The following is a 44839-nucleotide window of genomic DNA, read 5'->3' as shown; positions in this document are numbered from 1 at the left end:
GGGAGAGCCGAATGAACACGACCCAGAACAACGCCGGCCTGACGGAGCGGAACGTTGATTGATTGACAAAAAATCCCACTTGTCCATATAAACACCGATTTCGCAATGGGGCTTGCCCGGGCGCTGGGCTTCGACCTGTGTCCGCGACTCGCTCATCTGCGCGACCGCCGTTTGCATGTGCCACGGCACCACGCCGTGCCGGCGGAGCTCGTGGCCGTGACCGACTGTGACGTGCGCCTGGACCTCATCGAAAGTATCTGGGACGAGTTCGTTCGGGTGGCAGCGTCGGTTCAAAGCGGTCGCTGCACGGCGGTCGAGGCGTTGACCCGGTTCGGCGCAGCGGCGCGTGGACAGTCCGTGTACGACGGTGGCGTTCATATAGGAAGGTTGTTCCGTACGGTTTTCCTCATCGACTATTTCACCAATCCGGTATTCCGAAGCGAGCTTCAGCATGTCCTCAATCGTGGTGAAGCCGTACACACCGTGCAGCGGGCGATACACATCGGCAAGATTCCGTCGGAACTAACGAAGTATCACGAATCACTCGCGGCCGTGTCGTCATCGCTGGCGTTGCTCACCAACGCCGTAATGGCTTGGAACACGATGCATATGCAACGTGCCGTTGGTCAGATCGAGGCGATGAGTGGGGACGTCCTTAGAGCTGTGGACCTGCGGCGAATCGCACCCACGTATCTGGAAGGCATTAACTTGCGTGGCACGTTCGATTTTCCGATCGCCCGCTATGCGGACCGTGTCCTGCCCAGCCTGGTGAATGGCCTGAGTGTAAATGAGCTTCGCTCTGCGTGACGCTGACCGTAGTCCGAATTAAAACTGTCACCGTTGCAAAAATAAAACCGTCAATCCGATGACTGACTGCGTCTAACCGGCGATGCGTGACAGCAGCAATTGCTTTAACTGTGGAAGACACACATTGTGCAACTCGTAGTCGTCAACGATACGCCGGCGAGCGCGATCCCTGATCGCTCTGAAACTCGAAGGGCTCTTGCATGCGGCGTCGATTTGATGCGCTAGATGTGCATGGTCGAAAAAGTCGACGAGCAAGCCGTTGTAGCCGTCTTCGATCACTTCCTCGATCGCTGGGGTTCTTGACGCGATGACCAAACAAGACGCCGCCAACGCTTCCATCAACGACCACGAAAGCACAAACGGGTAGGACAGATATACATGTACGGTCGATATCTGCAGGAGACTCAGGTAGCGCGCATACGGGATACGTCCGACAAAGTGGATGCGATCCCAATTCACGCGGCCATCGATCTCCTTGGAATAGTGTTGCCGGTAGGTGCCCTTCGATGAGGGTCGACTGTAGGAAGCGCCGTCGCCACCGACAATTACCACGTGAGCGTTCGGACGCAGGCGCTGTATCTCAGGAAGCGCTCGCATGAAGACGTGGAATCCGCGGTGGGGTTCCAGATTCCGATTGACGAATGTGATCACCTCGTCTTTTGCGTAGAGACTCGCACCCTCCGTCCCGAGGTCGAATGTTGCCCCTGGATTTGGTTTGACAATATCGCAATCGATCCCGTCAAACACGACCTCAATCTGACCACCTAGCGCGTTGGGATAGCGACTCTTCTGCCAATGCGTGGGACTTATCCCGACGTCACCGGCTAATAGACTCTGACTTTGCGTCATATTCTGCGCGCGGACGTCGTATCGGAGTGTTGCCTTTTCGGGAAACTCGGGATCGAAGCCCAGATCCTGCCCCTCCGTATTGAAGTAGAACTCGCAGTAGTTGACGATTCGGGCACGCGGAAACACATCCCTGACAAACAACATTTCGCCCCAACCCGGATGACCGAACACGACGTCGGGGTTCAGCCCTTTGGTTTTGAGAGTCTCAAGACTCGTCGCGACGGCCAATCCTCGCCGCAAATTGACGTCCGTCGTACGCAGATAGGCGTTAAGCGGCGTGACGGCCTTTTCTTGAAATACGTATCCGTAGAGGTTAAGGCCCGGTACCGCGCTGTTCCAGTTTGCCTTGACGCGGCTCGCCTCACCGAGCGCCCAAACCTGCGTGTCGCGCTGTGCAATTAGGTCCGCAATGAGATGCCGAAATTGACCCGGAATGTTTTGATGGATGAACAGTATCTGCATTGCGAATCAATTTTCCTTGCGGCATCTTCCGCATTTTTGTCAACGACAGGACGCTTCAGGAACACAGTGAAAATGTCGGTCTTGTATGCGCCACGCAACTGAACGGCCAATTGCACAGCTGTCTTTTCAGTCGGCCAACGACCCGAACTGTCGGCCGTGTGCATGCAATCTCACCGCATGCACATTCCGGCTTATATTCCGAGCCGCCCTCGCGTCACATCGCTTCGAGAATCGATGCAGAGTAGCGGCGATACAGCCACGCAGAACATGCCGCCGCCAACGAGAGCGCGAAGATCATCCACAGTGCCCAGCCAACCGACGACCAGTAAGCGAACCCATCCGTCGTCAAGTTTCCCATAACTGTCCGTTTGATCGCGACGAACACAATCACGATACCTATCAGCGGTAGTGAAGTCACAATATGAATCATCGTGATCGACCAGAAATGCCCTCGCGTATCGCGCCATGCGGCGCCCCACGAGGCCTGCGCTCCGATTGCCGCATGACAGAACAAAAGGCTCAGCCTTATGAAAATGAACACCGCCAAACCGACCGTGACCAGCGCGATCAGCAACGGCATGAGAAAAGCCGAACGACTGTGATGACCATGACCCAGCAACGTGAAAACGAAGACGACGGTACAGACCACTGCAAACACCGTGGCCAGTAGACCAAGCAGCACGCACAGGCCAAGGTATCGCCAGTACCCTTTGTCGAAAAAATCGAGCGAGCGAGCCTCCTCGGCGCCGAGAAGGGAATACCGCATGACCTGCACTGGTAAACCTGCGATCGCAAACATCTGCACGATTGAACAAATCGTTAAACCAAGCGAAACTCCCGCATGCCCAAAGCGCGGTCCACCTGCTGCCGCAGCCGCTGCGATCGCCAGTCGCAGCTCGATCTGCGCGTAGCTTGTGAGCAGCAGGAAAGCGAATATGATCAAAGCCATCAAAGGCCGGTTGAGAATGGCTAATCCCGCGTCTTTCCAAGCGCCCCTGAAGCATTGCCCCACAGTAACGGATTGCATATTGCCTCTGTTTTAGTTATGAAATTTTTTCCGGCCGCGTCAGTTACCGCCGCTGAAGCAGAGAAGCCGCGGTTCAGAACGCCCGACGCAGGTTCAATGCTCTCTAGGTAGCCGCACCCCATACCAAACCTTTGGTCACTACGTTGCTCGTCTTTATCCGATTCTTGCATTCGTCGAAATGCGTCGTACGTTCCGCCCACAGCAGGCACGCTGCTACGCTACTTGTACCCGTTGGCCGAAGCGCGAGTCCAACGACTCTGCCTCCGGCTCAAGCACTCTCGAAAGCAAGTACGTTCTTGCAAATACGACGTGCGATCAGGCTGTGCAATCTGTTGGTCCACTTCGGTTCCGGACCCATCGCGAGCTTATTCGCCGGTGATCCGGTCCATCCCCAATTTCCCCAACTTCCCGGCGAGTTGTAACCGCGCTGTCCGCCAATCGGTCAACGACTGGATACGCTGCTTCTTCGCCGTCGCCAGTGCGGACTGCGCGTTCAGGAGTTCAAGGATATTGCCGACCCCGACTACGTACCGGTGCTGCGCGGCATCTTCGGAGCGCTGAGCGATTTCGAGCAGGGTCATGCTGTTTCGGACATTTTCTGTCGCTGTCTTCAAAGCCTGATACGTCGTCCAAACATCCAGTCCCACCTGATTTCTCGTCTCGTCGAGGGTGTAGCGCTGTACTTCTGTTTGCGCCGCAGCCTGGCGGACTTGATAGTTGCGCACAAAACCTTCAAAAATCGGGATAGTCACCTGCACGCCAACATACCAATCCCGTCCCGTTGCCGGAAAGGTCGGTACGCCCAGCCCCAACGACGCAGGCTGGTTGTTAGTGCTGTATTTGCTGACAAGCGATATGCTCGGCAGACCTTGAGCCCGAACCTGTCGCGTTTTGGCCGCGGCCGCGTCAAGTTGCGCTTCAGCCGACACGACGCTCGGATGGGTGCGTTTGGCTTCGTCCATCAGATCGGCGATCGAGCGACCGAATTCCGCATCCGGGGTAACGCCGCCGGCAACCGGTGGAAGTGCAATCAATGTGTCCGGGCTCATTGCCATGTCGGCTGCAAGCGTGCCAAGCGCCGTTTGCAGATCCCCTTCAGCCTTCGCACGGCTGAATACTGCCTGGGCATAGGCGGTCTGCGCTTGCAATGCATCGGTGATGGGTGCGACACCATGGTTGACGCGCTCGGTTGCGGCCTTGAAGCTGTCGTTGGCATCGCTTTCTACTTCTTCGGCTGTTACTAGGGCGCCTTGCGCTGCTTCCGCCGCGTAATAGTCCTTGGCGGCCTGGGCAAATGCGGTTTGCAAGACCGCATCTTGATTCGCCCGCGCGGCGGCAAACAACTCCTTCGCGTTATCGAGTGCAGCACCGCGCGCCCCAAAGTCGTAGAGGACCCAATTCAGCGATGCGCTGTCACTGCGCACGAAGGCGCGACTGGCAGAACTGAGCTGCGGTTTGCCGGTGACATCGGTCGTCGAATCGTCTTTCACACCCTGCCAGGTGCCGGAAATCGTGGGTAAATAAGCCCCCTTGGTCACGCCGACGTTGGCGGCCTGCACCTTGACATTCGCCCACGCCTCGCGCGTTTTAGGGTTGTTACACAGCGTCCGCTCGATCGTCTCGCGCAAACTCAAGGGTTGTTCAATCGCGCCGAACTCGCAAACGCCGTTTTGCCCCAGCAAAGCGCCTGCGGCGACTGGCGCCACCGTGCGCTCGGTCCGGAACACGTCGAACTCAGTGGTGACGGCACTGACACTGCCGCTTAGCACGCTCAGGACCAGAATTGCGCCGATTCGAGCCCAGCCATCGCATCGACGGTAGCTGCCCACGACCGGTGCTATTGGCGGCGTCTTAGCGACCTGCGCGGCCAAAGCTTGGACGCGAATATCAACGCTCACGCATACTCTCTTGCGCGGTTTGCACGAGCGGATCGAGAAAGTAATGCGCGACGCTTTGCGTTCCCGTCTTGACCTCTGCGGTGACCTCCATGCCAGGCGTCAAGTCAACGAGCTTGTCGTTCACACGAAACTGGTTCGTCGGCAGTTTGACGTGGGCGATAAACGTCAGTCCCAGCTTCTTATCCTGAGTTGCGTCATTGGACACCGACGTCACTTTCCCTTTCAGGAAGCCGTAGCGGGTATAGGGAAACGCTTCTATTTTGACAATCGCATCCTGCCCCACCTTCACAAATCCAATATCCTTGTTTTCGATATTCGCTTCGACCTCGACCGAGTCGTCCGGGACGATTTCCATGACCGCTTGCGCCGTCGTCACCACCCCACCGAGCGTGTGGGCAGCGAGTTGCTGAACCGTGCCGGCGACGGGCGCCGAGAGCGTGAGCAGACCTTGACGGGTCTGCGCCTTGGTTTCGTCGTTTGTGCTCTGTGTCAGTTGCTGGCTCGCTTTGTCTAGCTCATCGAGCTGCGCGCGCCGGAACTGCGAGGTCGTCGAGGCGATTTCAGCATGTTGTTGAACGACAGCCGCAGCCAATTGCTGGCGGTGGCTGCGTTGGGCCTCCAGTTCGTGTTCTTGTTCGAGCGCCGTCTGCTCTTTCTGGAGATAGTCCGTATTGGCGACATATTTCCCTGCGGCGAGCCCTTTGTAGTCGTTCGCGGCCTGGCGCGTGAGTGGCGCCGTCGCCTCAAGTTTTTCGATTTCGTGAACAGTGCTGTCAAGCTCCCCCGTTCGCTTTCCGAGTTCAGCTTCGGCGCTGGCCAGCTTGTCTTGATACTCGCGGTACAGGCCATCGGCATAATGCTGTGCCTGCTGGTGGTCGTCGGCCGACGCCCCGTGGACCGCAGCCACGATCGGGGAATGCCCACGTTGCTGTGCACCCAGCAACGCCTGTGAACGCGCGATGGCCAAGGCGGCGTCGATCTTGGAGGCGCGGGCCTTGTCCGAATCGGCTGCGGCCTGCGTGGTGTCGAGCGTGAGTAGGGGATCGCCTTCCTTGACCCGTTGCCCGTCACGGACACTGATCTGCCGTACAACTCCCGTTATCGCCGGCTGAATAATTTTTACCCGTGCATTGGGGATCAATTTGCCTTTTGCCGTCGCAACGATATCGAGTTTTCCGAGCAGGCTAATCAACACAATGATCAGTGCCAGCGCGACGATGATGCGCATCGTCCAACGGGGCGCGGGATGAACCGGTGTATCGACGAGTTCAAGGTTCGCCGGCATAAACGCCAGTTCATGGCCCAGTCGCTGCGGCGCATCGAGCTGGTGGCGAATCTCGTAGGCCGCGCGAAAAATTGAACTGTAACGACGCCACAGATCAGCGATCGCCTGTAATCTGATCGAATTCATGGAAGTCCAGGTTCAGGTGTTTTGCAGTGAAATCAGGTGTGCGTAGTAGCCACCTTGTTCCATCAGATGATCGTGACCACCACGCTCGACGATTTGCCCCTTGTCCATCGCAAAGATGTGGTTGGCGTGTCGAACGGCGCTCAAGCGATGGGCGATGATGATCACCGTGCGTCCCTGGCACATGGAGCGCATATTGTTTTGAATGACCCGCTCGGTCTCAAAATCCAGGGCGCTGGTCGCTTCATCGAAAATCAGGATCCGAGGATTGGTGACCAAGGCCCGTGCGATCGCGAGACGTTGGCGTTGACCACCGGACAAGTTGGAACCATGCTCGCCGACGATGCTGTCGTACCCCTCCTGCATTTCCGAGATGAACTCGTGTGCGCCCGCGAGTTTTGCCGCGTGGATCACCGCTTCCAACGGTATGCCAGGATCGGTGACGGCGATGTTTTGTCGAATCGAACGGTTGAACAGCAAGTTCTCTTGCAGCACGACACCTATCTGACGACGCAGCCAGGCCGGATCTGCCAGTGCCAGGTCCATGCCATCGATACGCACCCGACCACCCTCGGGGACGTAAAGCCGCTGAAGCAGCTTGGTCAAGGTACTTTTGCCCGAGCCGGACCGACCGACAATGCCGATGACGTCACCCGCCTTGATGTCGAGTGAAACGTCGTTCAGGATCAACGGTCCGTCCACCCGATAGCGAAATTTCACGTTCTCGAAGCTGATATCGCCCCTCAAAGGCGGCATTGCTTGGCGACTCGGCGGCAGTTCGGTGCGCGAATTAAGAATGTCGCCCAGTCGGCTCATCGAAATGCCGATCTGCTGGAAGTCCTGCCACAACTGCGCGAGCCGCAACACCGGAGCCGCGACGCGTTGGGACATCATGTTGAAGGCAATCAACTGTCCGACTGAAAGCTTGCCGTCGATAACAAGCTTGGCGCCAAAGAACAGGCTTGTTAGCGTCACTAGCTTGCCGACGAGCTGAATGAGTTGCTGCCCGATATTGCCGATGTTACTCACGCGAAATCCCGCGAGCACGTACGCCGCCAATTGGTTGTCCCAGCGGCGCGTGAACTGTGGCTCGACCGCCATCGACTTCACTGTCTCAGCGCCGGATATGGTCTCGACAAGAAAAGACTGGTTGTCTGCACCGCGCGCGAATTTTTCGTTGAGCCGACTACGTAGCGCGGGGTTCAACGCTGCTGATATCCCTGCATAAACCGGCAACGAAATGACAACGATCATCGTCAGCCATACGCTGTAAATGCACATGACCCCAATGAAAATGAACGAGAAAAATAAGTCGATGACCGCGGTCAATGCCTGGCCCGTCAGGAAACTCCGGATGTTTTCAAGTTCTCGAACCCGGGCCACCGTGTCGCCGACCCGGCGAGCGCCAAAATAGGCCATCGGAAGCGTCAGCAAGTGCCGGAACAGCCTCGCACCAAGTTCGACGTCGATTCGATTGGTCGTGTGCGAGAACACGTAGTTGCGCAAGCCCGTGAGCAGCACCTCGAACACGGAACTCACTAGCAACGCGATGCAGACAACATTGAGGGTGTTGTACGCTCGGTTGACGAGGACCTTATCCATCACCACCTGGAACATCAGCGGCGAGATAAGTCCGAAGAGTTGCAACACGGCCGAGACCAGCAACACTTCGAGCAACAAGCGACGGTACTTGACCACTGCTGGAATGAACCACGAGAAGTCGAAGCGAGCGAGATCGCCCGCAAGCGACGCACGGGACGCAAACAACAGCATCCGCCCACCCGAGCGCTGAATCACATCATCGATTGTGCGCGTCACCGGAGCACTGGCTCCGAGTTCGAGCGTCAGCGCTTTCTGGCCATCACAATTGGCCAGAATAAAATGTTGTCCGTTATTTTCGAGAACGAGTGCAGGGCAAGGCGTTTTTGATAGTCGCTCGGACGTGGTCCGAACCTCACGTGCCTTGAGTCCGATAGAGCGGGCGGCCAGAACCAGGTCTTGCGTGCCAAATAAAGCGGATTTGATTGCTGCCGCGTGCCTAAGCTGTTCAACGTCGGCGGCAATCCCGTGAAAACGTGCGATCAAGACGAGCGCCATCAAACCGGGGTCTTGGATACTCCCTGACGCCGGCTCCTGCATTTGATCGGTCATCCTGAGTATTCGTATCGATACATTTTATGGACCTTGGTGATGCCGTTCAGTTTCAAATTCGGACGAAGGGGAATTTTCGCAATATCATTGGGGCACTATCCCGGAAACCGCACACGGCGACGTCCTGAAAATATGATCACTTGCGCAGGCGACTCTTCACTGTGAAATGCAACGCCGCCTGTTCAACTGACGCTCCTCTTGCAGGACCAACGTCGCTATTCCACCGCGACGTCGCTACTTACTGGATATCGGCAAATTTAAGCAAACGTTGAGGTTAACGGTTACCTTTGTTCGCGCTTTCAGCTGTATGCGTTCGTAAGTAGACGCGGATGTTTGGCCGTGTATCGTCATTCGGGCGAACAGCCGTACGCCGGCCCGAAGGGCTAGAGATTTTTGCGAAGGGTAGGCTCTTGCGATGAAGCCGCGTTGGCGTGAACGACTACGTCACGCCAACGCGGGGTTACCAGGACTTAATGGTGGTAGCTACTATTGGCGAGAGCCAGCAGCGTTGGGTCGGTAATGGAAGAATTGGTGGCCGAGGTTGGATCGAATCCAGGATTTTGAGCCGAATAGGTCGCCATTGCCTGGATCAGTTGACTGAGTTGCGCGTCCAGCACGGACTTCGTGCCAGACGTGTCTGTCGTGGTAATCGAATTCAACTGGCTATAGCCGTTCGAGAACCATCCCTGGATCGTTGCTTCGGTGCTGGTACCCATTACCTCCACCTGCAGGTCGTTACCAACCTGCTTGAGCCAGATGTCGTCGGGCGATTCGTTCAGAATCGACAGCGTGCCGTTCGCGACATTGCTCGACGCGACACCGTTTTCAATGGTCAAAGCACCATAGCTTGGCTGCAGCAAATACGTGTCGTTGCCACCGCCGCCGATCTCGGTGTCGGCCCCGCCTTTTCCATCAAAGACGTCTCCGAGAGCCGTGCCCGTCAGCGTGTCTGCACCTGTCGTGCCCGTTATCGGCGTTGCCATCGCCAGTAGTTGCTGTGCAGTGAGCGATGAGCCATCGACAAAGTCAACTGAGCTCACGCCCCACACAGATCCTTCGATCACATTGTCAATGGTGACCTGATCACCTGGAATTCCGTCGGTGAGCACCAGGCTATTGCCATCGGCGCTCTTTGCGACGGACAGCGACGCCGCAGTGATACCAGCACCTAGTTGTAGCACATTCGAGCTTCCCCCGAAGTCGAGTTCTTTGACGGCTAGCTGCCCGTAATCTTGGTTAAAGACGAATGTGTCGCCACCGCCATTGCCGGTCTCGACATCGTTGCCACCCTTGCCGTCGAACACGTTTGCACCAGGCGTTCCGACAAGCGCATCGTTGCCTGTCGTGCCAGTGATTTCCATCTGGATTAACTGGGCCGCCGATAAGGTCGTGCCATCGGCAAACTGCACCTGATCAACGCCGTAATAGGGGCCAGTCAACATATGGTCGACCGTGATCTGGTCACCCGACACGCCATCGGTCAACACCAGACTGCTGCCGTCCGCCGCAACCGTAACTTTCAACGTACCTGCGCTGATTCCCGCCCCCAGTTGCAACACGTTGTTGGGGCTCGCGTTGAAGTCTAGCTCGTTGATTTCCAACTGGCCGTAGCCTTGGTTGAAGATGAACGTATCGTTGCCACCGTTGCCAGTCTCAACGTCGTTGCCGCCCTTGCCGTCAAGGGTGTCCGCATTCGACGTACCTGTCAGCGTATCGTTTCCATTGGTACCCGTTATTTGATGCGCGAGAGTGACCAGTTGCTGCGCGCTCAGGGTCGTCCCGTCGGCAAATTGCACCTGCTGGATGCCTTGCGCCGAACCCGGTGCCCAGTACGGAGAACCCATGCCGTCCAACTGGACACTGTCACCAGTCACGCCGTCCGTCAGGATCAGGTTCGACCCGCTGAAGGTGACAGCAATCGCATTCAGGCTAATGCCCGCACCCAGCTTCAGTACATTGCTGTCGGAACTCACCGAGTAGTCGACCTCGTTGATTTCCAGTTGGCCGTAGCCATGATTGAAGACGAATGTGTCGTTGCCGCCGTGCCCGGTCTCGACGTCGTTGCCACCCTTGCCGTCGAACACGTTTGCACCCGGCGTTCCGACAAGCGTATCGTTGCCTGTCGTGCCAGTGATTTCCATCTGGATTAACTGGGCCGCCGATAAGGTCGTGCCATCGGCAAACTGCACCTGATCAACGCCGTAATAGGGACCAGTCAACATATGGTCGACCGTGATCTGGTCACCCGACACGCCATCGGTCAACACCAGACTGCTGCCGTCCGCCGCAACCGTAACTTTCAACGTACCTGCGCTGATTCCCGCCCCCAGTTGCAACACGTTGTTGGGGCTCGCGTTGAAGTCTAGCTCGTTGATTTCCAACTGGCCGTAGCCTTGGTTGAAGATGAACGTATCGTTGCCACCGTCGCCGATCTCCACGTCGTTGCCACCCTTGCCGTCGAAGACATCTGCACCCGATGTACCGTTGAGCGTCTCAGCGCCCGAAGTGCCGGTCAAAGTATTCGCGCCGCTCGTGCCACCGATCGTGTGTGCCATCTGCACCAGTTGATCACGCGACCACGTCGTGCCATCGGCAAACTGCACCTGTTGTACCCCGGTGTAGGATAGGGCCAACATCAGATCGAGCGTCACCTGGTCGCCCGACACACCATCCGTCAACACAATGTTATTGCCCGACGCCTTGACTGCCACCGACGCAGCGCTGATGCCAACTCCCAGTTGCAGCACGTTAGCCGGCGCGCTGCCACTATCAACCTCATTGATCTCCAGGCTGCCATAGCCCGCGTTGTAGATGAACGTGTCGTTGCCGCCGTTGCCCGTCTCGACATCAGTGCCGCCCTTGCCATCGAACAGGTCCGCGCCACTCGAGCCGTACAGCGTATCGTTTCCCGTGGTCCCGAACGTCGACATCTGGATCAGTTGCTGCCGCGACCATGTCGTGCCATCGGCAAACTGCACCTGCTGCACTCCATACATGTTGCTGCTCACCGTGCTGTCGATCGTCACCTGGTCGCCCGATATGCCGTCTGTCAATACGATACTTCCGTTTGACAGGCCCTTGACGGTCACCGATGCGGCACTGATGCCCGCTCCCAGTTGAAGCACGTTGGCCGGAGTACTTTGCCAGTCGTCTTCGTTGATCTCCAGGCTGCCGTAGCCAGCATTGAACACGAACGTATCGTTGCCGCCATCACCCGTCTCGACATCGTTGCCGCCCTTGCCATCGAAGAAGTCGGCGCCCGAGGTACCGGTCAAAGTATCGGCACCGCTCGTGCCGCTGATCGTGTGTGCCATCTGCATCAATTGCGCACGCGACCACGTCGTGCCATCGGCAAACTGCACCTGTTGTACCCCGGTGTAGGATAAGGCCAACATCAGGTCGAGCGTCACCTGGTCGCCCGACACACCATCCGTCAACACAATGTTATTGCCCGACGCCTTGACTGCCACCGACGCAGCGCTGATGCCAACTCCCAGTTGCAGCACGTTAGCCGGCGCGCTGCCACTATCAACCTCATTGATCTCCAGGCTGCCATAGCCCGCGTTGTAGATGAACGTGTCGTTGCCGCCGTTGCCCGTCTCGACATCAGTGCCGCCCTTGCCATCGAACAGGTCCGCGCCACTCGAGCCGTACAGCGTATCGTTTCCCGTAGTCCCCAACGTCGACATCTGGATCAGTTGTTGTCGCGACCATGTCGTGCCATCGGCAAATTGCACCTGCTGCACTCCATACATGTTGCTGAATACCGTACTGTCGATCGTCACCTGGTCGCCCGATATGCCGTCCGTCAATACGATATGTCCGTTCGACAGGCCCTTGACTGTGACCGATGCGGCACCGATGCCCGCTCCCAGTTGAAGCACATTGGCGGGCGCGCTGCCACTATCAACCTCGTTGATCTCCAGGCTGCCGTAGCCAGCGTTGAACACGAACGTGTCGTTGCCGCCGCGGCCGATCTCTACATCTCCGCCTCCTTTGCCGTCGTATACCTCTGCTTGAGAAGCACCGGCTAGGGTGTCTGCTCCAGTCGTTCCGCCCATTTCCATCGCTGTCAATTGTGCGGCTGTCAAAACCGAACCATCTGCGAACTCGACTTGTTGCAAACCGAACCAGCCGCCGACTAGCTCATTGTCAATCTGGACTCGATCCCCAGCAATGCCATCGGTGAGGACAAGGCCGCTACCGTTGGAACTAGCCTCAACCTTTAGGGAGGATTCACTAATCGAATAGCCCAGCAACAAAGTATCCAAAGGGGTGCCGCCCCAACGGTCAGTTTCCTCAATCTCTAGCTGCCCGTCGCCAGCTTTATAAATGAACGTGTCGCCGAATGTTCCCGGCGTTGCGAAATTCGCCCCGCCTCCGTCGCCATGCAACTCTGATATGCCCTGACCAGCGTATATTAGGTCGGACAGCGGTGTGCCCATTTCGATGAATGATCCGTTCGATCCGACGCTCACGTTCATCCCATACGCGACTGCGTTCGCGAGCGAGCCGACCTCATCCGTCGTCGCCGAAGACACAATTTCCTCATACAGAGCTTCTGATATTCCTTGGTCGAGCCTAGCGGCGTCGGCCGCACGTAGTTCAAGATCCCATTGCCCCCAATTGCCTGAATCCGGTGCGCCTAATCGCGCAAAGGCATTTGCCAACGCCACAGCAAGGGTGCCCGTGGGCGCGACAAGATCTGACGCGGCGTTATACGTGAATTCGGGTAGCACTATTTGCGCGACACTTGATTGAAGCACGAGGCGCGTCAGAGTCGCGTCGTAGATGCCAGTCCATGCCTGTGTTATGTCCGCACCCGCCTTCAGGCCCGGGTTGGAAGTGTTGTTCAACCACCCGTTATCGGCAGCAACGAATGATTGACCCAGGTACTTTTCAAGAAATTCCAGTTGTTGTGCGTTGACTTCCGGCCCGCGTGAGCCCGGATCCACGTTGGTCACGCCAGCCCACTGATACATGATCGAACGCACGGATGCCTCGATCATGCTAGCGTCGGTGCTCTGCGATGAGGCAAAACTCTGCACCAGTTGCTCAAGCGTGCTGTCGCCCATCATGCTAGAACGTAGATCATAGAGCGTCCCTGAACCTAGGACGTTCGGTAGCGCCGCCACGGTCCCAGATATCGTGACCGCAGAGTCCGGCGTCGTAACAAGATTGCTATAAGCAAGATCGACGGCGGCGATTTGATGCGTCACGCCATTCGCAAATGTAAACGAGCTTATTGCAGTGATCGTATTGCCCTGCAGCGCTTGATTTGCGACAGCGTAATCCAGATCGATCGAAATGATGCCAAGGGCAGCGAGACTAACGAGCACGCCGGTCCCCGAAGCAAGCCCTGATGTGCTGCTCCCGACCCAGACCATTAGAGTTGCGAAGGCGGGATCTGACTGGTCAATAACGCCGTCGTGATTTGCGTCCAGGCCCTCGAGTTCACTGAACGATGTGACTAACTGTCCTGCGTTTTGACCTTCCGAAAGAACTAGAAACCCTGTGCCAGCGCCTATCCACGCCGTCCGGTTTGCAAACCCGTCCCCGGCATAGTCGAAGAAAGTGGATGTAGGGGAAAGGGCTGTGAGATTGATCCCGGCGCCTGAGAGGTCTAGGACCAGCGGATCCTTTGCTCCGCCGCCGCTGTGCATGTCGCCGCTGCCTTGATTTCCGGCTCCACTTCCTCCGGCCGCGCCAGAGTCACCCGAGCCGCCCGAGCCACCCGAGCCACCCGAGCCACCCGAGCCACCCGAGCCACCGGCAGGATCAGTTGCGCCGGCCGTCTGATTATCTGGCATTGTTACTGACGGGCCGTTCCAGTCGCCAGTCGGATATCCTGTATCTACATCGTTGCTCGTTCCGTCAGAACCTGAAAAAGCATCGAGTGCCATATCCATAGTTCCTGCGTCGAGTATCGGCACAATCATATTGCCGTCCGAACTCGGATTTGTGTCGAAGGGTGATGACGGACGGTCAATACCGATTTGACTAAGAGCGTCCCACGTAAAGGTTACGCAATTATTTGTAAGTCCATTGTAGGAAGTAACGTCAAAACCGCCGGATTGGGGGTCGTCACCAAACGTCTGCAACTTGCTGTACTGCGCATCAGTAATGTCAACTTGTTTTGAGTACGAAATGCGCGAATACGTGTCGTTGTCGTTGAACGTTTCTTGGCCCTGGCCGAACGGACTTCCGGCGGCGGTGGCAGCCGGCGCGAACCCGTATTGGCTAGTGTTACCGTTGTCGTCGGTGATGGTGTACCACATGTGGCCAAGCGGCGATGGCGTCCCATTTGCATCGGTTTCAACGGTGCCCGGCGGCACGATATTTACAGTCAATTTGGGCATTTGTCGGTCTCAGTGTGCGTAGTGGGCGATTGCGAAAGCAAATTCAAAGTTTTGTAGTTCGCCAGGGATGTCTTTGACACATGCATTAACAGAAACATGTCCCGTACTTAACGGAACCCCTCCTAGAGTTAGAATCTGAAATCCATCTCCAGCTTTATGCCATACCGTGGCATCTACGCCATTAGTGACAGCGTTCGGTTCACTGCTCAGATGTATGCGATTACTCGTAACAGACCACGAGAAAGGAATACCAATGTTTCCGGGTGCTCTCCGGCCCGCGCTGCCCGGCACCCCAATTGATTTTTTAATTAATATTCGTTCAGAATTAGTTTTAAATCTGATTCGCCACTCGATTTCGTAGGTTTGAGCCTGTACGACGTTGATATGCATGGTCGCGCATCCTGTTCCGCCGTTAGCGAGAAAGTCCTGTTCGTAGGGAGGATCGGACCACGCGTCGGATGCAAAGGACCCATTCATGAACAGCACCAGCACGCACGCGCACACGCATTGCCAAGTCAGGTTAACGCGACATTTTCGACGTTTTATTTCGTCCGCCGGTAGAAAGATTGAGTGCATTTGTATTTTGTTTTTTGGCAACTCTCAGCCGTCTTGATGATCTTGCGACTCGCGAACACCGCATAGCGGTCGTGTCGATAGAACAGTAGGGCCAATTAAATTAAAAAAAGGGATTAAGCGAGGATGAGTCCCAGCTTTCCCCATAGTAACTAATATTAGTTTATAATAATTTTTATTTCGGCTTTACAACATGACGGTAGCTCGATGCACTCGGCGCTTGTTATCGCGCGTTTATCTCAACTTGAGAAACTCTACAAATGATCAGCTTTAGTCAGACTATCATTGGAACAATTTGTAACAACATTAATATGAACGAAAGGTGTTTATTTTCATTTATTGGTCCCCAATGAGATATTTTCGCGGGCTGCAGATATTTTTGAGTGTAAAGTACCTAGTATAATATTATTGTATGGTATATGTAGTATTTCAGACGTGGAATCCATTCAAACTCGTTTCGCGGGACTGCGACGCGTCTACGTGAGGCTACGCCCCTGTACGTCGTTGAACGCTAATGCGCGAGATGTCCGGAATCCAAGACCTGTAGATAGCGTCCTGGGTTTAGGGTATACGGCCAAATAAACAACGTTGGCCAAGCAAAGTACCCGCCGGCAGTTGACCAGCGAAGATGTCGTTAACATCAAGTCAAGTCTACACACGGCGTCATAGTCATCGCCGTCAGCGTGCTGTAGCCCGGCGCGGGAAGTACTGAAGATGCCCTCGTGCAACGGGCCAAGGGTCTTGCCTTTCGCCCCCTGGGCAACAAGACTTCATCTAAATCGGTGGCCGATAAGTAAATGAGCCACGCTCAGTGCCCTTAAGATAAGTTTTCTTATCTTAAGGGCCATGTTTTCTGGCTAAACTTGGCTTCATGAAAACGCGCCTCACATTCCCCTCCGATTCTGCCCCGACACCGGACGGCTTTCCCGATGCAGACTCACTGGCCGCGCTGCATGCCTGGTATGTGGGTCTGCCAGCGCGTGAAGCGATCAAGCGTTACTTGCCCGGGAGCGTGAGCGAGGGACAGTCTGCGCGTGGCATCCTGGGACGCATCCGTCGCCAACTGGTCGACGTGGCTCGCAGACTTCACCGCGAAGATCTCGCCATGCTGTTCAAGCATCCTGCAGCCGAACGTATCGAGCGGGCCAAAGCGGTGATGCGCGCGATCGGGGTGCTACGGTCGTTGCAGGCGCCGGCGCCGCAGGTCAGCGATGACATTGGCCAATGGTTCCCGGTACGGACCGTGAACGCACTGCGTGCACACGGTATCGATACCCTGGCCGATCTGACCGTGCGGATTCCCCGCCGGCGCCAGTGGTGGAAAACCGTGCCCGGGCTTGGCCCAGCTGCCGCGCGGCGGATTGAGGCGTTTTTCGCCGCGTATCCCGCGCTGACGGAGCGGGCGCGCGCCCTGATCGCAGCCTCCGGTCCTGGCGCAATCGTCCCGTGGGAGGCGCTCCGACTGCCGCACGAGGTCAATGGCTCGTCGGGCACCTTTCGCGCGCCGCGGCACACCTGCACGCTCGACGCCAACAACGATTACACAGCCGTGCAGGCATGGCTGTCGCTGCACGAATCCACCGCCACGCAGCGAGCCTACCGCAAGGAGGCCGAACGCCTGATCCTCTGGGCGATCGTCGAGCGTGACCGCGCCCTGTCGTCGCTAACGACGGAGGATGCGATCGCGTACAGAAGTTTCATGCGTCGGCCGACGCCGCGCGAGCGCTGGGTGGGTCCCGTGCGAGCCCGCAGCTCGCCAGAGTGGCGACCATTCTCCGGTGGGCTGTCGGCCCGCTCAACCTCCTATGCGCTGTCGGTGCTCGGCGCGATGTTCCGCTGGCTGATCGAGCAGCGCTATCTCCTGGCCAACCCGTTCGCTGGTGTCAAGGTGCGCGGCTCCAGTCGCTCAACCGTGCTCGACACCTCCCACGCCTTTACCGAGGGCGAGTGGATGCTCGTGCGTGCCATTGCCGACGGACTGGAGTGGTCGTATGGCTGGGAATCGCCAGCGGCGCAACGCCTGCGCTTCGTGCTGGACTTCGCGTATGCGACCGGCCTGCGTGCGAGTGAACTGGTCGGTGCCTGTCTCAGCAACATCGAAACCGACGCCCGCGGCGATCATTGGGTGAGCCTTATCGGGAAAGGCCGCAAGGCGGGTAAGGTTGCGCTGCCTCCACTGGCCCGTACTGCGCTGGACCGCTATCTGGTGGAGCGAAGGCTACCGGTCACGCCAACCCGCTGGCATCCCGACACCCCGCTCATCGGCAGCCTTGAGCAGGACAGTGCGGCAGGCATCAGCGGTGTACGGCTATGGGAGATCACACGGCGGTTTTTTTCGAAAGCGGCCGAGGTCATCGAAGCGGACAACCCGGTACTCGCGGAAAAGCTGCGTCGCGCGAGCCCGCACTGGACTCGACATACGCACGCGACTCACGCGCTCGCGCGCGGTGCCGATCTGACAACGGTACGCGACAATCTTCGTCACGCTTCGATCTCGACGACGTCGATCTACTTGCATAGCGACGAAGTGAAACGTGCCAAACAGATCCGCGAAGCGTTCGCTGCCAGGTGAGCTTTCCAGCAATTGAACTGCGCTGAAATGCTTAAACAGGTCTTGTGTTGCGTTACTCGCCATACCCCTAGCTTTTAGCGGTCGCCTAAAGGCGTTCCCGCAACGGGAAAGAGACCAGACAGGAAGTGCTTGATTTAATGAGATTTTTTAATAGGGCCGTTTCGCAAAGCCGCATGGCGCCTAGGCGCTGCTATCCCCGTAAAATGCAACGAAATCAAGGGGACCCCTAGGGCTACGCAATTGTGAGCCGCACCACAGGCTGGGATGGCTGTTCTCCCGCTCGGCGCGACCAGTGGGCATCGTAAACCCCTGTAAATATATACAGTCCATGCTCTACTTAGCGGACGGTGCCGGCTTGGCGTTGTCGTAGTACTACGAGCGGCTCACGCGCTTTCCCGGGGCAAGAGGCGCTCTGGAGCAGGGCGAAGTTGGCCTCAATAAAAAATCCATGAAATTACCCTAAATCGCCGCACGAAATGCCCGATAGGGTCTATCGGGCGAGTGGGGTGCGCGTCCTTTGATCGGATCTTAGGAGGAGGGGCGATGGTAGAAAGTCTTTCATTTTTCTCCCGGCTCATCCTTCGGCTTGAGGGGCGGCTTTGCGTCGGCAATCAAGCGCCGTAGCCATTCGATGCCGTACCGATCGACCTTCGCCCATAGGGCGTCCGTTAGCCTGATTGTCCGAACGCGCAGGCGGTCCTCGGGCGGAAGGGGCGGGCGTCCGCGTGGACGTTTCGAGTCATTTTCCATGGCTGCATTGTAATTCGTTTGCGTGGCACAACAAATCTCTCGAATCGTCTTTACTGTGACACAGTAAATACTTGCTAGTGCCTATTTATTGTGACACCATAAATCGAAATACATGAAGGAGTTAGCGGTGAGACCAACAGTACGCATCCTCGGGAAATTGGCTTTGATGTTGATAGCAACGTTGGCAGGTAGTGCAGCGCAGGCAAATGACGCCATTACGGCGGTCAACAATGAGATTGGTCTGTCCATCGGCAGTCAGAATATTGCCTACCACGAATCCAATGGCGCGCCCTCATGGTTGCCGACAGGCCCTGACGGATATATGGACAGCGAAATCGGCAGCATGCCCTCCTACGCACTGACGTACAGTCGCCAAGGTTCTCTTTTCGGGCTATCGAACGTTTACACGCAGTTGAATGCGACTGTCACTGCTGGTCAAATCGAATATACGAGTGGGTCGATCGTCACAATGACAATGAAGTGTTCTGGCCTTCCTGGAACGAGCTCGACCTCGTATTGCAGCGAGGAGCCAGTCCAGTCGTCCTTTGCACAAAATCATTCGAGCTATGAGATCGACCTTAGCGGGCGCTTGGGTCGAGCTTTCGAGGTTAGTAAAAAGGCACAAGTTACGCCTTACGTCTCCCTTGGAGGTCACTATTGGCTCCGCCACGCACCTGGCGCCGGGGAAGACACTTACACGAACGGATATGCCGGCATTGGGGCGCTCACTCAATACGCCCTCACTCCGCGCCTAGTAGTCGGTCTCGACGCGGGGGTTGCCGAGACCTTTGGTGCCGCGTCATTCGAGAGTAACGTGCGTTACCCGTTGGGTTCCAGGCCGATGATCGCCGCTTCCCTCGGCGTCGACTATGCAGTTAGCAAGCGTTGGCACGTCACAGCAGCGTATGCGATGGCCCATTGGCGATACGGTGCCTCCAATTTCCAATCCTCCCATACGTACGAACCAGCTGACTGGACAACAACCCAAACAGTCTCGATCGGCATCGCCTATTCGTACCGGTAACCAGATCCAAATACAGGAGAAAGGAAATGAATCTGATGATGGCGTTGATGGCGTTCTATCACTTGCCCTCTGCCCCGCTTCTCGGTGCGACTGTGGCTGCTCTAGCCGCGATCGTTGCGGGATCAGCAGCTCACGAATTGGGGCATTGGATGCCGGCGCGACTCTTCGGCGTAGTTGGAAAACTTAAATTTTTCCCGAATTACGGTAAGTCCCCTCTTGGGTGGGTGGCGGTAATGGGAATCGTGGTGGATGACGATGAAATCGCGAAGTTGAGTCGGTCTCAATTTCGGGTCGTTGTCCTCGGCGGAGTATTTTTCGAGCTGTTGTTCGCCCTTGTTTGCTTGTATTGGGGAGGGCGGTTACCCGGACCTGGTTGGATCGGTTGTGGCGTCGCGGCTAGCGCCGCGTTGCGCCCACTAGCGGTCGCAGTCAACTTGGTTCCGATCGCGCGTGCCAGGAACGATGGATGGCAGTTTCTTAATCCACCCATGTGACGGCCACGACCTGATCAGTCAATGAAGCAGTCTTATAGTCGCATTGTGACTACGAGGAATGCCTTTAGGAGTACAAATTTTTCCATATCCTGAAGGCGCTCCATCTTGCCAAATAGTTTCAACACTCTGGAGATCATCAATGAAAAAATCGCTTTTCGCTCTCGCTGCGCTCGGTACATTCGCAGGCGCCGCTCACGCTCAGAGCAGTGTGACGCTGTACGGTATTGTCGACGCGGGCTTCGTCTACGCCAACAATATCGGTGGTAACAAGCTCTATGAACCGAGCGCCGGCAACCTGCAAGGCGATCGTTGGGGCCTGCGTGGTACGGAAGATCTGGGCGGTGGCCTGAAGGCACTGTTCGTGTTGGAAAACGGTTTCAACGCGTTCACCGGCAAGCTGGGTCAAGGCGGCGACGAATTCGGCCGTCAAGCCTACGTCGGTCTGTCGAGCCAGTACGGTACGGTCACCCTCGGTCGTCAATACGACTCCGTGGTGGACTACACCGGCGCGTTCGAAGTGGGTAGCCAGTGGGCGTCGTTCTACGCTGCGCACCCGGGCGACCTGGACAACATGAACAACTCGAATCGGGTGAACAACTCGATCAAGTATGCAAGCGCGAACTACAGCGGCCTCACGTTCGGTGGCTTGTACAGCCTGGGCGGCGTTGCTGGTCAATTCAACCGCAACCAGATTTTCTCGGCCGGTCTTGGCTATGCGCAAGGTCCCTTGGTGTTGGGCGCCGGTTACTTCAACGTCAAGAACCCGAACTTCTCGTTCTTCGGCAACAACTCGACGTCGAGCACGACGGCTTCGAACATGACCGGTTCGACCGTGTACTCGGGCTATGCATCGGCCAAGACGCAACAAGTGATCACCGCTGCCGGTGCTTACACGTTCGGTGCGGCAACCGTCGGCGCAACGTACAGCAACACGCAATTCAAGGATCTCGGACAGACGGTAGGCACGGGGCTCAACCCGCACGGCCTGAGCGGCAACGCCAAGTTCCACAACGCCGAACTGAACTTCAAGTATCAGCTGACGCCGGCTCTGTTGCTGGGCGCTGCATACGACTACACGAAGGGCTACGGCGTGAACGACGCGAAGTATCACCAAGGCGTGCTTGGCGCGGACTACTTCCTGTCCAAGCGTACGGACCTCTACTTCGATGCGATCTATCAACATGCGTCGGGTACGGATTCGACCGACCATGCCGCTGTTGCCGACATCAACGGCCTGTCGCCGTCGTCGACGTCGAACCAGGTTGCTGCTGTTGTCGGCATCCGTCACAAGTTCTAATAAGTCGTAATACAACTTGTCTTGAAACGCGCCTCCGGGCGCCTCTTTTTCCTGCTGGCTCCGGCTAGTATCGGGTTAGCTGCAGCATACGGCAAATAAAGCCTCCGCATCCTGCGATGCGAAGGCCTGCTATTTATTTCACTCTTTAGCGGCTGAACCGTGTTTTTGCGCGGCAGCGCAAATCTCGACAAAGGCGCAGAGCACCCCGTCAATCCGGAATGAGCTGTCGCGAAATTATCTTGATGCGGGATGTTCCGAGCTTTGGTGATAGATATTCAAAATCACCATGTCCTTACCATCGATTTCAAGAACGATTGTGAAATCCCGGTCTACCGGAACCCATCGGAAAGTCGGATTATTCGCGTCGCGGAATTCACCAGTAAGCAAGGACGGCGCGCCTTTCCATTGCAAATAGAGACGCTTCGCCTCTGCTTTTAGGTGCGTTGCATCGCGTCTTTTCGGAATGTCGAAAAATCTCGCGCGTTTCTCGTCAAATTCTTGAATGTCAGGCAAATCTTCGTCATGGACTGCCGGTGCAAATTTCAGAGCCATATTCTTTATTTTTAGTTGCGGATATGGCGTCTAGTTACTCGTCGTCAATGAGCTCGTCCAGCGTATAAAAGTGACCAGCTTTCACCGCTTCCGAGGCGGTTTTCGCGCGTTCGATTTGCTGCTCCAGGCTGTACTTTTTCCGCTCCGGAGCCGCTTTGATTCGCGGTTCATTCGGCAGCCGTTCGAGCCTAAATTCAGTTGGGCGGACAGGCATGTTGCCTCCAAAAAGCGTCTAGAAATCAATACTCATGATAACGCATTAGGCCCTTTTCGGGGCTTCCCCGTCCTTGCGGCCGGGTCGGGCTGTAGCGCCGCATCCACGCTCGCGCGGCGCTGTTGCTTGCGATCGCGGACGGCATCGAGCCACGCTGCGCGCATCTCGACCCATTCGGGCTGTCACCCCTAAGCCAAAACCGAGGTGACGCTCCAACGGGCGTGCCCTATCATGAAGGTCTCAAAAAGATGAAGGTCTCAAAAAGAGGTAGCTTTTATGGGCAAATTCCAATCGACCCCGCTCTGACAGAGCACAGTAGTCTCGAAGAGGCTCACGCCTACGACGCTTGGTTTCACGCCGAGGTGCGGGCTTCGCTCGACGAGGACGTACCTAACATCCCTCACGATCAGGCCATAGCGGAGATGCGCGAGCGTATCGAGCAGCGAAATCGGGCGCGCAATGCTCGTTGAGTGACGCCCAGCCTAAACAGGCCGGTGGCTCCCTCATGGACCGCCTCCAGGACGCAGCTTCTGAACCGCGTTTTAGCCATTGTAATTTCCAACCCTCAGGCAAGGGGCTCCTGCAATCCGGGGTGCCGTCAAGAAACGGATTTTTTCGTACGCGACCAAGACTAGGTGGAGAACCGTCATGAAACGAGTCATCCCGCTTGCGCTGGGAGGGTTGCTGGTGTGCGTCCACCATCAGTCGATGTGCCAGGCGAATAGTGCGTTCCGACCCCCGGTTCATCTGTCGACGCCTTAGAGCCGCGACCTTCGAAACAAGCCGACAATACCGTCGGCAGCCGCAGTAACTGCACCCGGCATACGAGTCGGATCAAGGGGTTGTGACGCATCGTGCCACAGCCCCTTTTCCTTTCGCGCCATAGTTCGCGCGATTGACCAACACGGCCGCCCCTGTGGATGCACCTGCGCATCTCGCGCGATGCCGCCGGGCTTACCCTGCGGCCAGTCTCCATATCAGCTCTCAGTCGCTCCTGTCGGCCGGGTCGAATTCCTCGTTGATCTGGTCGGTTCCATCATCACGGAGGAAGGCGTAGACCACCTCGTGTCCGTTCCAGTAGGCGAGCGCGAAGTCACCCAGATCAGCGACCATGCCGCATGGCAGGTCACGCAACAACATCCCAAGCCGTGTTGAGAACGCTTCAAAGGCAGGCTCTGTCATGGTTCGCCACAGAAGCTCACGGTGATGACACGGTGTAAACCGGCGTCACCAGCGTGTAGTTAACGTAAAAGCCGAGGTCTCCACCTTTCTCGCTCCCGAACGGTGCCATTACGGCCTCGTAGCAAACCTGTTTCGGATCGTTTTTCGTTAGCTTTGCATATGAGTTGTCACCAAGACTTATTTTTATGGGAACGACTACCGCGCTTACAGTAGGATCGATCGCTTCACCGGCAGGCGCGTAACGGCAGTCTCCGACCGGCCCCTGGTTATGCCCTGTACCATCGTTTCCCATTCGCCGATTGCCATCGTGGTCCGTGCCGGGATCGCCAATCTTCGGGAATCGCATGACGGTCCGGTTCTCGGAGACAGTGATGACCGGGATATAGGGCACATACGCCTCGTCGGATTCGCCTCCGATCGTTACGACGAATCGAATGTCTTGGCCTTTTACTCTTTTGAGTGTGAAGTACCTGTACTCGCCTGTACGCCAGCTTTTCCAGTATCCACGCTGTTCGGCGCCGGAAACCTGAAAGTACGCTGTTGCGTGGGTCGCAGCGTGTGTCGGAGCGAGCCACGAGACCTTCACGTCGACGGAATCTTTGGTCGCGTTGTAAGCAATTACGCGTGGTCCGCTCTTGAACGCTCCCGAAACGCAGATCCGGTACGCTTCAACAGCGTTTTCTGAGAGAGTCTGGGAAATGATGTTGACTGCTGTTTTTTGGTTCCAGTTGATTCCTGTCTGTTGGAAGAACTTGCTGGCTGTGGATTTTGCGTCATCGCTGTTTAATGAGGCAGGTACACCATAGATCGGAACGGTTGCTCCTATCTGCGAGCGCTCCGAAGTTGTCAGTGAGCTGTCGAGCAAGGTGGACATTGCAAACCGGGTTGCGGAATCCGCTTGCACTGTGCTCACGTCTTGCAAAAGGGTTTTCGTGCACTCGTCAGCGGATGCGTAGTTAAATACAGTCATCGAAAATAGCGTGATTAGACAACGGCGTACCTGTGCCTCAGTCATACCAACTCCATGTGCGTTTTGGGGTGACTCTATCTGGGCAGCCCGCACGTCTCTTGGCAGGGTGCGAGAGATCGTCACGGCGATTGCACAGCTGCCATGCCTCGTGGCAGGTTACGTAGCAACATCCTGGGCTGGGCGGCGAATCCTTCAAAGGCGGGAGCTGTCATGGCGTGAACCTCCGCACGCGAGCCGCCTTCGACGGAGGGCTACGCGGGTCCAGCCGCGCGTACGTCGCCCGCGGCCACGGGGCCTTGCGACGCTGCGCGTTTACTGGGACCACTGGAGTCGTAGCACGGCGTGGTCGTAATCTCCGAACGTGGTGGGACAGGTAGACGGCAGCGCCTGGCGCAGGGGATTGTGGTTGGCATCTCGGGGAGGCAGGTCGGTATTGCTTTTGCCGGGGTGCTCAGTTGGAAAGGAGACACTGCACAGGATCGTCCCATCCTTGCCATGCAGGTTGACGAACACCTGGGCCGAACTGACAGACCATTCAGGCTGGAGCCATCCGATACCCTCAATCCAGGCCCTGTCGGGATGGTTCGGATCTCGGGTCAGGACGATCTCCGGACCCGGGTCCCAGTTGTGACTGCGCGCCGGATCATCGTAGTGCCAGGTTGCATAGCCGCCGAGATCCCAGCAGGGATAGGAACTGAACATGGCCCGGTCCGGCGTGCTGTCCGGGGATGGGTCAACCCGGTCGATCTCGTGAGCTCGGCCCTGGCAGTTCTTGTATCGTGGTGCACCCGGCGGGTCAGCGGGCTGGGCCGCGTGCACCACGCCGGGAAGGACCAAGATGGCTAGCGCAAGCAAGAGCGACCTGAACATGGCGACCTCCACGGGAAGGCGGTGTGCTGCGGATGCCGGGGGGTAGCGAGGGCCGGAACCTGTGGCTTCAGGATAGGTCAGCGGATTCGCCGCCATCCGCCATAGATGCCGCGCGAGCCGCCGCGCCTTGTAAAATTTTCCGAGGCGCAAGGTAAGCAGTGGCTCGACGGCCATGCTTGGTGCGCGGCGACCAAAACATTCTCTGAAAACGTCGGAAGCTCAACACTTTCCGTCCAGGTGAGCGCACCGTCCGTGCAGCTTTCATGCGGATAGTCTCATCAGCTTCGTCACTTCAGTCGCGCAACTGTGGCGCCAGTCGCAGTTACTCTGGCGCCCTACGCCAGGCCACGAGCGACAAGATTAGTGCCGTGCAGGCAAAGCAACTTTTGCAGGCGTTGCAGAGCGTCCTCCATGACCCCCTGTTCGGCAAGCTCTCGCCGGGAACGATCGCAGGCGTCCACACAGCCCTCACACCGCTCGCAGATCTGCTCGACGCCGCCCCGAAGAAGCGTAAGCATCCCATTCACACGGCAAATAAGCATGGCGTTTTCACCGACTGCGAAGTGATCCGCGCGCAAGCACCGCGCAATCGCTCAGGCTCATCTCCCGCTGAAATCTGCCTTGCGCAGCCGGAGGAAGGTACATGGATCTTTTCCACGTCGCTGGGCATTGGCAGCGTCTACACAGGATCCCTTCCGTCATTGCACGAATTCACGGCCACCTTCCCGACACGAGGGCAAGCGCTCCGGGCTGCGGTTTCCGAAATCACTCGCCTGATGGATAACCCGAAGACACGGGCAGCGAAGGAGGCCAAGGGAGTGCATGAGTGGCTGAACAAGCTGTATGCCATGCCTGATCCGGACTGGACTGAAGAGATGGCCGACGCCGCGAAGGGGGTTTCATGAGTCGCCCGGCCATCTCTACCTAAACTATTCGGTTGGGTTAAGTACCTTCGCGGCCGCCGGCCCATTCAGCCCACGTTTTTCGGGAGGAGGCAGTACATTAATCGGGTTATTCAAGGAAACGGCAGAGACGTCTGAACTAACGTCAGCACTTGAGGCCGGAAGGCTTGTAGCCGCGGCTTTTTCCGCGCCTCCGTCTTGCTGGAGCGGGGTTCCGGCATATGCAACGTCCGCTGGTACGAGCGCCAAAACTACTATAATCCGAGCAATTTTTCTAAGTACTCTCATCGCTAATCTCCCTCGTAAAACGCATGAAGCTCGCTCAACGGCCACCACCTGCGGGGTTAGTCCCCGCAATCGCGACGTACCTATAGCCAATGGCGAGCGGCCTATCAAAAGTTTGAATCAAGGAAACTTGATCTTCGCTTATCGAGCCGACGGAAAAAGTCGATCCTGGCACCGGTGATGCACCCAACTGTTGGTTAGCGGCCTGCAAGGACGCCAACAAGTTATCCATAGAGGCTTTTACAGCAGTCAAGTCAGCAGACGACAACTGCCCGGCATCTTGGACCGTGTTTGACGATGCGTCAGAGGCGGCCGCCACTCCCGACGCTGCAGCCTTCGGGGCCGCGGCTGCTTTATCGGTCGGCGTGCCAGGCGTGCTCGGTTTTGCCGTGCCGGATTGCGTTGCGGCTTTGCTGGACAAAGCAGTAGTGAGCGCTTGCTGATTCGTTAGAGCCTTTTGAAGAAGGACATAAAGATTTGCCTGAGCTCCCTTTGCGGTTGACGATTTGTAGGTATATTCAATGCTCCGCGTTAAATAAATTCTGTTCACAAGTGCGACTTCGTTTCCGGGCGGGCTATCTGTGCCGCTTAACGTGTTAAGTTCGATATTTATGTTCTTGCTTTCACACGTTCCAATAGTTTTCTGATCGTTACAGAATTTTATGAGTGCTTGTTTCGCAACGATTGCAGGGACGCCATAAGTTTCCGCCGCCCTGATCGTAATTGAAACATCATCTTGATGGTTTCTTTCAAAACCAAAAATCGCTTGAAAAAACCTGAGCGGCACGCTCGCGCCGAAGCTTTGCGCATCAGCATGAGCGATAGTGAAGCCTGGAAACGCAACCAGCGGCAGCCGATTCCATACGGGATCGGCTGCATAAACGTTTATTATCGGCTTTTTATCAGAATCAGCCGTACCAGTAGGTGGTTGAGTATGGGAAGCTACAGTTGGCGGAATAACCGGCGAAGCCGCATGAGCGTTTAATTTTTTCCCTTTAACCACAGGCACTTTTTTTTCCGCAGCAACTTTCACGTCAGACGCGCCTGCTACCCCGCTCGCAGCATGCGAGGCGACGTCAGTAGTCGGTTGTCGCCATATTCCGTTCCCTGAGGGTGCGTCAGGGGTTGCCGGAAAACTCGGGACCTTACTGTAATAATCGTCTAGCTGTGCCTGCATCGGGACATACGCTAATTTGACTGAGCTCCAGAGAGCACCTTCAATCAAATTTCCACGCTTATCGCGTTCTCCAGTGGCGAGCGCAAAGACATCGCCAATGTGAATGTCTTCCGTTGGAGGATATATGGCTTTGATGTTGTATGTCTGGAGGGCCTGGGTCCACTCTTCAGACAGCCAATTCTGATCGTACTTGACCGCGCAACCGGAACAAAAAAGAGTGGTAAAAAAAAGTACACGCAGTGCTGACGCAGACATAGGCTCACCTTTTGTGTTTTTTTGGGACGCGTTTATCAGCAACCTGCAAATACTTTCTATACGAGTCAGACGCGTGATTCAAGCAAAATCTTCCCCATCTTCAATAACACAATATAGGTATTAAAAATATGATTGAAAGTTAATACCCATTAGGTATGTAAATAAAAATATCGTCCACTTCGACGACACTATGGCTTAAACACGCGGGGCTATTGCGCACTACCAGACAGTGAGATCGCTACGGAGGGCACGGCACGTCAGTCTGGCCGACTGGGCCCCAAGCGACACAGTTCGTGCGACAGGCCTACGCTCGCGCCACAGATGTAGCACGCGTCGCCCGCCAGCTCGGCCGCGTCTCGATCCCTGTCAGCGAGATGTGCGCAACTGCGGCGCCAGTAGCAATTACTCTGGCGCCCTACGGGCAACGGAGGCGGCCACAATTGCAGAGACTGTGTCGGTTGTAAATCAAGGGGTTGTCGCTCTGCGCCGCAGCCCCATCATTGGCGCCACAATTACGTGGGACGGTGCGACAGAGTTGGCGCGCCTCGCCTACATTCCCGTCAAATTAGTAGCATTTGCCGCGATTCACGCATTTACTGCTCGCGGAGTTCGATGCATGGTCATCAAGCCTCCCTCGGGTGTGGTTTGCGAGGGAGACATCCCGACGAGGGAGGCTGCGCGAGGCAATACTGCCGAATTCCACGTCGTCTCGTTGCAGGCGTCGAAGTGAGCAGCCGCGACCAATGGGCTAGTCAAAACCGCTTCCCCGGGCGCTCCAAGTGTTTTTTCGATTAGTGCCCGGTCGAAACCCATCTGCTTTATTCTAGAAACACGACAGACGGGGTAATCGGAGCGCCTATCATGAGTGGCTCGAAAATGATTTCGAGGGCTAGCGCAGAGAGGCGCGCCGCGCGTAAGCACGGGGGAAGTCGTACTGACTGGGAGCGCGTGAGTGCGCCGGGAGGCGAACCAGGAACGGGGCGCTGCGGAAGAAAACCGCCGCATCGGCGCAGCGATTGCCCGCAAGCTTGGGCGGCCGGTGCTCGGTGGGCCGAAAGTGGCTTCTTCCCTACGCTTGCGCGGGTCAGTGCTGGAGCACTGGAAAGCTACTGCGAAAGGGTGGCAAACGCGTATGGTCCAATTGCTGAGCCACGCATTTCCTCACGAGGACGCTGGGGCGCGTAAGTACTCAGATGAGCATGCAGGTGCTCGCATACAACATATTGATCTCTAGGTGAAACTATGCGCATCTCACACGCGACCCCTCGCGCCATTATTAACTGGTTTGAGAAAATTGATATCGAACACGAAATTCTCTGCTGTCTTGTAACGGCTGATCCGACGCATCGGGAGGTTCACAAAGAAATTATCATGAATTATCTGGATGCGGATGTGGCGATGGGGCCGAAAGTAGCATTCATTGTGTTCGATGGCTCTTTGCCTCGTAGGCCTGTTGCTTTCGCAGATGAGAAAGGCTCCACGCTGCTCATGCCGGGAGAGGTTTTTGAAATAGAAGAGAGAACAGAATACGACAATTATCTATCAAGTCCATTGCGCGATTATTTTCGCGATCTTCCGGACGACCAAATTCACAAAGCGATTCGAGATTATGGTGCTGCGCTAGAAAATGGTCTGGAGTCTGTCCAAAAAGCGGCAAGAAAAAGTGGCTTTATTTCGAAATTAGTAGAAGACTCCACCGAAATCATGTCTTACTGGATTGATTTGCTGGAAATATCCAGAGAAAAATTACCGGTACTCTGTGTGTTTGTCAAAGGTAGTCCGCCGATAGCCATTTCGCTAGGTGAAAAACTTGAATTATCTACATTACTCCGATTGCTGGGTAAGCTGGCCGACATCTGCTCCCGACCAGATGACGACATCATGGGTAGTAGAGAATGGGATTGGGATGCAGCCAAGCGTCTTGAGCGCGCTCAGAACTATAAGTTCGAATTTGACAAGCTTTTTCCGCAGTTAATCAATCACTTTGAAGCAATGTGTAATCGATACAAAGCAACAAAGGAAGAGCGAGATCGCATTGTACTTTTCCTCAACACCGGCGACTTTACTGGGCAGTGCCTGGAAAAATTACTGCTCTCTTTCCATTTCTCAAATCGCACCGATTTTTCAAATCATCAGGCCATCCGTGGCGTTAGGAAATCTACGGCAAAAATGTTTCAATTGGAAGAGGGATATGAGAATAATCTACCCAATAAAGCGGAACGCTTATCCATTTCCGAAGCGCTTGAACGCTTGAGGATACGTCAGAAAAAGACAGCGGACTTGGTTCTGCAGTTGCGCGCAAGCGGCCTCGATGCAAAACCAATTAAGGGAGAGAATTTCGGGAAAAGCTTTGACGGTTGGGTAGCACGAGCGACTCAGTTGCTTACTCTTGGAGAAAAAACACATCAAGTTCTGTCGTGGATAAAGGAGCAAATAATTTCAACGAAAATTCTTTCATAAACCCGACTTAAAGTTGTTCTCCAAAAGTCGAGAATAAGCGCGGCCAAAAATCTGAAAGGTAACGCTTGCCGTCCGGTAATCTCCGGAATAGCAAAGTGAACTCACCAACAACAGCAACGTGAAGAGCGTATACGCGTCGAATTCTGGCTGGTCGCGTGTGGTCGGGGGAATTTGGTGGCGAACCATTCGACTTCCCGTCGCGCTTGACTCGATCGAATCGTCAAAACCCCCGCTGGTAGTTTCGGCCGTGATTGCAACACCGTGCAGGCGCGTTCGACTGGCAGGTTGTCGATTTCGGACTGACCATCCTCGCAGTACCGCGTGAGCGCTTTCCAGCGGTTGAACGCATAGAGAATTGCAGCTGGTCGAGCATCGGGTGGCTTGCCCCGGATTTTCTCCTCGATGCCATATAACCCGCCGATGCGCTCCAGTGCTTCGGTATTGAAGACGTTCGGCCGCGCCGCATGCAACTCGCAAATTCGGAGTCTGGCAGCGCGCCTTTGCGTGCCCATAGGAGCGGTAGCGCCCGAAGGAAGCGAGATGCGCCACGAATGCTTTTCGCTAAATTCACTATCGTGACGGTCGGCCGTCGGCCAGTCGCACTAACTTCGTCGTCCAGTTGCAAAACTGTGGCGCCAGTCGCAATTACTCTGGCGCCCTACGAATACTTGGCGCCCCGCTTTTCGCCAGTTCAACGATAAACGCTGCGCATCGCCTATACTGTATATCCATACAGCCTTTCTGATGCAGAATCATGTCACTCAAAGTCGATGATTTCGACCCGGTCTCAAATGGGGACTTGCGTGATTTGTGGCGGATTTGTCGCGATCCAGCCCTTCGCCGGTTAATCCTAGAGGTGGTGCGCTACCGCCGCGTAATAGACCGAGCGCATGATGAGGCCCTGGAAATCCATTACGGCCTGGGAGCAAATAACCAAGGGAAAATTGTCGGTGCTGCGAAGTCGCTATTAGCTCGCCTACAGGACGAGCACGTCCGACTTGGATCACAAGGTGGCATCACGATCAAATTGCCGACGGACGGTCAATACACCGGTAAGCGTTGGTGAACCAAGGATGTGCCGCACAACCGTAGCTCTACAGCAGCGATTCGTTAACCTCAGACTTCGGTTTCGGGCGCCGCGGTGGAATCGGCGCCGGCGCGGCGGCCATCTCGTTAGCGGGAAACAGGTTTAGGAACGAACGCGCCTCGTCCGTTGTGCGGCACCCAAGCCAGTCTTGGTATTGCTCAGGCCGCAGGATGATCACCGATCGCTTCTCAGCCCCCGGCTTATGAAAGCGCCGCATGAGCTCATGGTTCTCGGCATTGATGGTAAGCATCGAAAACGACATCGAAGGGCCGTCTGGATCGTTCCAAGCGCGCCACAGGCCGGCGAGAGCGAGTGGCTGGCCAGAGCCCAAGCCGATCCGCCAGCGCACCGGCGATCCGGTCTCATAATTCGGCTCGTAAAAACTGCGACACGGGATCAGGCAGAGCTGGAGATTCTTCCATGCTCCGCTGAAGCTGCGCTTCTCCCCGATCGACTCAGCGCGTGCATTCATCGTGTCGAAAAGCTTCACACCCTTGGGAATGTGCTTGCGCGGCACAATGCCGAAGGTGGCAGGATCGGTCAGTCGCTCGCCGCTGTCCATGCGCAGGATCGGCGCCGCGTAGTCTTTCCACGTCTCAGGTGGATAATCAAAGGTCGGACGCGGAAATTCGCTGAATGCCTCAAAATCGATTTCTTTAGACGGATCGTAGTTTGCGCACATGGGCCACCTCCTGCCTTAATGATAGCGCTGAGTTAGGCCGTTTTTCGGAGAGACATCATGGACCCGACAGACCTTCCGGACGCAACCCTCGACTGCTGGGTCGAACGAGCGGAACTGCTCCGTCTCAATCCGCGCGCGGCCGCAGCCGATATCGCCAGCATTTCCCACTGGCCGCGATACACACTGAATCCTGAACTGGCGGAGCCAATCATCGAGCGCGCACAGATCGTCATCGATGAGATCGATGATCCGGGGCGTGGAATCGTTTTTTTTGCACGCCGGCCGCATGCCGAGCCAGTTTCGATCTTCGTAGACCACCGCGAGTTCCATGGCGATACCTACCTCGACGCGGCCATGATCTGCTACATCGCGTCGGTCTTTGGGCCAGAAGTTGAATATCAACTGCTCTGGGATGACGGAACATCGCGCTATGAGCCGTATGAATAGATTCGCAGCAGGCTTTGTGGCAAGAAGATTGGTTGATTCGCCGCTGCGCGCGGCAGGGAGATATACGTGACGCACGAAGAATTCGAAGCCCACGTCGCCATGTTGCTGCGTGATCAGCCGCGCAGTACGACTGCGGATCTGACTGACTTCGCGGTTGCATACTGGGACGGCGAGCGAGTGCGCTACGTGTTCCTTCACGAAGACGGCCAAGGCGCACTCGACGAAGAGTTCGACCTAGCTGATTATTTGCTCGATCAGTGGGACGCTGACTTCGCTATCTGGATCGCGGAGCCGCATTATTCGTCGCGGCCAGAGTTGCTTTGGTGGCTCAAGGCTGGCGCGTAGCCGCGCTTCCGAGGCGCCCCCGGGCGTACGCAAACGTCCGATCTTGAAGCGCACCCCTACACGAGCGGACCCCTCATAATTGCTGAAATCTCTGAACAATCGGCACGAGCTCTGGTTTAAATTCCGATTTCTGAAGTGGCCCCTATGTATCAAGCGACTCGTTCCACTCGGCCCCCAGCACCCAGCTAAGGGCTGACATGCGCCCGCTCAGCAAACCCCATTCGAAGTCATCCCAACCTAGATTCTTTTTCCCGAATTTCCGTTCAATCCGTCTCGCTGCCTTTTTCGCTGTTGCCAGTAACTCCTCTTGCCCGGCCCGGAGCTTCTCGATTCCATTTTCGAGTTTATAGATCCAGTTTTGATGACGGTTCCACCAGACCTTATCCCAAAGGTCGTTATATTCTCTGAGGATTGCTGCATCGTTTCGGCGGAGGAGCATCGGCCAAAACTCACCCTCTTCCTCGTCGGACGGTATCCATTCAACCTTGTCGCCCTCGCTGTTGTAGCCAATTCGAAGGCCATTCGGACCGACCTCCGGTTTCAACGGTTCGCGCGTTTGCAACGCATCACGCTGGATGCCTCGAACTGGATGCAACGCCGAGAATTCCCGGTTTAGATCGCGCAACTCAAGAACGAGGTCGGGATCAAAGCGGGTAATCTCAATGCCAGCATCCTGCAAGCGAAGCTCGCCAAGTCCGCGAATCATCTGATTCGGATCGAGCGTACCGATAACGACCCGTTTTAATTTTCGGTCAATTACTCGATCGGTACATGAGACCTTTGGATGGTTCCTGTGAGTACACGGCTCAAGCGTCGAGTACAGCGTGGCGCCTTTAAGGTCCACGCCCTGTAGCTTCCGTTCGAGCAACGTATATTCGGCATGCTCCCCAGCCTTCAGCTCGCCACGGAACGCCGAAGCCAAAACAACACCGTCGCGGACCACAACTGCGCCAACCTTGGGAGAGACTTTGCCCGCCTCGCTGACGCACTTGGCGGACAAGTCAATAGCCAATCGCATTATTGCCCGATCGTCGCTAGCGACTTCAGGCTTACCCTCAGTGTTGATGCCAGGCTGGTTCGTAGTTTTTTTCATCTGTTGTTCGCCAACTTAAGTTTCGACTTCAGCAGCGCGACAAGCTGCGCCACATCGAGTCCATATCCGACGAGCGTCCTGCGCATCGGCTCAAATAGCGTCAGCATGTGGCTGTAACGGCCTTGCGTGGGGCAGTGCCCCTGGCGAAAAACTCCGCTTCCGTATCGATATCCTTCGTCATGGCCTCTCCGCGGCGTCGGCTGCAGGTCAAGTTACCGGTTCTAGGTAACATCGTACCGAAAAGAGCGACCCAGCCAGCGGCCGCAGTCTCAATGCTCATGACGGAACGCATCATGACAGAACGCAAACGCACCACGGCACGCGATTACCGGACAGCGATGATGGAAGAAGCCTTTGCACTGCGAAAGGCCCTCTTCGAATGTGGCCAGCTGCTCGACCGGGAAACATTGCGGCAGCGGTTGGGCATCTCCGAACTTGCCCTGCGCGGCTGGCTTCGGCGCCGATCGCTTTTTTATGTGGACGGCCCATCCGGCGCCCGTTATTACCCGGCCTTCTTGGCCGATCCGGCGTATTCGTCAACAGCGCTGGCGGCTGTTAGCCGAGCCCTCGGCACGCTACCGGGCAGTACCAAATGGGTGTTCTTTACAAACCCGCGCGGCTCGCTGGGCGGTCTCAGCCCCCTCGAGATCCTCGCCGGCAAAAGGCCGCCAGGGGGGACAGCGTCTGGCGTCGGTCTGGAGACAATTCTCAGGGCCGCCAGGGCAGAGGTCGAATTTTGAGGAGGAGCCGTCTTCAGGAACGTTTCGGCATCGGGCCCGGCATCCCAGACGTGGCGCGCGAGGCGTTTGCCCCTGGCAAAAAACTCGGCCTCCGTATTCATATCCTTGGTCATGGCCTCTCCTAGGTGTTCCACCACCATTGTGCAACGCCCAGCTAGCGTGGCTGACAGGATTGCTTAACGTCACGCTACATACGTTCCCTGCATCTTCCGAGCGGCTGCGACCACCTCGTCCGTCCGATCCAATGCGTCTTTGGGAGCAACCGGAGCTGCAACGTCCCGGCTGGGTTGTGACTCGGAGATCCAACCATTTGGAAAATGAAACCACGCGGCAATTTCCCACGAATCAGTCATCGGTCCGAGCGCCTTTAAAATGTCGCTTATGACAGGCTTAGGCTGGTACATTGCGTCGAACTGATAGCCCGGAAAGTACTCTTCGCCGTCATGGGCGACGCTGAAAACGAGCCCGGCCCGCTTCCAGTCATTGGCAGGGTGCGACTTTTTTACCGGTGGCGACAGCTGAAGGGTATTAATCAATTCAGCCGTCAGCCATTCGCCATCATCGAAGATGGCCCGCCTCGTCTTCTATCGCTGCAGGTGCTCCCTGCTTCCCGCGAAAAACTCCGCTTCCGTCTCGATCTCCTTCGTCATGGTTGCTCTCCCAAGGGCGCGGCTACCTTTGCTGTCGTTTCACTTGCGCATGTCGCACGGTTGAGCCTCGGCCCACCAGCGCTTGCCGTCCTTATCCATCAACCATGGGTCCGAGTGCGCCCGGTGGCTTCTGGCGATGTAGTCGACGCCGGCAAGCTTTATTTCGCTTCGCTCGGCGCGCCGGTGTCGCCGATGCCATATCGCCTTGTCTTTGGCTTCAGAGACGCTGGTCGTATGCCCGAAGATGGGCGTTTTCCTTCTGCTTTTGCTCATGATCATGCCCGGTAGTGGATATCTACCTCATGACTTTTCTCCTTTGGACTGAGTGGATGGCTGGGTCGCCATCGTAGCGGCTAGTGCAGCCGGATGACTGCAGGGTGAACCACATCAGAAACCTACTTCCATCGCGACGGTCGTTCTCGCCTGAGCTTCCTGTTGTCGGCGATTCACGCGGCGCTCATGCACCTTGAGCATCGCTCGAAACTTTCGCTGGTTGCCATAGCGCACACCGTCGACCGCAAGTGCCGGTGCCTGGTCGTTCAGGTCGTACCAGGCTTGCCACCCCTCCTGTGGAACAAGGCCTCGGGCAGCACGAGCCAGCTTGCGAGCCGCTCGGGCCTTGCTGGTCTTGTGCGTATTCGCCATGAAAGCACCTGATTGTCGAAGTGGTTAGCACGACAGGGGCCTCCCGCCCGGCCCTGACACGCGGAGCCTGCAGTTTACCGCTGCCAGAGGACCACGGGGGGCAGGTTTCAATGTCGATAACTGCACGTATCACCATTGCGTTTGGCCCGTGATAAAGTCCTTGATCATTGGGCAGTCCGCTCGGAAGCCCGTCTGGCAAGGCCCGGCACGAGGAGTTGAACCATGAAGATCGCGGAACAATTTCCTGAGGATCTTGAGCGGATGAAAGTTTGCCTTGGTAAGGCCAGGAAAATGGCGTCCGATAGCGACATCGCGCTTGCTTGGGCACGATATTCGGATGGTCTATGTGCGAGCTGGCTGAGTCTGCGTGGCGACGACAACGTATTGACCGAAACATTGCTTGCATACCTGCCAGCCTGCGCAGGTGGCCCGAAGCGGGCAATGAACGTTGAACTGGCGGAAAGCCTGCTGGCTGAAGCCAGCGACCTCGGTATCGATGTGTCACAGGCCGCGGAAGCCGGGCTTGCAAGGGCCGTGGACGACAGGCGTGCCGAGCTCTGGCAGAAGGAGAACACACAGGCCATCGAGAGTTCCAATGCGTACGTCGAGCAGCACGGTCTGCCACTCGAGAAGTACCGGGTTCAGATCAAGCGGTAAGAGGAGCTTCGCCAGCTCCGCGGAATACTCAACCGGGAAGGCGATCCCGACAAGGGCTTCTCTGAGCAGCCCGATATTTCTGAAAAAAGCCGATGACCGATGATGACCGCCTGTTCCTGCAGCGTATCGTCCCCATCATCCGGCGCGAGGGACGGACACCGTCGTGAGGCTCGCCGATATTCCGGAACCCTGGCGGGGTCAGTTTGACAGGCTGTTGACCGGTTCTGCCTGCCTTGGCTACAGCGACGAAGGCGATTGCGCCCATGCGTGGGACTGGACGAGCCACCTCTCCGGCAGTTCCGCGCGCTGGCGAACCGCTGTCTAGGGTGTTTACAGGAGCCGTACATGCCTTTCCAGACGAATGTTGACACCCGGCAGCGCACGCAGGAAGAAATCGACCGCGACGTGCTGGCCGCGTCCGGCGACAGGTGTGCCGAGCTCTGGCGGAAGGAGAACGCAGAAGCCATCGAAAGCTACAACACTTACGTGGAGCAGCACGGCCTCCCCCTCGAGAGGTATCGGATGTTCTGAAGTCACAGGTGAAGTTGCCCCGCCCCAGACGCAACTGCCGTGTGCGGTGCGAGGCAGGCCCGATAACGGAGAGGAACAACATGATGCCTGGAAGTCTTCTATTCACGAGGTTTTTGCAATGAGTCCCGAACTGGATCACCAACTGTGTACGCGCTACCCGGAGACCTTCGCGAGACGCCACGACCGCGACGCGCCGATCGCCTTCGGCATCGAAACCTGCGACTGCTGGTTCGACCTGCTCGACGCGCTGTGCACGAGCCTGCAGTGGGCGACGCGCCAGGGCGACCCCCAGGTAGTGGCGGACCAGGTCAAGGAAAAATTCGGTGGGTTGCGCTTCTATTACGACCAGGCCATCAGCGTGCGTCAGGAGGGCATGATCTCCCTCGCCGAGGGCCTCAGCCAACGCTGGTGTGCCGGTCACTGCGGCCGACAGAAGCCCACTGACGCGAACGCGCCATCGGCCGCGGACCGAGCCGCCGCCCTCGCCAGACTCGCCGCACTCGGAGGCACCGACCCCGGTGCAACCGCGGGCCAGCGCCGGCGGACCTCTGACGGGAGTGAACCGGATGCCGGTTGACCGTCGATTTGCCCGTCGCCAGGCGCTGCTCAGCTGCGCGATCGTGCGCAACGTGGCGTTTACCGCGTCGGCTATCAGACCGAGGATGGCCGCGGCGACTGCCTGTATGCGTGGGACTGGGAAGCCTGGCTCCCCGGGCAGCTGTACTGCTCGTTCTGACGTCACCCTCAAAAAAGGAGATGTAGATGTCTTTCCAGACGAAAGTGGACACCCGGCAGCGCACCCAGGAAGAAATCGACCGCGACACGCCGGTCACGGTTACGGCGACGATGCTTCCCGAGGTGGCTGAGCAGCTTGCGCAGTTTGCCAAGCGATCACTGTTCGACACGTTCTATGAGATGACAGAGGCGCACCTGCCGCATGAAGAACGGCAGCGGCGCGCATCCCTCATGATCACCGGCATCGAGGCCGTCGCGAGCGGGCTTCGCGACGCGGGCTACAGCCCGCGCTAAGGACGGGTTGTCTGAACCTGCATTGCTGCAGCACCTACACGAGGAGTTGAACCATGGCGATCCGCTACGACGACAACCACTACATCGTCTTCGATGTTAACCACGAAAAGGTCCAGGAAGGGTACCGGTGCACCGCATGGGTCGAGCTCGCCAACGGCGGCATTGCGTCGGAGGACATCTACCACGGCGTCGCCGCCCGGAAGGAGCGCGCGACGGAACTGGCCAGGGAGAAGGCGATCGCCGCCATCCAGAACGGCACGGTCCGTTTTCCAGCCCCGAAGAAATGACCCGGGCCAAGCGAGCGTACGTTTTCAGCAGTGTGTACGGCGAAAGCGTACACGGGACGAAAAAAGTACATCGCCTGTCCCGCCGGAGGATTAACCGATGACCCGACACATTCGACCGGCGCTGCCGCCGGCGGAGACGTCCGAGCAACTCCGGTCGCGCCTGTGGGCCTTTACGCTCGCGACGCATGAACAGGCGATGAGGCCGCGCTCGGTCCCCTTTCCCGAGCACGTGACGGTGCTGGCCGGGCCGCTGAGGCGCCGGCAAGCCGGCCCCGGCCGGCACACCGAGGAACCGTCCGGAGAACCGGATGCCGGTTGACCGTCGATTCGCCCGTCGCCAGGCGCTGCTCAGCTGCGCGATCATGCGCAACGTGGCGTTCTACCGCGTCGGCTATCAGACCAAAGATGGCCGCGGCCGCCTGAAGGACGATTCCCAGATGGGTCGAACCATCAACAGCAACTTCGTCGACTGGGAGGCCCGCCATCACTGGCGACGCCTCGTACAGGGTACCGAAGCGCGTACCGCCTTCCTCACGGCCCTGTTCGCGACCCTTGGGCTCGACCGCGCAGGCTGGGACCAGTACCTCACCGACATGAAAACCTACCGCGACCGTTTCGTGGCGCACCTCGACGACGACGACACGATGCACATCCCGGACCTCGACACGGTCCTGGCCAGTACGGCGGTTTTCTATCGGCACCTAGTTGCGCGGGCGCCGGTCGGGACGTTCGTGGGTCACCTGCCCCGTGACCTGCCGGCTTACTACGAGACCTGCCGGGCCGAGGCCGCCACGTATCACGCGACTTACAGTGCGCAGGCCGCGCCGCGCGCGAGCCTCTCCCGCAGCAGGAAGCGCCGTGATGACGGGTCACGCCCAATGGGTAGGGCTTCCTGCTTCTGGTGCAGTTGTGGTACGGACTGCGACAAGACAAGCGCCCGAAGTCGTTGATTTACATGATTGTGCGGTGCGGCTATCGCACGTTTTTATCCGGATCTTGAGCGCACCCCAACTCGGGCAAGTGAATCCATCTGGCCGGCGCAGTCGCTCAAGATAACGTGCGCAATCATCCTCAGTGGCAAACCATTCTTCAAACTGGCTCCGCGTCCGAGGATAGTCGACGCCCGCAATAGGGGTAGGCTGAGATTCACTCACGCCGACATGTTCGCTCCGTTGGCGCTAAGTGGATAGCCCTTATAAAAACACCGTGTATCTCGTACTGTCATGCAGTCAAGATCCACCGGCATAGAGGCTTGTGCGTTGTGTGCCGACTGACCAGAACATGCCACAGCGCGGCCGCCGCGATGTGGTTTTACGACATGCGGCTGCCGAGGCGGCTGTCACCTAACGGAGAATCCGTGACATTCAGAATTGCGCGGACGCCGTACTTGGGGAAAAAGGCGTGCACCCCAGCTTCTGAAAACTGGAGCGTTGCCTCGATCTCGGGCTCCCCAGCGTAGCCGTTCTGGCCCAAGGTGAGCAGAAGGTCGTCGAGCTTGTCTTCAAGGGCGGTTTGAAGCTCGCGAACTCTCATCTGCCAATAGTCCGCGAACCGCACCGCTTCAGCATTCACTCCTGACGCCATAACACCTCCTGTGATTGGCAAATACACAGTACCGTCGGATACGGTGGTGAGGACGTTCCCGTTCTTACCGCGCAGAGCTCGACGCTGGTCCGAGGTCCATGTCGCTCCGGTGACGCCATTCGCACGATACCTGCGAATCATCTCCGGCCAGTTCCGGTGAATGCTTTCCAGCACGCTACTGTCCTCGAAGCTCTCATGCGAAAAAACGTTGATCGCACAGAAGGCGGTGTCGGTAACAAGTGCATAAAGAAGCGAGCCGGTCCTGGCCATGTAAGCCGGATTCTTTGTGTCAGCGCCGATGCCAAGGTGAAAATGATGCACGCCCCATTCTCCCAAGAGGCCATCTAAGTTGAACAATGAAGCGTGACGCTTACTGAGGTACGGATTGATATCCTGCCCGTTTTCAACCTTTTCCTGAAACGCGTTCCAACCTGCCAGATGTTCGGGCGGACAAACGAAATCATCGGCGGCTTTTACAGCTCGCGGTGCGGCAACAATCCTGCGTCGCAGCGCATCGCAATAGCGCACACAAACGTCACCGTCGTCGAGGGCAGACACCTGTGCCGCAGACCACCCCTGAACGGTGACCATATGCTCTCTAAGATGAGAGAGCCAGTCGGCTTCAAAATTCGCCCTTAGTCGAGGCATCTGCGTACAGAAGGTCCGTTACTTAGCCGCGCACGAACGGGCTCACGATCGCCGCGGCGATGCGCTGCATCTTCCACGCCGCGATACAGAAGAGCAGACCCACCGCCAGCACGGCGGGAATGCCGCCGACCTTGCCCGCCCACGTCCCGCCGAGCGTGACGCCCTTCATGATGAGGTAAATGAGCGGCAGGCAAACCAGCGCGGCATAGAAGCGCCTTTTCGGGGGCAACGTCGCAAGGTAGTTCATGGGAGCACTCATTCATCGGAAGATAAGACAGAGTGCCACATCGACGGCGCGACTGGCAAGGGCGGCCCGACGTCAGGCATGCGGGCTCCAGTGGACGAGCTAGGGGCGGAATGGCACGCCGTAGGCATGGCTGGGTCGACGGACATGTCAAGGCCGGATACAGATATCAGGGTGCGGACAGGTGTTATGCAAAGCCGGTGCGGGACGCCCATATTTCAATCGCATTGACGGTAGCCGCGCGTCGGCCATCCAAAGCGAAACCGACGCGTAGTCGCGCCAGCTAAAGTGCTAGTTATCAGCGTGTGAATGGATATCGTCTGCGGAAGGCAGATAACGTACCTGATTCCTCGTTTCTTCGTTAATCTGTCGGATTGTTGGACGAGAGCAAAAAAACGCTAGGGGGGCAAATGGCAATTTCCGGTTACGACAAACACCAATTCGGACATCGCTTAAACGAGGTTCTTTTTGCATCGCAGCCGATACAAAGCCGGGAACATCTTTTTGGACGAGAACAGGAACTGGACCGGATTGAGAAGGCATTGTTCGCATCTGGCCGACACATATTTATATATGGCGACAGAGGTGTTGGAAAGTCGTCGCTGGCCGCGACCGCTGCAAATCAGTATCAAAGCTCCGACGCGGAATATATTGATATTGGCTGCAGTCCTGATGCGACGCTTAAGAGCATCGTCGCAAATATAGCGTATCAAGCAATAGATGCATCTCGCTTACGGAAAACGAAGATCACCGCGTCTATCGGCTTGGAATTCCGCTACCTGAAAGCGGCTCTTGCCAGCGAGACGACCCAATCGAACTTGCATGATGAGATTGTTTCCCTAGCTGATGCAGTCGAAGTCCTTCGAGAGGCTGCAAGCCTGCACTCGGACCAGCCTATCGTTGTTCTCGACGAATTCGACCGCATTACGGCGCCTGAGGAGCGAGCAGCTTTTGCAGACCTGTTAAAACACATGGGCGATAAGAAGGTTCCGTTAAAGCTCATTTTCACGGGTGTCGGTAAATCGCTCGACGAGCTATTAGGGGCACATCAATCTGCGATTCGCCAACTCGAAGGCATCGAGCTTCCAAAGCTCAGCTGGGACGCTCGCTGGGATATCGTGATCAAGGCCGCCAGCAGCTTCAATGTCTCTGTTGATAAAGAGATCTATATTCGCATCGCGGCGGTTTGCGATGGCTATCCGTACTACGCACACTTCATCACGGAAAAAATGTTGTGGTGCGCCTTCGACGATCCGAAATTGGTAACGCAAATCGAATGGGATCACTATCACACCGGACTTCGGGTCGCCATCGAAAGCATCAGTGCCGAACTGAAGCGGCCGTATCAGGAAGCGGTCAACAAACGAAGCAGCGAGTATGAGGAGGTGCTGTGGGCGACGGCCGATTCAGAGTATTTGGATCGCTTCATGAAGGCTATGTTCTCGTCGTACGAGTACATCATGAAACAACGCCGCGACAGCACGGTTCTCACCTATGAAAAGTTCTGCGCGCGCGTTCGCAAATTCCGAGATAAGAAGTTTGGCGCAATCCTTGTCAATGATCCTGGCAATCCGGGCCTTTATACCTATCGTGAGAAGATGCAACGAGGCTATGTGCGGATGCAGGCTGAAGCGCACGGGATAGAACTAGCTGGCGAAAAGATCGAACAGACGGTCAAACAAACGATGCGTGTCCCATCTAGCCTAAGCAAGGGTTACTACGGATCCAAACCGCCTCCCGGTATCCATTGGGGGCGCGAGCGGCGTAACGGCGACGAATCGTCAAATGATTAATTCAAATGCGGGTCGCGGTAAACGCGGTTTATCCGACAGCTTTTTGTGTCCGAGTAACTAGTCATGAGTATAGAAATTTTCTCGTCCAACGAACATGAAATGATCCTTGGGGCGTAGGAACGATATGGTCAGTTTTTCTGCAATGCACGTGAGGTCTCAATGCTGCTGTCGAACATCATGGACTGGCCTATCAAGGACTGTGACATCTTCATCAGATTTTTGTCGCAGATGAAGAAGTTTCACACCCTCTGTCTAACGTCGCTAGTGCGTCAGCACCGCATCCAAGCGCAAATGAATTTGCGCTACTTTCTTGAGTCGACGGTGCACGCGGCCTATTCGCTGGTTCATGTTGAGACGACGAACTATTTCGACTCAGCGGACGGCCAGACGCATGACCCCCAGAAGGCATCGCGGGCCGCGTACCGTTGGCTTGGCGAGCATTTCCAGCAACACTCCGACGAGATCAAGAAAATCAAGGATCAGATCGATGAGCAAACTGCGCACGCCAACGTGCTGAACAGCTTCCGCAATTTTCTCTTCGTGGGCGGTGACACGCCCGAGATCCACACAAGCTTTTTCGACTTCGAGGATGACCCCTGGCTCAAGGTTGACCTCTGGGAATGTGCTCAAGCCGGACTCATTGCGGCTGAGCTGATTCTCGACATACGGGAGAAGTTTGGCGGCTTCATTCCGTCGAGAAAGGCAGGCATTCTCCCCCAGCTTATTGCCTCGAATGAAGCGCCGCTGACAAAGCTTGAGGCAGCAAGAAATACATAAAGCTTATCGAGGCACAGATACGTTATGGTTCACTCGAGACTGCTCCGAGCTTTTGAAGGCTGGCAACTGTTGTCAACGAATCGATATTTCCAGCCTTTTCCTGAGCCACTTTCGCCACTGTCAAGGGTGTATGGCCTTTGTTCGTCTTTGCGTTGATGTCAGCTCCAGCGGCCAAAAGTCGGGTAACGAGCGGTTCAATGCAGGCGAACGGAACTGCGTCGAGAACGAGCAGGTGTAGTGGAGTCACAGCCGTCCCCGTCCTTCCGGCATTCACGTTCGCGCCCTTCTTTAACAGCAGATCGAGGATCCCGAGAACATCGGAGTCGGAGACAACAGGCCCCAACCGGACCGCCTCGATCCTGTAGTGTCCAGGTACGAAGTGACAGAGCCAGTGCAGTGGGGTCGTCCCTTTGGAGTCCACCACATTCACGTTCGCTCCGCCGTTGATCGCGTCCTCCGCTTTCTGCCGATCCAGTATCTTTACTGCGGCAATGAGGTCTGCGTCCGCCTGATTCATCAGCCCACCCTCCAACTCGTATTTTTGTCGAACGGATTCTGCGGGAGATATTACGGGAATGCAAGGCGACACGAGGAAACGCGGCGCAAGGTTGTGTGGCTCGCCGGGGTCCCCAGCACGACGACGCAGATCGCATTGCGCCTCGAGCCGGATGCCGAACCCGCGTCGTATCTCGAACCGCCCGCCTTCATGCTACATCGCTGGGGAGCCGCCCACACGGGCAGCGCGGTATCGCATCTCTGCTATATCGGACACTTCGAAGGGCCATTGCCGTTTGCGTAAGCTTGACGAAATCGCCGACAGCCTGCGGGCGCTCGGCAAGCACGTACCGACCTGTGCCGTGTAGATACTTGTGTCCGCCGGAACGACAAGAACATCGCGACAGGACGGATTCGCATTCGGTGACGGGCTCAAGGACAACGTTGCTTCGGCACGAAGACACGGTGACATGGTAAGCATCCGATCAGTACCGTCGCGGATGACGTTGACACGCGAGAGGCTGGGCTGCTAGCGAATGGGATCGATACGTGCGGAGGTGGGCAGCA

Annotated in this window: 42 protein-coding genes and 3 pseudogenes; 23 read left to right on the top strand and 22 right to left on the bottom strand. The window is 56.7% G+C overall.

Annotation, left to right across the window (positions count from 1 at the left end):
* Positions 1 to 84: 84 nt before the first annotated feature.
* Positions 85 to 807, top strand: a pseudogene (locus ABH944_RS41275) (Tn3 family transposase); the annotation flags it as partial.
* 72 nt (positions 808 to 879) lie between these two features.
* Here the strand turns inward: ABH944_RS41275 and ABH944_RS41270 are convergent.
* From ABH944_RS41270 to ABH944_RS41240, 7 genes are all read right to left on the bottom strand, one after another.
* A complete protein-coding gene (locus tag ABH944_RS41270; protein ID WP_404614631.1) occupies positions 880 to 2118 on the bottom strand; it encodes a glycosyltransferase in 1239 nt (412 codons plus the stop codon).
* 214 nt (positions 2119 to 2332) lie between these two features.
* Entirely contained in the window at positions 2333 to 3145 is an 813-nt protein-coding gene (locus ABH944_RS41265; protein ID WP_404614629.1) for a hypothetical protein, read from the bottom strand.
* A gap of 365 nt (positions 3146 to 3510) precedes the next feature.
* The gene (locus ABH944_RS41260) at positions 3511 to 5016 is read right to left on the bottom strand and encodes a TolC family protein (protein WP_404614627.1); all 1506 of its coding nucleotides are present in this window, start codon (positions 5014 to 5016) and stop codon (positions 3511 to 3513) included.
* A 16-nt stretch (positions 5017 to 5032) separates the two neighbouring features.
* Positions 5033 to 6454 carry an HlyD family type I secretion periplasmic adaptor subunit gene (locus tag ABH944_RS41255; protein ID WP_404614625.1) on the bottom strand — a complete coding sequence of 474 codons (1422 nt, stop codon included), beginning with the start codon at positions 6452 to 6454 and terminating at the stop codon, positions 5033 to 5035.
* A 12-nt stretch (positions 6455 to 6466) separates the two neighbouring features.
* Complete coding sequence (locus ABH944_RS41250) at positions 6467 to 8602, bottom strand: type I secretion system permease/ATPase (protein ID WP_404614623.1); 2136 nt, start codon at positions 8600 to 8602, stop codon at positions 6467 to 6469.
* A gap of 470 nt (positions 8603 to 9072) precedes the next feature.
* The gene (locus ABH944_RS41245; RefSeq protein ID WP_404614621.1) at positions 9073 to 14961 is read right to left on the bottom strand and encodes a beta strand repeat-containing protein; all 5889 of its coding nucleotides are present in this window, start codon (positions 14959 to 14961) and stop codon (positions 9073 to 9075) included.
* A 9-nt stretch (positions 14962 to 14970) separates the two neighbouring features.
* Positions 14971 to 15351 (bottom strand): hypothetical protein, encoded by a 381-nt coding sequence (locus ABH944_RS41240; protein WP_404614619.1) that lies wholly within the window; start codon positions 15349 to 15351, stop codon positions 14971 to 14973.
* A 1054-nt stretch (positions 15352 to 16405) separates the two neighbouring features.
* On the opposite strand from ABH944_RS41240, the gene ABH944_RS41235 reads away from it, so the two are divergent.
* The 4 genes from ABH944_RS41235 (at position 16406) to ABH944_RS41220 (ending at position 21671) form a co-directional block, all read left to right on the top strand.
* Positions 16406 to 18106 carry a phage integrase family protein gene (locus tag ABH944_RS41235; RefSeq protein ID WP_404614617.1) on the top strand — a complete coding sequence of 567 codons (1701 nt, stop codon included), beginning with the start codon at positions 16406 to 16408 and terminating at the stop codon, positions 18104 to 18106.
* Between the two features lie 877 nt (positions 18107 to 18983).
* The gene (locus ABH944_RS41230; protein WP_404614615.1) at positions 18984 to 19880 is read left to right on the top strand and encodes a hypothetical protein; all 897 of its coding nucleotides are present in this window, start codon (positions 18984 to 18986) and stop codon (positions 19878 to 19880) included.
* Positions 19881 to 19906: 26 nt separating this feature from the next.
* Complete coding sequence (locus ABH944_RS41225; RefSeq protein WP_404614613.1) at positions 19907 to 20374, top strand: zinc metalloprotease; 468 nt, start codon at positions 19907 to 19909, stop codon at positions 20372 to 20374.
* 139 nt (positions 20375 to 20513) lie between these two features.
* Positions 20514 to 21671, top strand: coding sequence for a porin (locus ABH944_RS41220; RefSeq protein ID WP_404614611.1), 1158 nt, complete (start codon positions 20514 to 20516; stop codon positions 21669 to 21671).
* Positions 21672 to 21905: 234 nt separating this feature from the next.
* Here ABH944_RS41220 and ABH944_RS41215 read toward each other — a convergent pair whose 3' ends face one another.
* On the bottom strand, positions 21906 to 22223 hold the full coding sequence (locus ABH944_RS41215; protein ID WP_404614609.1) for a hypothetical protein: 318 nt from the start codon (positions 22221 to 22223) through the stop codon (positions 21906 to 21908).
* 34 nt (positions 22224 to 22257) lie between these two features.
* A complete protein-coding gene (locus ABH944_RS41210; protein WP_404659690.1) occupies positions 22258 to 22437 on the bottom strand; it encodes a hypothetical protein in 180 nt (59 codons plus the stop codon).
* Positions 22438 to 22685: 248 nt separating this feature from the next.
* Here ABH944_RS41210 and relB point away from each other — a divergent pair, with 248 nt between their 5' ends.
* Positions 22686 to 22907: a type II toxin-antitoxin system RelB family antitoxin gene (relB, locus tag ABH944_RS41205; RefSeq protein WP_404614607.1), complete on the top strand. Its 222-nt coding sequence runs from the start codon at positions 22686 to 22688 to the stop codon at positions 22905 to 22907.
* A gap of 514 nt (positions 22908 to 23421) precedes the next feature.
* On the opposite strand, the gene ABH944_RS41200 is transcribed toward relB, so the two are convergent.
* The 3 genes from ABH944_RS41200 to ABH944_RS41190 all read right to left on the bottom strand — a co-directional run bounded on the left by ABH944_RS41200 (position 23422) and on the right by ABH944_RS41190 (position 25291).
* Entirely contained in the window at positions 23422 to 23619 is a 198-nt protein-coding gene (locus ABH944_RS41200) for a hypothetical protein (protein ID WP_404614605.1), read from the bottom strand.
* Positions 23620 to 23635: 16 nt separating this feature from the next.
* Positions 23636 to 24634: a hypothetical protein gene (locus tag ABH944_RS41195; protein ID WP_404614603.1), complete on the bottom strand. Its 999-nt coding sequence runs from the start codon at positions 24632 to 24634 to the stop codon at positions 23636 to 23638.
* 267 nt (positions 24635 to 24901) lie between these two features.
* Complete coding sequence (locus ABH944_RS41190) at positions 24902 to 25291, bottom strand: hypothetical protein (RefSeq protein WP_404614601.1); 390 nt, start codon at positions 25289 to 25291, stop codon at positions 24902 to 24904.
* A 536-nt stretch (positions 25292 to 25827) separates the two neighbouring features.
* Between ABH944_RS41190 and ABH944_RS41185 the strand changes: the two genes are divergently transcribed.
* Positions 25828 to 26364, top strand: coding sequence for a hypothetical protein (locus ABH944_RS41185; protein WP_404614599.1), 537 nt, complete (start codon positions 25828 to 25830; stop codon positions 26362 to 26364).
* 319 nt (positions 26365 to 26683) lie between these two features.
* Here ABH944_RS41185 and ABH944_RS41180 read toward each other — a convergent pair whose 3' ends face one another.
* Positions 26684 to 28078 (bottom strand): hypothetical protein, encoded by a 1395-nt coding sequence (locus ABH944_RS41180; RefSeq protein WP_404614597.1) that lies wholly within the window; start codon positions 28076 to 28078, stop codon positions 26684 to 26686.
* Between the two features lie 952 nt (positions 28079 to 29030).
* Between ABH944_RS41180 and ABH944_RS41175 the strand changes: the two are divergent.
* Positions 29031 to 29174, top strand: a pseudogene (locus ABH944_RS41175) (hypothetical protein); the annotation flags it as partial.
* A 146-nt stretch (positions 29175 to 29320) separates the two neighbouring features.
* Positions 29321 to 30538, top strand: coding sequence for a hypothetical protein (locus tag ABH944_RS41170; protein WP_404614595.1), 1218 nt, complete (start codon positions 29321 to 29323; stop codon positions 30536 to 30538).
* A gap of 266 nt (positions 30539 to 30804) precedes the next feature.
* Here the strand turns inward: ABH944_RS41170 and ABH944_RS41165 are convergent.
* Positions 30805 to 31029 (bottom strand): annotated as a pseudogene (locus ABH944_RS41165) (IS66 family transposase); the annotation flags it as partial.
* Between the two features lie 263 nt (positions 31030 to 31292).
* On the opposite strand from ABH944_RS41165, the gene ABH944_RS41160 reads away from it, so the two are divergent.
* Positions 31293 to 31604 carry a class III extradiol ring-cleavage dioxygenase family protein gene (locus ABH944_RS41160; RefSeq protein WP_404614593.1) on the top strand — a complete coding sequence of 104 codons (312 nt, stop codon included), beginning with the start codon at positions 31293 to 31295 and terminating at the stop codon, positions 31602 to 31604.
* A gap of 28 nt (positions 31605 to 31632) precedes the next feature.
* Here ABH944_RS41160 and ABH944_RS41155 read toward each other — a convergent pair whose 3' ends face one another.
* Positions 31633 to 32307, bottom strand: coding sequence for an SOS response-associated peptidase (locus ABH944_RS41155; RefSeq protein ID WP_404614592.1), 675 nt, complete (start codon positions 32305 to 32307; stop codon positions 31633 to 31635).
* Positions 32308 to 32364: 57 nt separating this feature from the next.
* Here ABH944_RS41155 and ABH944_RS41150 point away from each other — a divergent pair, with 57 nt between their 5' ends.
* Positions 32365 to 32754: a phage protein NinX family protein gene (locus tag ABH944_RS41150; RefSeq protein WP_404614590.1), complete on the top strand. Its 390-nt coding sequence runs from the start codon at positions 32365 to 32367 to the stop codon at positions 32752 to 32754.
* 66 nt (positions 32755 to 32820) lie between these two features.
* Complete coding sequence (locus ABH944_RS41145) at positions 32821 to 33099, top strand: hypothetical protein (RefSeq protein WP_404614588.1); 279 nt, start codon at positions 32821 to 32823, stop codon at positions 33097 to 33099.
* A 142-nt stretch (positions 33100 to 33241) separates the two neighbouring features.
* Here ABH944_RS41145 and ABH944_RS41140 read toward each other — a convergent pair whose 3' ends face one another.
* Positions 33242 to 34192 carry a deaminase gene (locus ABH944_RS41140; RefSeq protein ID WP_404614586.1) on the bottom strand — a complete coding sequence of 317 codons (951 nt, stop codon included), beginning with the start codon at positions 34190 to 34192 and terminating at the stop codon, positions 33242 to 33244.
* A 293-nt stretch (positions 34193 to 34485) separates the two neighbouring features.
* Here ABH944_RS41140 and ABH944_RS41135 point away from each other — a divergent pair, with 293 nt between their 5' ends.
* Positions 34486 to 34932 (top strand): hypothetical protein, encoded by a 447-nt coding sequence (locus tag ABH944_RS41135; RefSeq protein WP_404614584.1) that lies wholly within the window; start codon positions 34486 to 34488, stop codon positions 34930 to 34932.
* Positions 34933 to 35114: 182 nt separating this feature from the next.
* On the opposite strand, the gene ABH944_RS41130 is transcribed toward ABH944_RS41135, so the two are convergent.
* The 3 genes from ABH944_RS41130 to ABH944_RS41120 all read right to left on the bottom strand — a co-directional run bounded on the left by ABH944_RS41130 (position 35115) and on the right by ABH944_RS41120 (position 36227).
* Positions 35115 to 35468 carry a hypothetical protein gene (locus ABH944_RS41130; protein ID WP_404614582.1) on the bottom strand — a complete coding sequence of 118 codons (354 nt, stop codon included), beginning with the start codon at positions 35466 to 35468 and terminating at the stop codon, positions 35115 to 35117.
* A 153-nt stretch (positions 35469 to 35621) separates the two neighbouring features.
* Positions 35622 to 35855 carry a hypothetical protein gene (locus tag ABH944_RS41125; protein WP_404614580.1) on the bottom strand — a complete coding sequence of 78 codons (234 nt, stop codon included), beginning with the start codon at positions 35853 to 35855 and terminating at the stop codon, positions 35622 to 35624.
* A 114-nt stretch (positions 35856 to 35969) separates the two neighbouring features.
* A complete protein-coding gene (locus ABH944_RS41120; protein WP_404614578.1) occupies positions 35970 to 36227 on the bottom strand; it encodes a hypothetical protein in 258 nt (85 codons plus the stop codon).
* Between the two features lie 222 nt (positions 36228 to 36449).
* Here ABH944_RS41120 and ABH944_RS41115 point away from each other — a divergent pair, with 222 nt between their 5' ends.
* The 7 genes from ABH944_RS41115 (at position 36450) to ABH944_RS41085 (ending at position 39681) form a co-directional block, all read left to right on the top strand.
* A complete protein-coding gene (locus ABH944_RS41115; RefSeq protein WP_404614576.1) occupies positions 36450 to 36884 on the top strand; it encodes a type II toxin-antitoxin system CcdA family antitoxin in 435 nt (144 codons plus the stop codon).
* Between the two features lie 345 nt (positions 36885 to 37229).
* Positions 37230 to 37415 (top strand): type II toxin-antitoxin system CcdA family antitoxin, encoded by a 186-nt coding sequence (locus ABH944_RS41110; RefSeq protein WP_404614574.1) that lies wholly within the window; start codon positions 37230 to 37232, stop codon positions 37413 to 37415.
* A 118-nt stretch (positions 37416 to 37533) separates the two neighbouring features.
* Positions 37534 to 37992 (top strand): hypothetical protein, encoded by a 459-nt coding sequence (locus ABH944_RS41105; RefSeq protein WP_404614572.1) that lies wholly within the window; start codon positions 37534 to 37536, stop codon positions 37990 to 37992.
* Between the two features lie 185 nt (positions 37993 to 38177).
* Positions 38178 to 38444, top strand: a complete 267-nt coding sequence (locus ABH944_RS41100; RefSeq protein WP_404614570.1) for a DUF7706 family protein — start codon at positions 38178 to 38180, stop codon at positions 38442 to 38444.
* Between the two features lie 53 nt (positions 38445 to 38497).
* On the top strand, positions 38498 to 38731 hold the full coding sequence (locus ABH944_RS41095) for a hypothetical protein (RefSeq protein ID WP_404614568.1): 234 nt from the start codon (positions 38498 to 38500) through the stop codon (positions 38729 to 38731).
* 97 nt (positions 38732 to 38828) lie between these two features.
* Positions 38829 to 39050 carry a hypothetical protein gene (locus ABH944_RS41090; RefSeq protein WP_404614566.1) on the top strand — a complete coding sequence of 74 codons (222 nt, stop codon included), beginning with the start codon at positions 38829 to 38831 and terminating at the stop codon, positions 39048 to 39050.
* A complete protein-coding gene (locus tag ABH944_RS41085) occupies positions 39040 to 39681 on the top strand; it encodes a hypothetical protein (protein ID WP_404614564.1) in 642 nt (213 codons plus the stop codon). Before ABH944_RS41090 ends, ABH944_RS41085 begins: the two co-directional genes overlap by 11 nt.
* A gap of 361 nt (positions 39682 to 40042) precedes the next feature.
* Here the strand turns inward: ABH944_RS41085 and ABH944_RS41080 are convergent, their stop codons facing one another.
* Together ABH944_RS41080 and ABH944_RS41075 are read right to left on the bottom strand one after the other, a co-directional pair.
* On the bottom strand, positions 40043 to 40906 hold the full coding sequence (locus tag ABH944_RS41080) for a hypothetical protein (protein WP_404614562.1): 864 nt from the start codon (positions 40904 to 40906) through the stop codon (positions 40043 to 40045).
* 79 nt (positions 40907 to 40985) lie between these two features.
* Positions 40986 to 41210 (bottom strand): hypothetical protein, encoded by a 225-nt coding sequence (locus ABH944_RS41075; protein WP_404614561.1) that lies wholly within the window; start codon positions 41208 to 41210, stop codon positions 40986 to 40988.
* Between the two features lie 407 nt (positions 41211 to 41617).
* Between ABH944_RS41075 and ABH944_RS41070 the strand changes: the two genes are divergently transcribed.
* Both ABH944_RS41070 and ABH944_RS41065 read left to right on the top strand, forming a co-directional pair.
* Positions 41618 to 43000, top strand: a complete 1383-nt coding sequence (locus ABH944_RS41070; protein WP_404614559.1) for an ATP-binding protein — start codon at positions 41618 to 41620, stop codon at positions 42998 to 43000.
* Between the two features lie 159 nt (positions 43001 to 43159).
* Positions 43160 to 43777: a hypothetical protein gene (locus tag ABH944_RS41065; protein WP_404614557.1), complete on the top strand. Its 618-nt coding sequence runs from the start codon at positions 43160 to 43162 to the stop codon at positions 43775 to 43777.
* 22 nt (positions 43778 to 43799) lie between these two features.
* Here the strand turns inward: ABH944_RS41065 and ABH944_RS41060 are convergent, their stop codons facing one another.
* Complete coding sequence (locus ABH944_RS41060) at positions 43800 to 44294, bottom strand: hypothetical protein (RefSeq protein ID WP_404614555.1); 495 nt, start codon at positions 44292 to 44294, stop codon at positions 43800 to 43802.
* A 93-nt stretch (positions 44295 to 44387) separates the two neighbouring features.
* Here ABH944_RS41060 and ABH944_RS41055 point away from each other — a divergent pair, with 93 nt between their 5' ends.
* Positions 44388 to 44576 carry a hypothetical protein gene (locus ABH944_RS41055; protein WP_404614553.1) on the top strand — a complete coding sequence of 63 codons (189 nt, stop codon included), beginning with the start codon at positions 44388 to 44390 and terminating at the stop codon, positions 44574 to 44576.
* The last annotated feature ends 263 nt before the right edge of the window (positions 44577 to 44839 follow it).

The sequence above is a fragment of the Caballeronia udeis genome, from assembly GCF_044909315.1.
GTDB lineage: Bacteria > Pseudomonadota > Gammaproteobacteria > Burkholderiales > Burkholderiaceae > Caballeronia > Caballeronia udeis_A.
The sequence above is the reverse complement of the archived record's forward strand: the minus strand, read 5'-3'. Positions and strand labels throughout refer to the sequence as shown.

Bases quoted from the DNA above. Each gene is read 5' to 3' on its own strand.
- ABH944_RS41100 (WP_404614570.1), top strand. From the start codon at position 38,178: ATGTCTTTCCAGACGAAAGTGGACACCCGGCAGCGCACCCAGGAAGAA.
- ABH944_RS41060 (WP_404614555.1), bottom strand. From the start codon at position 44,294: ATGAATCAGGCGGACGCAGACCTCATTGCCGCAGTAAAGATACTGGAT.
- ABH944_RS41080 (WP_404614562.1), bottom strand. From the start codon at position 40,906: ATGGTCACCGTTCAGGGGTGGTCTGCGGCACAGGTGTCTGCCCTCGAC.
- ABH944_RS41075 (WP_404614561.1), bottom strand. From the start codon at position 41,210: ATGAACTACCTTGCGACGTTGCCCCCGAAAAGGCGCTTCTATGCCGCG.
- ABH944_RS41200 (WP_404614605.1), bottom strand. From the start codon at position 23,619: ATGACAGAGCCTGCCTTTGAAGCGTTCTCAACACGGCTTGGGATGTTG.
- ABH944_RS41160 (WP_404614593.1), top strand. From the start codon at position 31,293: ATGTCACTCAAAGTCGATGATTTCGACCCGGTCTCAAATGGGGACTTG.
- ABH944_RS41105 (WP_404614572.1), top strand. From the start codon at position 37,534: ATGAGTCCCGAACTGGATCACCAACTGTGTACGCGCTACCCGGAGACC.
- ABH944_RS41245 (WP_404614621.1), bottom strand. From the start codon at position 14,961: ATGCCCAAATTGACTGTAAATATCGTGCCGCCGGGCACCGTTGAAACC.
- ABH944_RS41065 (WP_404614557.1), top strand. From the start codon at position 43,160: ATGCTGCTGTCGAACATCATGGACTGGCCTATCAAGGACTGTGACATC.
- ABH944_RS41120 (WP_404614578.1), bottom strand. From the start codon at position 36,227: ATGGCGAATACGCACAAGACCAGCAAGGCCCGAGCGGCTCGCAAGCTG.
- ABH944_RS41190 (WP_404614601.1), bottom strand. From the start codon at position 25,291: ATGTTCAGTTCCTATCCCTGCTGGGATCTCGGCGGCTATGCAACCTGG.
- ABH944_RS41140 (WP_404614586.1), bottom strand. From the start codon at position 34,192: ATGAAAAAAACTACGAACCAGCCTGGCATCAACACTGAGGGTAAGCCT.
- ABH944_RS41170 (WP_404614595.1), top strand. From the start codon at position 29,321: ATGCGCATCTCACACGCGACCCCTCGCGCCATTATTAACTGGTTTGAG.
- ABH944_RS41155 (WP_404614592.1), bottom strand. From the start codon at position 32,307: ATGTGCGCAAACTACGATCCGTCTAAAGAAATCGATTTTGAGGCATTC.
- ABH944_RS41235 (WP_404614617.1), top strand. From the start codon at position 16,406: ATGAAAACGCGCCTCACATTCCCCTCCGATTCTGCCCCGACACCGGAC.
- ABH944_RS41255 (WP_404614625.1), bottom strand. From the start codon at position 6,454: ATGAATTCGATCAGATTACAGGCGATCGCTGATCTGTGGCGTCGTTAC.
- ABH944_RS41220 (WP_404614611.1), top strand. From the start codon at position 20,514: ATGAAAAAATCGCTTTTCGCTCTCGCTGCGCTCGGTACATTCGCAGGC.
- ABH944_RS41240 (WP_404614619.1), bottom strand. From the start codon at position 15,351: ATGCATATCAACGTCGTACAGGCTCAAACCTACGAAATCGAGTGGCGA.
- ABH944_RS41270 (WP_404614631.1), bottom strand. From the start codon at position 2,118: ATGCAGATACTGTTCATCCATCAAAACATTCCGGGTCAATTTCGGCAT.
- ABH944_RS41110 (WP_404614574.1), top strand. From the start codon at position 37,230: ATGCCTTTCCAGACGAATGTTGACACCCGGCAGCGCACGCAGGAAGAA.
- ABH944_RS41180 (WP_404614597.1), bottom strand. From the start codon at position 28,078: ATGTCTGCGTCAGCACTGCGTGTACTTTTTTTTACCACTCTTTTTTGT.
- ABH944_RS41225 (WP_404614613.1), top strand. From the start codon at position 19,907: ATGAATCTGATGATGGCGTTGATGGCGTTCTATCACTTGCCCTCTGCC.
- ABH944_RS41250 (WP_404614623.1), bottom strand. From the start codon at position 8,602: ATGACCGATCAAATGCAGGAGCCGGCGTCAGGGAGTATCCAAGACCCC.
- ABH944_RS41090 (WP_404614566.1), top strand. From the start codon at position 38,829: ATGACCCGACACATTCGACCGGCGCTGCCGCCGGCGGAGACGTCCGAG.
- ABH944_RS41195 (WP_404614603.1), bottom strand. From the start codon at position 24,634: ATGACTGAGGCACAGGTACGCCGTTGTCTAATCACGCTATTTTCGATG.
- ABH944_RS41135 (WP_404614584.1), top strand. From the start codon at position 34,486: ATGACAGAACGCAAACGCACCACGGCACGCGATTACCGGACAGCGATG.
- ABH944_RS41095 (WP_404614568.1), top strand. From the start codon at position 38,498: ATGGCGATCCGCTACGACGACAACCACTACATCGTCTTCGATGTTAAC.
- ABH944_RS41150 (WP_404614590.1), top strand. From the start codon at position 32,365: ATGGACCCGACAGACCTTCCGGACGCAACCCTCGACTGCTGGGTCGAA.
- ABH944_RS41215 (WP_404614609.1), bottom strand. From the start codon at position 22,223: ATGGCTCTGAAATTTGCACCGGCAGTCCATGACGAAGATTTGCCTGAC.
- ABH944_RS41085 (WP_404614564.1), top strand. From the start codon at position 39,040: ATGCCGGTTGACCGTCGATTCGCCCGTCGCCAGGCGCTGCTCAGCTGC.
- ABH944_RS41210 (WP_404659690.1), bottom strand. From the start codon at position 22,437: ATGCCTGTCCGCCCAACTGAATTTAGGCTCGAACGGCTGCCGAATGAA.
- relB (WP_404614607.1), top strand. From the start codon at position 22,686: ATGAAGGTCTCAAAAAGAGGTAGCTTTTATGGGCAAATTCCAATCGAC.
- ABH944_RS41125 (WP_404614580.1), bottom strand. From the start codon at position 35,855: ATGAGCAAAAGCAGAAGGAAAACGCCCATCTTCGGGCATACGACCAGC.
- ABH944_RS41070 (WP_404614559.1), top strand. From the start codon at position 41,618: ATGGCAATTTCCGGTTACGACAAACACCAATTCGGACATCGCTTAAAC.
- ABH944_RS41115 (WP_404614576.1), top strand. From the start codon at position 36,450: ATGAAGATCGCGGAACAATTTCCTGAGGATCTTGAGCGGATGAAAGTT.
- ABH944_RS41265 (WP_404614629.1), bottom strand. From the start codon at position 3,145: ATGCAATCCGTTACTGTGGGGCAATGCTTCAGGGGCGCTTGGAAAGAC.